At 72.7% G+C, this 54,531-nt stretch carries 53 protein-coding genes and 2 pseudogenes (1 of these 55 cut by a window edge); 25 read left to right on the top strand and 30 right to left on the bottom strand.

The genetic code is table 11. From position 1 onward, the window contains the following. Positions 1-562 (top strand): annotated as a pseudogene (locus HNR57_RS37205) (molecular chaperone HtpG); the annotation flags it as partial. A gap of 12 nt (positions 563-574) precedes the next feature. Here the strand turns inward: HNR57_RS37205 and HNR57_RS37200 are convergent. The 3 genes from HNR57_RS37200 to HNR57_RS37190 form a co-directional block, all read right to left on the bottom strand. Further along, entirely contained in the window at positions 575-826 is a 252-nt protein-coding gene (locus HNR57_RS37200; RefSeq protein WP_184567502.1) for a twin-arginine translocase TatA/TatE family subunit, read from the bottom strand. After that, entirely contained in the window at positions 814-1,479 is a 666-nt protein-coding gene (locus tag HNR57_RS37195; RefSeq protein ID WP_184567500.1) for a hypothetical protein, read from the bottom strand. The genes HNR57_RS37200 and HNR57_RS37195 overlap by 13 nt, the downstream gene beginning before the upstream one ends. Before the next feature lie 79 nt (positions 1,480-1,558). Then, entirely contained in the window at positions 1,559-2,134 is a 576-nt protein-coding gene (locus tag HNR57_RS37190) for a TerD family protein (RefSeq protein ID WP_107457539.1), read from the bottom strand. 145 nt (positions 2,135-2,279) lie between these two features. On the opposite strand from HNR57_RS37190, the gene HNR57_RS37185 reads away from it, so the two are divergent. Together HNR57_RS37185 and HNR57_RS37180 are read left to right on the top strand one after the other, a co-directional pair. Further along, positions 2,280-2,666 carry a BlaI/MecI/CopY family transcriptional regulator gene (locus HNR57_RS37185; RefSeq protein ID WP_184567498.1) on the top strand — a complete coding sequence of 129 codons (387 nt, stop codon included), beginning with the start codon at positions 2,280-2,282 and terminating at the stop codon, positions 2,664-2,666. Positions 2,667-2,672: 6 nt separating this feature from the next. Beyond that, positions 2,673-3,641 carry a M56 family metallopeptidase gene (locus HNR57_RS37180; protein WP_184567496.1) on the top strand — a complete coding sequence of 323 codons (969 nt, stop codon included), beginning with the start codon at positions 2,673-2,675 and terminating at the stop codon, positions 3,639-3,641. On the opposite strand, the gene HNR57_RS41025 is transcribed toward HNR57_RS37180, so the two are convergent. From HNR57_RS41025 to HNR57_RS37150, 6 genes are all read right to left on the bottom strand, one after another. After that, positions 3,613-4,038, bottom strand: coding sequence for a hypothetical protein (locus HNR57_RS41025; protein WP_376772333.1), 426 nt, complete (start codon positions 4,036-4,038; stop codon positions 3,613-3,615). The two genes, HNR57_RS37180 and HNR57_RS41025, sit on opposite strands and share 29 nt — an antisense overlap. Positions 4,039-4,185: 147 nt before the next feature. Continuing rightward, positions 4,186-6,651, bottom strand: a complete 2,466-nt coding sequence (locus HNR57_RS37170) for a carbohydrate-binding protein (RefSeq protein WP_184567494.1) — start codon at positions 6,649-6,651, stop codon at positions 4,186-4,188. A gap of 88 nt (positions 6,652-6,739) precedes the next feature. Then, positions 6,740-7,564: a carbohydrate ABC transporter permease gene (locus tag HNR57_RS37165; RefSeq protein WP_184567492.1), complete on the bottom strand. Its 825-nt coding sequence runs from the start codon at positions 7,562-7,564 to the stop codon at positions 6,740-6,742. Then, the gene (locus HNR57_RS37160; protein WP_184567490.1) at positions 7,561-8,484 is read right to left on the bottom strand and encodes a carbohydrate ABC transporter permease; all 924 of its coding nucleotides are present in this window, start codon (positions 8,482-8,484) and stop codon (positions 7,561-7,563) included. Before HNR57_RS37160 ends, HNR57_RS37165 begins: the two co-directional genes overlap by 4 nt. Positions 8,485-8,486: 2 nt before the next feature. After that, on the bottom strand, positions 8,487-9,812 hold the full coding sequence (locus HNR57_RS37155; protein ID WP_184567488.1) for an ABC transporter substrate-binding protein: 1,326 nt from the start codon (positions 9,810-9,812) through the stop codon (positions 8,487-8,489). Positions 9,813-9,887: 75 nt separating this feature from the next. Next, positions 9,888-10,925: a LacI family DNA-binding transcriptional regulator gene (locus HNR57_RS37150; protein WP_184567486.1), complete on the bottom strand. Its 1,038-nt coding sequence runs from the start codon at positions 10,923-10,925 to the stop codon at positions 9,888-9,890. Positions 10,926-11,058: 133 nt separating this feature from the next. On the opposite strand from HNR57_RS37150, the gene HNR57_RS37145 reads away from it, so the two are divergent. Continuing rightward, positions 11,059-13,164 (top strand): alpha-galactosidase, encoded by a 2,106-nt coding sequence (locus HNR57_RS37145; protein ID WP_184567517.1) that lies wholly within the window; start codon positions 11,059-11,061, stop codon positions 13,162-13,164. Positions 13,165-13,174: 10 nt separating this feature from the next. Here the strand turns inward: HNR57_RS37145 and HNR57_RS37140 are convergent, their stop codons facing one another. The 4 genes from HNR57_RS37140 to HNR57_RS37125 all read right to left on the bottom strand — a co-directional run bounded on the left by HNR57_RS37140 (position 13,175) and on the right by HNR57_RS37125 (position 18,242). After that, positions 13,175-14,272, bottom strand: a complete 1,098-nt coding sequence (locus HNR57_RS37140; protein WP_246555354.1) for an acyltransferase family protein — start codon at positions 14,270-14,272, stop codon at positions 13,175-13,177. Between the two features lie 226 nt (positions 14,273-14,498). Next, positions 14,499-16,136: a cellulase family glycosylhydrolase gene (locus HNR57_RS37135; protein WP_184567482.1), complete on the bottom strand. Its 1,638-nt coding sequence runs from the start codon at positions 16,134-16,136 to the stop codon at positions 14,499-14,501. A 125-nt stretch (positions 16,137-16,261) separates the two neighbouring features. Continuing rightward, complete coding sequence (locus HNR57_RS37130) at positions 16,262-17,371, bottom strand: GDSL-type esterase/lipase family protein (protein WP_184567479.1); 1,110 nt, start codon at positions 17,369-17,371, stop codon at positions 16,262-16,264. A 157-nt stretch (positions 17,372-17,528) separates the two neighbouring features. Then, positions 17,529-18,242, bottom strand: a complete 714-nt coding sequence (locus HNR57_RS37125) for a VOC family protein (RefSeq protein ID WP_184567477.1) — start codon at positions 18,240-18,242, stop codon at positions 17,529-17,531. A gap of 256 nt (positions 18,243-18,498) precedes the next feature. Here HNR57_RS37125 and efeU point away from each other — a divergent pair, with 256 nt between their 5' ends. The 3 genes from efeU (at position 18,499) to HNR57_RS40730 (ending at position 22,583) form a co-directional block, all read left to right on the top strand. Then, entirely contained in the window at positions 18,499-20,559 is a 2,061-nt protein-coding gene (gene efeU / locus HNR57_RS37120; RefSeq protein ID WP_184567475.1) for an iron uptake transporter permease EfeU, read from the top strand. Positions 20,560-20,609: 50 nt separating this feature from the next. Then, positions 20,610-21,884 (top strand): iron uptake transporter deferrochelatase/peroxidase subunit, encoded by a 1,275-nt coding sequence (gene efeB / locus HNR57_RS37115; protein WP_184567473.1) that lies wholly within the window; start codon positions 20,610-20,612, stop codon positions 21,882-21,884. Between the two features lie 324 nt (positions 21,885-22,208). Then, positions 22,209-22,583: a T-complex 10 C-terminal domain-containing protein gene (locus HNR57_RS40730; protein ID WP_313675801.1), complete on the top strand. Its 375-nt coding sequence runs from the start codon at positions 22,209-22,211 to the stop codon at positions 22,581-22,583. A gap of 5 nt (positions 22,584-22,588) precedes the next feature. Here the strand turns inward: HNR57_RS40730 and HNR57_RS37105 are convergent, their stop codons facing one another. From HNR57_RS37105 to HNR57_RS37095, 3 genes are read right to left on the bottom strand one after another with little or no spacing between them, the layout of a single operon-like run. Beyond that, positions 22,589-24,085, bottom strand: coding sequence for a tripartite tricarboxylate transporter permease (locus HNR57_RS37105; protein ID WP_184567471.1), 1,497 nt, complete (start codon positions 24,083-24,085; stop codon positions 22,589-22,591). Between the two features lies 1 nt (position 24,086). Continuing rightward, on the bottom strand, positions 24,087-24,626 hold the full coding sequence (locus HNR57_RS37100; protein ID WP_184567469.1) for a tripartite tricarboxylate transporter TctB family protein: 540 nt from the start codon (positions 24,624-24,626) through the stop codon (positions 24,087-24,089). Then, on the bottom strand, positions 24,623-25,606 hold the full coding sequence (locus HNR57_RS37095; protein ID WP_184567515.1) for a Bug family tripartite tricarboxylate transporter substrate binding protein: 984 nt from the start codon (positions 25,604-25,606) through the stop codon (positions 24,623-24,625). The genes HNR57_RS37100 and HNR57_RS37095 overlap by 4 nt, the downstream gene beginning before the upstream one ends. Positions 25,607-25,880: 274 nt before the next feature. Between HNR57_RS37095 and HNR57_RS37090 the strand changes: the two genes are divergently transcribed. Together HNR57_RS37090 and HNR57_RS37085 are read left to right on the top strand one after the other, a co-directional pair. Further along, positions 25,881-26,051 (top strand): DUF5670 family protein, encoded by a 171-nt coding sequence (locus HNR57_RS37090; protein ID WP_184567467.1) that lies wholly within the window; start codon positions 25,881-25,883, stop codon positions 26,049-26,051. Between the two features lie 92 nt (positions 26,052-26,143). Further along, a complete protein-coding gene (locus HNR57_RS37085; protein ID WP_184567465.1) occupies positions 26,144-26,635 on the top strand; it encodes a hemerythrin domain-containing protein in 492 nt (163 codons plus the stop codon). A 92-nt stretch (positions 26,636-26,727) separates the two neighbouring features. On the opposite strand, the gene HNR57_RS37080 is transcribed toward HNR57_RS37085, so the two are convergent. After that, positions 26,728-28,269 (bottom strand): alpha/beta hydrolase, encoded by a 1,542-nt coding sequence (locus tag HNR57_RS37080; protein WP_184567463.1) that lies wholly within the window; start codon positions 28,267-28,269, stop codon positions 26,728-26,730. Positions 28,270-28,610: 341 nt separating this feature from the next. Here HNR57_RS37080 and HNR57_RS37075 point away from each other — a divergent pair, with 341 nt between their 5' ends. The 6 genes and pseudogenes from HNR57_RS37075 to HNR57_RS37050 all read left to right on the top strand — a co-directional run bounded on the left by HNR57_RS37075 (position 28,611) and on the right by HNR57_RS37050 (position 33,399). After that, positions 28,611-29,726, top strand: coding sequence for a Gfo/Idh/MocA family protein (locus HNR57_RS37075; RefSeq protein WP_184567461.1), 1,116 nt, complete (start codon positions 28,611-28,613; stop codon positions 29,724-29,726). Continuing rightward, on the top strand, positions 29,723-30,646 hold the full coding sequence (locus HNR57_RS37070) for a DUF6807 domain-containing protein (RefSeq protein WP_184567459.1): 924 nt from the start codon (positions 29,723-29,725) through the stop codon (positions 30,644-30,646). The genes HNR57_RS37075 and HNR57_RS37070 overlap by 4 nt, the downstream gene beginning before the upstream one ends. Beyond that, on the top strand, positions 30,640-31,404 hold the full coding sequence (locus HNR57_RS37065) for a cupin domain-containing protein (RefSeq protein WP_184567456.1): 765 nt from the start codon (positions 30,640-30,642) through the stop codon (positions 31,402-31,404). The genes HNR57_RS37070 and HNR57_RS37065 overlap by 7 nt, the downstream gene beginning before the upstream one ends. Positions 31,405-31,481: 77 nt before the next feature. Then, positions 31,482-32,424, top strand: a pseudogene (locus tag HNR57_RS37060) (ABC transporter substrate-binding protein); the annotation flags it as partial. A gap of 37 nt (positions 32,425-32,461) precedes the next feature. Then, entirely contained in the window at positions 32,462-32,830 is a 369-nt protein-coding gene (locus HNR57_RS37055; RefSeq protein WP_246555355.1) for a hypothetical protein, read from the top strand. Between the two features lie 116 nt (positions 32,831-32,946). Then, entirely contained in the window at positions 32,947-33,399 is a 453-nt protein-coding gene (locus HNR57_RS37050; RefSeq protein WP_184567455.1) for a phospholipase, read from the top strand. 63 nt (positions 33,400-33,462) lie between these two features. Here HNR57_RS37050 and HNR57_RS37045 read toward each other — a convergent pair whose 3' ends face one another. Next, entirely contained in the window at positions 33,463-34,164 is a 702-nt protein-coding gene (locus tag HNR57_RS37045) for a phosphatase PAP2 family protein (protein ID WP_184567453.1), read from the bottom strand. 134 nt (positions 34,165-34,298) lie between these two features. Here HNR57_RS37045 and HNR57_RS37040 point away from each other — a divergent pair, with 134 nt between their 5' ends. Then, the gene (locus HNR57_RS37040; protein WP_184567450.1) at positions 34,299-34,955 is read left to right on the top strand and encodes a class I SAM-dependent methyltransferase; all 657 of its coding nucleotides are present in this window, start codon (positions 34,299-34,301) and stop codon (positions 34,953-34,955) included. A 12-nt stretch (positions 34,956-34,967) separates the two neighbouring features. Here the strand turns inward: HNR57_RS37040 and HNR57_RS37035 are convergent, their stop codons facing one another. Both HNR57_RS37035 and HNR57_RS37030 read right to left on the bottom strand, forming a co-directional pair. Further along, positions 34,968-37,217, bottom strand: a complete 2,250-nt coding sequence (locus tag HNR57_RS37035; protein WP_184567448.1) for a heavy metal translocating P-type ATPase — start codon at positions 37,215-37,217, stop codon at positions 34,968-34,970. 3 nt (positions 37,218-37,220) lie between these two features. Further along, complete coding sequence (locus HNR57_RS37030; RefSeq protein ID WP_184567446.1) at positions 37,221-37,433, bottom strand: heavy-metal-associated domain-containing protein; 213 nt, start codon at positions 37,431-37,433, stop codon at positions 37,221-37,223. Between the two features lie 201 nt (positions 37,434-37,634). On the opposite strand from HNR57_RS37030, the gene HNR57_RS37025 reads away from it, so the two are divergent. Then, entirely contained in the window at positions 37,635-38,594 is a 960-nt protein-coding gene (locus HNR57_RS37025) for a DUF8832 domain-containing protein (protein WP_184567444.1), read from the top strand. 3 nt (positions 38,595-38,597) lie between these two features. Here the strand turns inward: HNR57_RS37025 and HNR57_RS37020 are convergent, their stop codons facing one another. Beyond that, entirely contained in the window at positions 38,598-40,424 is a 1,827-nt protein-coding gene (locus HNR57_RS37020) for a glycoside hydrolase family 15 protein (protein ID WP_184567442.1), read from the bottom strand. A 66-nt stretch (positions 40,425-40,490) separates the two neighbouring features. Further along, positions 40,491-41,270 (bottom strand): DeoR/GlpR family DNA-binding transcription regulator, encoded by a 780-nt coding sequence (locus HNR57_RS37015; protein WP_184567440.1) that lies wholly within the window; start codon positions 41,268-41,270, stop codon positions 40,491-40,493. Between the two features lie 117 nt (positions 41,271-41,387). Between HNR57_RS37015 and HNR57_RS37010 the strand changes: the two genes are divergently transcribed. Next, the gene (locus HNR57_RS37010) at positions 41,388-42,269 is read left to right on the top strand and encodes an SIS domain-containing protein (protein ID WP_184567438.1); all 882 of its coding nucleotides are present in this window, start codon (positions 41,388-41,390) and stop codon (positions 42,267-42,269) included. A 226-nt stretch (positions 42,270-42,495) separates the two neighbouring features. Next, positions 42,496-43,356: a class II fructose-bisphosphate aldolase gene (locus HNR57_RS37005; protein WP_184567436.1), complete on the top strand. Its 861-nt coding sequence runs from the start codon at positions 42,496-42,498 to the stop codon at positions 43,354-43,356. On the opposite strand, the gene HNR57_RS37000 is transcribed toward HNR57_RS37005, so the two are convergent. Then, positions 43,346-44,476 (bottom strand): methyltransferase, encoded by a 1,131-nt coding sequence (locus tag HNR57_RS37000; protein ID WP_184567513.1) that lies wholly within the window; start codon positions 44,474-44,476, stop codon positions 43,346-43,348. The genes HNR57_RS37005 and HNR57_RS37000 overlap by 11 nt on opposite strands. A gap of 68 nt (positions 44,477-44,544) precedes the next feature. On the opposite strand from HNR57_RS37000, the gene HNR57_RS36995 reads away from it, so the two are divergent. The 4 genes from HNR57_RS36995 (at position 44,545) to HNR57_RS36980 (ending at position 47,941) form a co-directional block, all read left to right on the top strand. Next, entirely contained in the window at positions 44,545-45,186 is a 642-nt protein-coding gene (locus HNR57_RS36995) for an alpha-ketoglutarate-dependent dioxygenase AlkB (protein WP_184567434.1), read from the top strand. A 37-nt stretch (positions 45,187-45,223) separates the two neighbouring features. Continuing rightward, positions 45,224-46,471, top strand: coding sequence for an ROK family protein (locus tag HNR57_RS36990; RefSeq protein WP_184567433.1), 1,248 nt, complete (start codon positions 45,224-45,226; stop codon positions 46,469-46,471). Positions 46,472-46,614: 143 nt separating this feature from the next. After that, positions 46,615-47,505 (top strand): NAD(P)-dependent oxidoreductase, encoded by an 891-nt coding sequence (locus HNR57_RS36985; RefSeq protein ID WP_184567431.1) that lies wholly within the window; start codon positions 46,615-46,617, stop codon positions 47,503-47,505. Between the two features lie 13 nt (positions 47,506-47,518). Then, positions 47,519-47,941: a PPOX class F420-dependent oxidoreductase gene (locus tag HNR57_RS36980; protein WP_184567428.1), complete on the top strand. Its 423-nt coding sequence runs from the start codon at positions 47,519-47,521 to the stop codon at positions 47,939-47,941. 18 nt (positions 47,942-47,959) lie between these two features. Here the strand turns inward: HNR57_RS36980 and HNR57_RS36975 are convergent, their stop codons facing one another. Genes HNR57_RS36975 through HNR57_RS36965 form a run of 3 tightly spaced genes read right to left on the bottom strand, consistent with a single transcriptional unit; the run spans position 47,960 to position 50,017 of the window. Then, the gene (locus tag HNR57_RS36975) at positions 47,960-48,868 is read right to left on the bottom strand and encodes a phosphotriesterase family protein (protein WP_184567426.1); all 909 of its coding nucleotides are present in this window, start codon (positions 48,866-48,868) and stop codon (positions 47,960-47,962) included. Then, positions 48,865-49,443 carry a DUF4865 family protein gene (locus HNR57_RS36970; RefSeq protein ID WP_184567424.1) on the bottom strand — a complete coding sequence of 193 codons (579 nt, stop codon included), beginning with the start codon at positions 49,441-49,443 and terminating at the stop codon, positions 48,865-48,867. The genes HNR57_RS36975 and HNR57_RS36970 overlap by 4 nt, the downstream gene beginning before the upstream one ends. 10 nt (positions 49,444-49,453) lie before the next feature. Continuing rightward, entirely contained in the window at positions 49,454-50,017 is a 564-nt protein-coding gene (locus tag HNR57_RS36965; RefSeq protein WP_184567422.1) for a TetR/AcrR family transcriptional regulator, read from the bottom strand. Positions 50,018-50,195: 178 nt separating this feature from the next. Between HNR57_RS36965 and HNR57_RS36960 the strand changes: the two genes are divergently transcribed. After that, a complete protein-coding gene (locus HNR57_RS36960; protein ID WP_184567420.1) occupies positions 50,196-50,480 on the top strand; it encodes an SHOCT domain-containing protein in 285 nt (94 codons plus the stop codon). Positions 50,481-50,683: 203 nt separating this feature from the next. On the opposite strand, the gene HNR57_RS36955 is transcribed toward HNR57_RS36960, so the two are convergent. Both HNR57_RS36955 and HNR57_RS36950 read right to left on the bottom strand, forming a co-directional pair. Next, positions 50,684-51,217, bottom strand: a complete 534-nt coding sequence (locus tag HNR57_RS36955) for an ATP-binding protein (protein ID WP_184567418.1) — start codon at positions 51,215-51,217, stop codon at positions 50,684-50,686. A gap of 183 nt (positions 51,218-51,400) precedes the next feature. Then, on the bottom strand, positions 51,401-51,724 hold the full coding sequence (locus tag HNR57_RS36950; protein ID WP_184567416.1) for a hypothetical protein: 324 nt from the start codon (positions 51,722-51,724) through the stop codon (positions 51,401-51,403). Between the two features lie 502 nt (positions 51,725-52,226). On the opposite strand from HNR57_RS36950, the gene cds1 reads away from it, so the two are divergent. After that, a complete protein-coding gene (gene cds1, locus HNR57_RS36945) occupies positions 52,227-53,351 on the top strand; it encodes an L-cysteine desulfhydrase Cds1 (RefSeq protein ID WP_184567414.1) in 1,125 nt (374 codons plus the stop codon). Between the two features lie 10 nt (positions 53,352-53,361). On the opposite strand, the gene HNR57_RS36940 is transcribed toward cds1, so the two are convergent. After that, positions 53,362-53,829 (bottom strand): SRPBCC family protein, encoded by a 468-nt coding sequence (locus tag HNR57_RS36940; RefSeq protein WP_184567412.1) that lies wholly within the window; start codon positions 53,827-53,829, stop codon positions 53,362-53,364. Positions 53,830-53,892: 63 nt separating this feature from the next. Then, a protein-coding gene (locus tag HNR57_RS36935; RefSeq protein WP_184567410.1) for a DeoR/GlpR family DNA-binding transcription regulator crosses the window boundary here: on the bottom strand, positions 53,893-54,531 show its 3' portion. 192 nt of this gene lie beyond the right edge of the window; the window shows 639 of its 831 coding nt (coding positions 193-831); its start codon lies beyond the right edge, outside the window; the stop codon is at positions 53,893-53,895.

Raw genomic sequence — 54,531 nt, 5'->3', positions numbered from 1 at the left:
GCACATGGAGGCGTTCCGGGACAAGGGCATCGAGGTCCTGCTGCTCACCGACGCCGTCGACGAGGTCTGGGTCGACGCCGTCGGCGAGTACGAGGGCAAGAAGCTGCGGTCCGTCACCAAGGGCGAGATCGACCTCGACGGCGAGGGCGGGGAGAAGGCCGGCGAGGAGCGCGAGAAGCAGGCCGAGGAGTACGCCGGGCTGCTCGGCTGGATACGCGAGCAGCTCGACGAGGACATCAAGGAGGTCCGCCTCTCCACGCGGCTCACGGTGTCCCCGGCCTGCGTCGTCTCGGACGCGCACGACCTGACCCCGGCCCTGGAGCAGATGTACCGGGCGATGGGCCAGGAGGTGCCGCGCACCAAGCGGATCCTGGAGCTCAACCCCGGCCACCCGCTGGTGAAGGGCCTGCACGAGGCGTACGGGGCGAGCGAGGACCGCACGGAGCTCGCCGAGTCCGCCGAGCTGCTCCACACCCTGGCGGTGCTCGCGGAGGGCGGCCAGCCCAAGGACCCGGCGCGCTTCGTCAGGCTCGTGGCCGACCGCCTGGAGCGCACGCTGTAGGCGCTGGGCGGATCAGGGGTGGTCCGGGGCGCCCGCCGCCCGGGCGCCGGGCGGGGTCGTGCCGGTGCCCGGCGGGACGATCTCGCCCTGGACCACCCGCGGCGCGGGGGCCGTCCCGGCCTCCTCGTCCTTCGCCGCGCGGGCCTCGGCCTTGAGGATGCGGGCCGCCTTGCCGGCCGAGCGGGTCAGCTCGGGGAGCTTCTTCATCCCGATGACGGCTATGACGACGATGAGAATGATCGCGAACTCGCTCAGTCCGAACATGGTGTCCTGTCCTCTCTCGCCCGGGCCGGGCACGGCGTGAGCGTATCGGGCGGGGAGCACGGCGTGATCGCCGTACCGGAATGCGGCAGCAGGTGCCGGAGCAGGTGCGGCAGCAGCCCGCGGTCGAGCAGCTCCTGCCGCCAGACCAGCCGGGCGTGCTCCACCTGGTCGGCGGCCGGGGGCACACCGCTGCGGCGCAGGGCCGTGTGCAGCAGGGCGGCCAGGGCGACGAGGCCGGTCACGGCCGCCACGAGCGCCAGGGTCCAGCCGGCCGCGACGAGTGAGCCGGGCAGGGGGCCGAGGGCGTCGGCGAGGTGCAGCAGGCCGCCGGTCAGGAGCAGCGCCGCGGCGGACGTGCCCGCCACGAGCGGTGTGAGCACCGCGAGGGCCGGCAGCAGGTCGCCCGTGCCGAGCAGGCGCCGCTGTTCCCGCCGGGCCGCCCTGCGCACGGCGAGGTAGGAGCGGTACGGCCCCTCGGCCGCAGCCGCGATGTGGTCGGCGTGGGCGAGCGCGTGGGCGCGCAGGTGCGCTGCCCCCCGGCCGGCCGGGTCGGCGCCCAGGGCGTCACGGATGTCCGCGGTGCCCAGCGCGTGGTGCAGTACGGCTTCGAAGTCCGCGCGGTCCTCCGGGCGGAGGCGGGACGGGTCGGCCACGTGGTCTCCCGGTCGGTTGCTGATGCGGGCGCAGGACCCGGCCGCACGCGGTCGGGCCCGGCGGCGCGGTCGGTCCGTGTCAGACGTTGACGCCGAAGTCGGCGGCGATACCGGCGAGCCCCGAGGCGTAGCCCTGGCCGACCGCGCGGAACTTCCACTCGGCGCCGTGCCGGTAGAGCTCGCCGAAGACCATCGCGGTCTCGGTCGAGGCGTCCTCCGACAGGTCGTAGCGGGCGATCTCCTGGCCGCCCGCCTGGTTCACGACCCGGATGAAGGCGTTGCGGACCTGCCCGAAGCTCTGGCCGCGGTTCTCGGCGTCGTGGATGGACACCGGGAAGACGATCTTGTCGATCTCGGCCGGCACGGCGGCGAGGTTCACCTTGACGGACTCGTCGTCGCCCTCGCCCTCACCGGTGAGGTTGTCGCCGGTGTGCTCGACCGAACCGTCCGGGCTCTTGAGGTTGTTGTAGAAGACGAAGTGCTGGTCCGAGGGGACCTTGCCGGAGGCGTCCAGGAGCAGGGCGGAGGCGTCGAGGTCGTAGTCGGTGCCGGTGGTCGTGCGTACGTCCCAGCCCAGGCCGACCAGGACGGCGGTCAGACCGGGCGCCTCCTTGCTGAGCGAGACGTTGCCGCCCTTGGACAGGGAAACTCCCACGGGGTACTCCTTCTTGAGCGCTTGACGTGTGCGATGCGGATGCCACTCTGAAATCTACAGCAATGTAGAAGCAGGCGGGATCGGTCCGGCGGATCTATACGATGTCCGCAAGGGCAGCGCAGGGCGGCGAAAGCGAGGCAGGGCGGTGACGGGTCCCGGGCAGCGTCCCCGGCGGGGACAGGGTGAGCTGGAGGCGCTGGTGCTGTCGGTGCTGCGGGAGGCGGACGGCCCGGCGACGGCCGGCTGGGTGCAGGAACGCCTCGGCGGCGACCTGGCGTACACGACGGTGATCACGATCCTGACCCGGCTGCTGGGCAAGGGCGCGGTCACCCGGGAGCGGGTCGGCCGGTCCTTCGCCTGGACACCGGCCTCGGACCAGGCGGGCCTGGCCGCCCGCAAGATGCGCAAGGTGCTGGACGCCGAGAGCGACCGCGGGGCCGTGCTGGCCAGCTTCGTCACCGGCCTCGGCCCGGACGAGGAGCGGCTGCTGCGGGACCTGCTGGATCAGGCCCAGAGCGAAGGGGAAGACTGAAGCCTCATGGGGGTCTTCGTCTTTCTGCCACTGATCCTGCCGCTCACCGCCTGGCCGGTCGCCCGCCTCGCCGAACAGCATCTGCATCCGCGCACCGCGACCCGGCTGCTGACGGCGCTGGCCGTGGTGCTGGCCCTGTGCAGCACGGTGTGCCTGGCCCTGGTGATGGTCGTCGGCACCGCGCAACTGCCCGGCAACCCGCTGCCGGACGGCTGGTCCGACCCCGAGGTGCGGGCGGCGGTGCCGTACGACGAGGTCGTGGGCAAGGCCGCGATTCCCGCGCTGTGCGCGGTCGTTGTGGCGTGTGTCCGGACGGCGCGGCGGCACGGGCGGGTTCGCCGCCAGGCGCATCGCGCTCTGGCCGGGCTGCGGGAGACGGAGGTGGCGGTGCTGCCCGACGCCGTGCCCTACGCGTACGCGCTGCCGCCCGGGGGACGCCGGGGCGGTGGGGTGCCGCGCGCCGGCGCCGGGCGTGGCCGTGTCGTGGTGACCACGGCCCTGCTGGACCGGCTCCGGCCGGCCGAGCGGCGGGCCCTGTTCGCCCATGAGCGGGCGCACCTCGCCGCACGTCACGACCGATTCCTGCTCGCCGTGCAACTGGCGGCCCGCGCCAACCCGTTCCTGCGGCCGCTGCGTACCGCCGTGGCGTACACGGCGGAGCGGTGGGCGGACGAGGATGCGGCCCGGGTGATCGGCAGCCGCCGTACGGTGGCGCGGGCGATCGGCACGGCCGCGCTCGTCTCACGGGGCACCCCGCTGCCCACCCTCGCGGGACTCGCGGCTCCCGGACCGGTGCCGCGCCGGGTGGCGGCGCTGCTCGGCCCGGCCCCCGCCGTGCGCCACTGGCCGCCTGCGTTCACCGCGGTCGGAGCGGCGGCGTGGGGCGCGGCCGCCGGGACGGCCGTCTCGGCGATGTCGTCCGCGAACTCGGCGGTCACGATGGTCCTCATCCTGCACGCGGCAACGCCCCTCTGACGAGCCGGAGGCCCGTCCCCGGCGCGCACGGAGCTGCCGGGGCGGGCGCGAAGCGCAGAGGGTTCTCGCGTCTGACGCGTGAGCTCAGCGCTGTCCGTCGGGGCGGGGTAGGTGCTCTGGGCCGGATCCCGACCGAGCCGGACGACCCCAGCCTTCGCCCCGTCTGCCGCAAGCGCGGAGGGGGCTCGCGTTCGACGTGTGCGCTCAGCGCGGTCCGCTGTGGCGGGACAGGGCCGGGCGCGAAGGGCAGAGGGTGAGCCCTGCCTGTCGCGCCCGTCGCCCTTGTCCTTCGGCCCGCCACCGACAGCTCGGTGCGCACCCCGAGGACCACGCCCAGGCTCTGCCCGTGCAGCCCGGTGACCGGTGTCTCCCAGGGCACGATCACGCTGAACGGCACGCTGCGCCGTGGGTGCCGCACCGCGCGTCCCTGCGCGGCGGGATTGGCCGAAAGGGGGACCACCCTCGACGCGACGGTGCCGCAGCCCGCCTTCACGGCGGACTGCGGCACGAGGACCCGCTGACCCGACGTCAGCAGTCGCGTCGCTCAGCCCACGACCCGGCCCAGCTCGATCCGGTCGATGTTCGGCGCCCAGGCGGTGGCGTTGCCGAACGTCACCTTGTTCGCACCCTTCGCCAGATCGACCGGGACGCCGACCGTCCAGTAGTCGTCCCAGCTCCAGGTGTTCTTGAAGGTGACCTTCTGCGGTGCGGCGCCCCCGACCCGGATGTCCGCCGTACGGGACATGATGTCCGTGTTGTAGGCGTGGCCGTTGTCCCGGCGGTCGTTGTGGGCGTAGTGGACGACCAGCATGTAGCGGCCGGACCTCGGCGCGGTCACCGTGAACTCGGCAGTGCTGGAGGGGCTGTTGCCCAGCCAGCCGATGTAGGAGCCGGCGGACGCGTGCGGGCTGTCGACGAGCTTCGCGCCGCCCGCGAGCGTGGCCGAGGCTCCCTCGTAGGAGAGGGTGCCGGAGGCCGAGCCGTCGCCGGAGACGTCGAGGGAGCGGACGGCGGCGTGGCCCGACGTCATAGCGACCCGGTTGTTGCCCGCGACGAGGTACAGCCGCAGCGGGCGGCCGGGCGCCGCCGTGACCTTCTCGCCGTGCACAGAGAGCCGCACGGCCGCGGAGGTCCGCGGGGTCACCGTGTAGTAGCCGTCGCGCGGGGCGTAGACGTCGAAGACGGCCTTGTCGCCCGAGCGCAGCACCAGGGCACCCGTGCCCACACCGGCCGAGGACGAGTAGTCGTACGACGGCCTGCCGCTGATGTCCGCCAGGGTGGCCTCGTACGACGCGGAGGCCGCGCCGGTGTCACTCGTCAGGTCGATCCGGTCGAGCGTGACCTCGGCGTCGCCCTTGGCCAGCACCAACTGGTGCGTCCCCGCCTTCAGTTGGACGCGAACGTCCTTCTTGGCGCGGTAGGTCCAGTTCTCGGTGGAGGGGTAGGTGACCGTCACCGGCTCGGCGCCGTCGACGCTCAGCTTCTGCGTGGCGGGGCCGCCGGACTGGTTGCCGTACAGGATCGCGAGGTGGTACGCGCCGTCCTTCGGCACGTCCACGGTGAACGCGACCTTGCTGCCCGGCTGGTTGAGGGAGCCGACGTCCTTGGTGCCGGAGGCCGCGTAGCCGTTGGCGTTGCTCACCGTGCCCTGGGTGTAGACCTTGCCGTCGGTGACGGCGGCGTCCTCGGCCTCGTACGACGCCGACCACGGCACGGAGGCCGCGGACGGGGTGCCCGAGCCGCCGGGGGTGAGGACGATGCGGTACGCCGACATCTTGTGCAGGCCGCGCAGCGGGACCGTCGCCGAGCCGTCGTCCGCGACCTTCACCTTGGTGCGGGCCAGGACCCGCGGGGCCGCGTGCTGGCCCTCGTATCCGGACCAGGCGGCCTCGGCGACCGTCGCGGTGACCGTACGGCCGAACACCGAGCGGGGGACGTTCTTCACGACCACGTCCGCGTCGCCGTCCGCCCCTCCGAGCAGTACCTGGGCCTGGCGGCGGGAGGTGTCCAGGGAGGCGAGCCCCTGGAGGGTGTCGACCGTGTTCGGCTGCGGTGGCGTCACCTTCACGGTGTTCCCGGACAGGCCCGCGTACCAGCGGAACAGCCACCAGCCGCCGTTGGGGATGTTGGAGCGCACCACATGGCCGCTGAGATTGCCCGCGGCGTCCCAGTACGCCATGTTGGCGAACACCTTGTTGCGCTCGAACATCGACACCCACTGCACGAGCTGTCCGGGCACGGACAGGTCGCGGCGGTTGGCGTACTCGTCGATGTTGATCTTCAGGGGTGCGATGCCCGCCTCACTCTCCAGCGTGCGGTAGTCGTCGTAGTGCGCCTGGAAGTCGCGCAGGGAGCCGGAGCCGAGCTCGTGCCAGGTCATCACCTGCGGCACGACGGTCTCCCGCTTGGTGAAGGCGAGGAAGTCCTTCAACAGGCGCGTGTGATAGGCGGCTTCGTTGGGGCCGGCGATGCGCGCGTCCGGGTCGATCGCGCGGATCCGCTGGTACACCGTCTTCCAGTCCTTGAAGAACCGGTCGCGGTTCTTCTCGTACTGGGCCTGGTCCTTCACGTCGAGCTTGTACCAGATCTGGTCGGGTTCGTTGAAGGGGATGTAGACGAAGCGGTCGCTGTTCGGGTCGGCCGATATCTCCTTGACGATCTTGTCGACCTTGGGCAGGTAGTCGTCGATGCCGAGGTCCTCGTAGGGCCACTTGGCGTAGGTGTCCTGCATCATCACGTTGATCTCGCCGCCGCCGGTGCGGAAGAACGACTTCGAGACCGTGAGCGCGTCGCCGTTGGGGTGCTGGGCGCCGCCCTCCGGCTTCTGCGAGATGCTGGTGATCTTCAGGGGCTCCATCACGGCGTCGCTGGGCACTCCGTCGTCGCTGAGCCCGTAGAGGGAGCCGTTGGCGCCGAGCATCACCGGGCCCTCGGAGGCGTCGAGGTCGACGGTGAGGCGCTGCGGGTCGGCTGCGGCCGCGGGGCCGGCCGCGGGGAGGGTGGCTGCCATGGCGGCTGCTCCAAGTAGTGCTGTGATCAGGGCGGTTCTGGTACGGGATCTCGTGCGGGTGGGGGCGATCACGCTGCTGGACCTCCGGTCATTTGACGGCTCCACTGGTGATTCCGGACACGATCTTTCGCTGGCCGACGAGGAACACGGCGACCATGGGCAGGCTCATCACCACGACGTACGCGAAGACGAGGTGCCAGTTGTTGAGGTAGAGCTGGGCGCTGGCGACCTGGTAGAGGTTGAGCGGCAGGGTCGCCCGGTCTCCGCCGCCGAGGACGAAGAACGCGTAGAAGACGTCGCTCCAGGCGTAGAGCATCACCATGATCGTCGCCGTGGCGATGACCGGCCGGAGCAGGGGCAGGACGATCCGCCAGAAGATCCGCGACGGCGTAGCCCCGTCCATCCGGGCCGCCTCCTCCAGTTCCGTGGGGATGGCGCGGATGAAGCCCGTCATGAAGAAGATCGACGTCGACAGGTACATGCCGGTGTAGACGGCGATCATGCCGGGCCGGGTGCCGGCCAGGCCCAGCTGGCGCAGCTCCATCACGATGGTGATGACGGCGGGCGGCAGCAGCAGCCCGCTGATGCACAGCGCGTACGCCGCCGACACCAGCTTCGACTTCCGGCGCGCGAACACCCAGGCGGCGCCCGCGCCCAGGAGCAGCACCAGGATCACGGAAGGCACCACGACCAGCAGGGAGTTGAGGAAGCCGCGCAGCATCGCGCCCTCGGCGAGGGCGTCCGCGTAGTTGGCGGCGGGCTGCCAGTGCCGGGGCAGGTCCAGGTTCGGGTCGATCGCCTCCGCCTGCGGCTTGGCCGAGGTGACGGCGACCAGCCACAGCGGCACGCCCACGGCCAGCGCCGCCAGCAGCAGGACCAGGGCGGGACGGCCGTAGCGCCACACCGGCGTCATAGCATCTGCTCCCTTCGCCGGAGCCCCACGACCAGCGGGATCGCCACGGCCACCACGACCAGGAAGAGCACGAGACTCATCGCGGAGGCCTGCGCGTACAGGCCCTGCCCGAAGATCCGGAACATGTAGATGTTGAAGACCTCGGTGGAGGCCGCGGGCCCGCCGCCGGTCGTGGCCTGCACGATGTCGAAGGTGTTCATCGAACCGATCAGCGCCGTGGTGACGTTGAAGGTGACGGCCGGCGCGAGCATCGGCCAGCGCACCGACCAGAACGTCCGCCACGGGCCGGCACCGTCGATCCGGGCGGCTTCGAGCATGTTGCCCGGAATGCCCTTCAGCCCCGCCAGATAGATCAGCATGGCCAGGCCCATCCACTTCCAGCCGTGGATCAGGGTGACGATCACCAGCGTCCAGGTCGTCGAACCCAGCCACGGGATGTCCGTGCCCAGCACGGAGTTGACGGCACCGTCCTGGTCGAGGAGCGCCTGGAAGACGTACCCGGTCGCGAGGGCCGAGATCAGCACCGGCAGGAAGAAGACGGCCCGGAAGAACCGGTTGAAGCGGCTGTCGTCCTCCAGCAGCAGCGCCAGCACCAGCCCGAAACCGTTCTGGAACACCGCCGCCAGCAACGCGTACACCAGCGTCGTACGGATCGCGCGCAGCAGCGAACCGTCCTCGGCGATGGTCCTGAAGTTGTCCAGGCCCGTGAAGGCGATGTCCGCGTGGTACGACGACCAGTCGGTGAACGGGTAGTAGAAGTTGAGCAGGTTGGGCACCAGGAAGAACCCCGCGAAGACGGCGATCGCGGGGAGCGCGAACCACCAGGGGTGGTGCACGGCGGCGCGCGGAAGCCGTCCCACGCGCTGGGGCGTGCCGGCTGCCGATGGCTGCTTGCGTGTCCGTACGACCGTGTCCGCCATCGTCAGAACCCGGGTGCGCCCTGCGCCTTGGCCACCTGCGCGAACTGGTCCTGGATGGCCTGCGCGACCTGCTGCGGGCTCTTCTTGCCGAAGATCATGTCGGCCAGGTACAGGTGGGTGTCGGGCGCGACGATGGCCTTGGCCTGGAACACGCCGATGGCCTTCGGCAGGGCCGCGACCTGGGCCTTGGACGTCTCGGGCAGCCCGCCGGGGGTGGGCACGGACGGCCGCACGGAGGGGATCTTCATCGTCTTGATGTAGTCCGGGTAGTCCGGGCCGAGCCAGAAGGCGAGGAACTGCCGGGCCGCGTTCTGCCGCTTCTCGTCACCCGTCTTGAAGGCGACGACCCCGTTGGTCTGGTCGGGGGAGTACAGCCCGGTCGCCGAGGAGTTGGCGACGGGGAACCAGCCGATCCTCTGGTCGATCTCGGCGGTGGAGTACTTGGCCTGCAACTGGCTCTGGAACGAGGTGACGTTGAGGACCATGCCGGCCTCGCCCTTCCACAGGGCGTCGGCCTGCCCGGTGAACGTGCCCGTGCGGTAGTTCTTCTGGGCGAGCCCGGCGTCGAGCAGCTTGTCCTTGTACTTCTTGATCGCGCCGACCACGACCGGGTCGGTCCACTTCTTCTTGCCGGCGTTCAGGTCCGCCCACCACTGCCGGTCCAGGTCGGTGAGCTGGATCTGCATCTGCCACTGGAGCGGCCACTTGTCGCCGCCGGCCTCGTAGAAGGCGGCCGCTTCGGTCTTGCCGGCGACCTTGTGGCCGAGGGCGAGCAGCTCGTCGTAGGACTTGGGGAAGTCCTTCTCGGCGATGCCCGCCTGCCTGAAGACGTCCTTGTTGTAGTAGACGCCGAGCATGGCCGGGCTGGTGACGATCGCCGCGTAGCGCTTGCCGTCGATGACGCCGAGGGACTTCTCGGTGTCGCCGAGCTCGGAGACCCAGGGCTCGCCGTCGAGCGTGAGCAGGTTCTGCCGTGGCTGGACGAACGGCAGCGTGGAGATGGACGGCTGCCAGAACATCAGGTCGGGGCGGTCGCCGGAGGCCAGTTTCGTCGGCACGTTCTGCTCGTAGAGGTCCGGGATCGCCTGGGTGTCGACCTCGGCTCCGGTGGCCTTCTCGAAGGCGTCGATGACCTGCTCGGGCGCGTTGACCGTGTTCTGCGCGGTCCACATGGTCAGCTTCACGCCGTCCAGCCGTGCGGTCGGGTTCACCGCCGTCCGCTCGGCGTCGTCGGCACCGGCGTCCCCGGTGGTGGGATCACTGCACGCGGTGGCGGCCAGTCCCGCGGCACATATCAGCGCCAGGGCGGGGCGAACTCTTCTGTTCATCTCGTGCCTTTCCGGGCGGGCGGGCGGTTCGGTTCAGGGAGCGGGACTCACAACTGCGGTGCTCACAGGGGACGTTCAGGGACCGGAGGGCGGAGGGCCCGAGCTCTCCCGCACCACCAGTTCCGGTACGGACACGGGATGCGGGGCGACCGGCGCGGACTCCTCCAGGGCCCCGTGCAGCAGGGCGAACGCGGCCCGGCCGAGGCCGGTGAAGTCCAGGCGCACGGTCGTCAGGGACGGGGTGAGGAAGGCGGAGTGCGGGGCGTCGTCGAATCCGGCCACGCTGACCTCGCCCGGCACGGCGCGGCCCGTCTCGTGCAGGGCGCGGAGCACGCCGAGCGCGAGGTCGTCGTTGCCGCACAGGATCGCGGTGACGGACGGGTCCCTCGTCAGCTCCAGCGCCGCCGCGTGACCGCCCGCGGGTCCCCAACTGCTCTGCACCGGGCGGGGTTCCGGGGCGCCCGCCTCCTTCAGTGCCTGCCGCCAGCCGCTGGTGCGGGCGCTGGTGCGGCGGGTGCTGGAGGGGATGGCGACGTAGTGCACGGTCTCGTGGCCGAGGGAGAGCAGATGCCGGGTCGCCTGGTAGGCGGCCTCGCGGTCGTCGGTCCACACCCACGGGCTCTCGCCGCCGGGCGGGCTCGCCGGGGTCTCGACCACGCCCACGACCGGCAGCCCGGCGGGCACGGCATCCAGCGCCCGCACACCGGCCGGATCGTAGGCGATCACGACGATCCCGCCGCCCGCGTCCGCCGCCCGCTGCACCTCGGCGGCGACGGCCGCGTCCTCGGCGGATTCCAGCACGCCGATGCCCACCGCGTAGGACGCGGCCCGTGCGGACTCCTCGATGCCTTGCAGGATCGAGGCGTAGCCGTAGTGGGTGGTGTTCGCGGTGAGCACGGTCACGGTGCGGGTGCGCCCGCTGGCCAGAGCCAGGGCGGTGGCGTTGCGCCGGAAGCCCAGCTCCTCGATGGCGGCCAGCACCCGCTCCCGGGTGGCCGGCCGGACGCTGGGATGGCCGTTGATCACCCGCGAGACCGTTTGGTACGAGACCCCGGCGGCCGTGGCGACGTCCCTGATGCTCGCCGGGCGCCTTGTGTGACCGGTCACATTCATGCGAGGATTGTGACCGGTCACACTTGGGTCGTCAAGAGACCGTAACGAGGGATTCACGCGGACCTCCGCTTCCCGGCAACGGGGCGGGGCCAGGAGGGGGAGCACCTTGACCGGCACGGCGGATGCGGCGCACATGGCCTCCAACCAGCGGCGTGGCGAGTTCACTTGGGGGCACGAGACGCTCGACGCCCGGTTCGCCGTCGCCGCCGACGGGACCTTGCGGCTGGTCCGGCTGGCACACCCCGGCGACGATCGCCGCGCCGACCCGCAATCCTCGCTCCCGCTGGTGGAGCTCACCGCCCTCGGCCACGGCAGCGGCTGGTCCGGCCCCCGCTTCACCGGCACGGCCTTCGGCGCGCGGCTCTCCTACCGGGACCACCTGACCGGCAGCCGCGACGGCTGGGAGTGGCTGACGGTCGAACTCCACGACCCGGCAACCGGGTTGACGGCCTTCGCCGAACTCACCTCACCCACCGGCCTGCCCGTCCTGCGCTCCCGCGTCCGGCTCCGCAACGACGGCCGCGCACCCCTGGTCGTCCAGTCCGTCAGCAGCCTGCTGCTCGGCGCACTGCCCTCCCCGGACGCCCTCGACGTCCACCGGGCCCGCAACGACTGGCTCGCCGAGTGCCGCTGGTACGCCGAGCCGCTGCGCGCGTCCGTCGCCGACATCAACACGGCCGTCCACGAGCACGACAGCCGGGCCGCCCTCACCCTCACCGGGCGCGGCAGCTGGCCCACCGACGGCCATCTGGCCATGGGCGCGCTGACCGAGCGGGACGGCGGCCGGGCCTGGGCGTGGCAGGTCGAGTCCCCGGCCGGCTGGCGCTGGGACCTCGGCGAACGCGCACACGGCACCTACCTGGCGCTGAACGGGCCCACGGACGCGGAGCACCAGTGGCGGATCCGTCTCGAACCGGGAGAGGAGTTCACCACCGTCACCGGTGCCCTGGCCCTCGGCCCGGACCTCGACTCCGCGCTGGGCGCCCTCACCTCCTACCGCCGGGCGATCCGCCGCCCGCACCCGGACCACACCGCCCTCCCCGTCGTCTTCAACGACTACATGAACACCCTCATGGGCGACCCGACCACCGCCAAGCTGCTGCCGCTGATCGACGCCGCCGCCGACGCGGGCGCCGATTACTTCTGCATCGACTCCGGCTGGTACGACGACGACACCCGGGGCTGGTGGGACAGCGTCGGCGCGTGGCAGCCCTCGCCGCGGCGCTTCCCCGACGGCGGCATCCGGTCCGTCCTGGACCGGATCCGGGAGCGCGGCATGGTGCCCGGCCTGTGGCTGGAGCCGGAGGTCGTCGGGGTGCGCAGCCCCGTCGCGGCCGAGCTGCCGCCCGAGGCGTTCTTCCAGCGCGACGGCGTACGCCTCACCGAGCAGGGACGCCACCAGCTCGACCTGCGGCACCCGGCCGCCCGGGCCCACCTCGACAAGACCGTCGACCGGATCGCCGGCGACTGGGGCGTGGGCTACCTCAAGCTGGACTACAACATCGTCGTCGACCCGGGCACCCAGGCCCCCGGCGACCTCGCACCGGGAGCGGGCCTGCTCGGCCACGCCCAGGCCTACCTGGACTGGCTCTCCGGAGTCCTGGACCGCCACCCGGGCCTCGTCGTCGAGAACTGCGCCTCCGGCGGCATGCGCATGGACGGCGCCACCCTCGCCGTCGCCCAGCTCCAGTCCACCAGCGACCAGCAGGACCCGCTGAGCTACCCGCCCATCGCCGCCGCCGCGCCCACGGTGGTCCCGCCCGAGCAGGGCGCCGTCTGGGCCTACCCGCAGCCCGGGTACGACGACGACCTGATCGCCTGGACCCTCGGCGGGGCGCTCCTCGGCCGCATCCACCTCTCCGGTCACCTGAACCGCATGTCGGACCGCCAGCGGGCCCTCGTCCGGGACGCCGTGAACGTCTACAAGTCGATCCGCGGCGACCTCGCCCGGGCCCTGCCGTTCTGGCCGCTCGGCCTGCCCGGCTGGACGGATGAGTGGCTGGCCCTGGGGCTGCGGGTCCCCGGCGACGGCACGGCGTACCTCTCGGTCTGGCGGCGCGGCGGGCAGGGCGAGGTCCGCCTCCCCGTCCGGCATCTGGCGGGCCGGGCCGCCCGGGCGGAGATCCTGCACCCGTCGTCACCGGACGCGGGCTGGGCCGTGTGGGACGGGGAGGGGCTGACGGTGTCCGTGCCGCGCACGCCCGGGGTGCTGCTGATCCGGCTCGTCCCCCCGTCGTGAGAGGGGGCACTCACGCCCGTACGGCGTTCCGCTCCCGTGCCTGATCACTCGCGTTCCGGCGGAACGCCCACGCCATGTCGGGCTCCACCACCCAGCGGAACAACCGCCGCACCGGCGGGGTGCACAGTGCGGTCACCAGCACCGCGGCGGCGACTGTCACGAGGATCTCGCCCAGGGGCCGGTGCACCCACGCGGGCTCGTACCAGCCCCAGAACTTGGACCCCTGCGCGACGAAGCCGTGCAGCAGGTAGCCGTAGAGCGTGCCCGCGCCCAGCGCGGTGAACCAGGTGCGGCGGCCGGGCACCCAGGCGAGGAAGCAGGCGACCAGCACCAGCGAGCAGCCGAACGTCGCCAGTGTCATGACGGGCCCGTACCAGGAGGGCGCGGCCAGCTCCTCGGCGCTGTCGCGGTGGTAGAACCAGGCGCCGCTCATCCGCGGCACCGCCCAGTAGGCCACGGCGAGCGCGCCGGCGAAGACCGGAACGGCGAGGATCCGGGCCGAGCGGCGCCGCACCAGGTGGAAGTGCTCGGGCCGCAGCAGCAGACCGAGGACGAAGTACGGCAGGAACTGCAGCGTGCGCTGCAGATCGAGGTCGTTGCCGATGGACGGCGAGAGCGTCGCCAGCATCGCGATGACGAGGGCGATCGGCAGCGGCCACCGCACGCGCTGCCAGACCGGCGTGGTCAGCCGCCAGATGAACAGGGCCGCCAGGAACCAGGTCAGGTAGAGGGGGTCCAGCAGGCTGACCGGCCGGTCCGGCTCCTGGTCGGTCCACCGGGTGAACAGGGTGTAGGCCGTCTCGAAGACGACGTACGGCACCGCGAGCCCGGTGATCAGGCGCCTGACCCGCCCCGGGCTCGCGTCGAAGGAGCGCGAGAAATAGCCGGAGATGACGATGAACGCCGGCATGTGGAAGGCGTACACGACCATGTAGAGCGCGCCGGCCGCCCGGCTGCCGTCCCGCAGCGGCTCCCAGGCGTGCCCGATCGCCACCAGCACGATCGCCAGGTACTTGGCGTTGTCGAAGAACGCGTCCCGCCGGCCGGCCGGATCCGGCGCGGGCTGCGCCGTTCTCCGTTCCGTCCCACCGGCCGTGACCGCGCGCATGCGCAGGGTGTCCTCGCTCATCACGCCTCCCGCACGGCGTTCGGGGAACCCGGGCGGGTGCCTGTGCGTCTTACCAGGGATGCGGCGGTGGGGTGCCGGTGCGACATCCCCGCCGCCTGACCACTGCGGAACGACGTAAACCGCTTCTTCGTGTGGTGTAGCGCGGATCACAGCAGCGCGGCGCCGCCGGGCCGGAGCGCGGCGGCACCGTCGCAGGAGGGCGCGGTCAGCTCACGGAGCAGTCGGAGCCGTTGAGAGTGAAGGCCGTCGGGCTGGGGTTCGCGGCCGGCCGGGTGGCCGTGAAGCCTAGGGTGACCGAGCCCGAGGCGGGGATCGTCGCGGTGTACGAGGCGGCCGCGACGCTCACCTCGGAACCGCTCTGGGTCGCCGTGCCGCCCCACAGGTTGCTGATGCGCTGGCTGTCCGGGAAGGTCCAGCGCAGCGTCCAGCCGTTGATCGCCGACGTGCCGGTGTTGCGGAGCACGATCTCGCCCTGGAAGCCGCCGGGCCAGCTGCCCGTCACCCGGTAGCCCACACCGCAGGCCGACGGCGAGCCGCCGGGAGAGGTCGTGACCGTCACGGTGCCCGAGCGGGGCGAGCGGTTGCCGGCGGCGTCGCGGGCGTAGACGGCGAAGGTGTGGGAGGTGGCGGGGGACAGGCCGGTGAGGGTGGCGGTGGTCCGGGTGCTGCTGGTGACGGCCGTCTCGGTTGCGCCGCTGATCCGCACGACGTCGTAGCCGGTGACGCCGGTCGCGTCGGAGGCCGCGGCCCAGGTCAGGGTGGCCGACGAGGACGTCACCCCGGAGGCGGTCGGGGTGCCGGGCGCGGTCGGGGGAGTGGTGTCGCCACCGCTGCCGGAGTAGATCGCGGCCTCCTTGGCGGTGGCGGCGATGCCGTTCGCCCCGTCGAAGAGGCGCCGGCCCCAGCTCGTCAGCTGGTTCGGGTCGAAGTTCGTGACCATGTCCAGGTACTCGACCCCGCCGCCGTTGCCGCTCCACGACCAGCCGAGGTAGCCGAGGCGGAGCTGCTGGGTGACGGCCAGGATGGTGTCCTCGTCGGGGTTGCCGTCCGAGTGGTCGTGGCCGAACTCGCCGACGACGACGGGCAGTTTCGCCGTGACGAAGCGGTTCAGGTAGTCGGTGATCTCGGCGGCCGTGTCGAAGACCCCGTACATGTGGATCGAGAAGACCGTGTTGGCGTCGGGGTCGGCGGCGAAGACCGACGCGGCGTTGTCGCGCATCGTGAACGCCCAGTCCTGGCCCCAGTTGGGCGCGTCGACCATGATCGTGTGGTCGAACCCCGCGTCGCGGAGCTTCTGGATCGCGGCCTTGGTGTCCGCCGTCCACGCCGTGTAGTTGGTGTTGCCGTACGGCTCGTTGCCGATGTTGACGATGACGTAGTCCTCCTGGCCGGCCAGGGCGCTCCGCACGCTGATCCAGTAGTCGGCCGCGCGGGCGAGGGTGGTCGCCCCGCTCTGCTCGCCGTACCCCGTGGTGTCGTGCACCTCCAGGACGCAGATCAGCCGGTTCTGCTTGCACTGGGAGACCACGTTCGTCACGTCGGCGGCGTCGTTGCGGGTCCAGCGGTCACCGCTGGAGAGGACCACGCGAACGGTGTTGGCGCCCTTGGCCTTGATGTGGGCGAGGGAACTGATCCGGTCCGTGTACCAGGTGTGGGCGTGGTTGACGCCCCGCATCACGAAGTCGTTCCCGTTCGCCTCCAGGAGCCGGCCGTTCTGCACCCGGAAGCCGGTGGGCGCGGCCTGGGCCGGAGGCGCGAGGACGAGGAAGGACAGCAGGAGGGCGAGCAGGGTGGCGGCCACGGTGGCCGGGCGTGGAGGGGTGGGGGTGGGGCGGAGTCTCATGACGGCTCCATCAGTGGGGGTCGGTTGAGGCACGTTGCCGGTCGCGCTGCCGTGCTGAACGGGTCGTGCCGCCGGGCTCGGTGCGCAAGGGCCTGGCGCAGGGGGCGCCCGGCCCGGCAGGGCTGTCATGCGGCCGGTGCCGTGCCCGTGCAGGTGACGGTCGCCGCCGGGGTGCCGGCCGTTGCCGGGGTGGTGGCGACGAAGCCGAAGGTGGCGCTCGCGCCGGGGGCGAGGGTGCCGTTCCATGCCGCGTTCCGGACGGTGGCCGTGCCGTCGGCGGCCGTGGTGAGGCTGCCGTTCCAGAGCTGGGTGAGACGTGCTCCGTCCGCAGGTGCGACGGTCGCGGTCCAGCCGGGGACGGCGGCGGCCGACGTGTTCGTCACCGTCACCTCGCCCTGGTAACCGCCCTGCCAGGAGGAGACGGCCCGGAAACGCGCGGTGCAGGCGGTGGGATCCCCGCCCGGGTCACCCGGATCCCCCGGGTCCTGCGGAACGCCCGCGTCGAGCACCGCCGACAGGGCCGGGAACCAGCGGTCGGCGATCTTGTCGTCACCGGAGGCGTTGGGGTGCACGCCGTCGTAGGTGTCGGCGGCGGTGCTGAAGCCGGTCCACTGGTCGACCACGGTGACGGGGGAGCGGTCGGTGCCGGTCGCCCGGGCCCAGCCGGGAATCCGGGCGTTGAAGTCGACGACCCGCTGCGCACAGCCCGGGCAACTGCTCGGGTTCATGGGGATGAGCTGCGCGACGAGGATCCGCATGTCCGGATTCGAGGCCCTCATCTGCGCCACGAGCTTGGTGTAGGCGGCGAGGATGCGGTCGGGGGCGATGCTGCTCCACACGTCGTTCGTGCCGAAGTGCATGACAACGATGTCCGGACGGGTGGAGGCCAGCCTGCCGGGCAGCAGGTTCTGGTCCGCCACGTTGGTGACCAGTTCGCCGCCGTGCCCCTCGTTGTCCCCGTCGTGTGCCTGTCCGCAGCCCTGCGGGGGGAGGGTGCCGACGAAGTCGATGTCCTTGTACCCGCCGGCGACCAGCCGGTTCCACAGTACGGCGCGCCAGCAGCCCGGCGAGCCGGTGATGGAATCGCCGAGCGGCATGACACGCACGGGGTCCGCCGCGGGCGCGGCCGCCGCGCCCGGGGTGAACGTCATGCCCAGCGGGAGGAGCAGGGCGGCCAGGAGACCGAGAACGGACATGACGCGTAAGTGCGGGGACGAGTGGGGGGTTCTGGGCATGGTGGTCCCTTCCCATGGATGAGGTGGGAGCGCTCCCACCTCATCAAGCCACCGTTGTCATTGACGCGTCAAGAGGTGTGGCGTTCGCGGAGCCGCCCCGGGGGATCGGAAGGGGCTGCCGAAAGCGGACTCCTCGCCGGTGCGGTCGGTGGTCGCGTCACTGCTCCTTGCGGCGCACCAGGAACGACAGTCCCTCCGGGCTGCTCCACCGCGCCACGCGGCCGCCGGTCTCCTCGGGCCAGGTCGCCGAGGCCTGGCCGTCATCGTGTGCGCGGACGACGCTGTCCAGATCGTCGACGGCCACCACGAGTTCCCACCGCGGGGCGGATGCGCCGGGCCCCACTGTGGCGATGAAGTCGGCGCAGAGCAGAGGGGATCCGGTGGTCCCCTCGTAGAAGTGCCGGGCTTCGTCGGGCTGATCGCAGGCCAGGACCATGCCGTGCGGAGAACCCGCCAGGTTGGGCGGGAACCTCCAGCCGGGGAAGTGGTGCCGCTGCCAGAGGGAGAAGGCGGCGCCCACGGGGTCGATCAGTGTCGCGATGCGGCCCTGGTCGCCCGCGTCGAAGGGAGGAACGACAAGGCGAGCACCATGGGCCGTCGCCGCTTCGACACGGCGATCGATGTCGTCGACCGCCAGGTAGAAGGCGATGTGGGCGGGCGTTCCCGGCGGGTAGACCGGGTTCGCCAAGTCGCTGACACCACCGATCGGATGGCCGTCGACGGAAATCCTGGTGGCCTTGCGCCAGTCCTTCTCGTCCACGGCGAAGCGCCAGCCCAGCGTCTTGGACAGGAGGGCGGCGGTGCCGCCCGGGTCGCGGGTCTTGAGGTCCATCCAGCAGAACTCGTTCTCTGAACCCAGACGCGTCGTCATCCTGTGCTCCTTGTCGTCCCGATGCTGGGTACCGGGCGCCCGGGCTGCTCCGCAAGGGAGTTTCGGCCGCCGCGCCGACGGGCCTCGGAGAACGCCCAGCCCGTCGACCGGAAACCGTCATGACTTTTGCCGGGCCATGAGGCATTCATGACCGGATGCCCACGGAGCCCGGTCCATGATGGTCGGCGTCGGTAAGGCATGCCTTGGCTAACCTGCTTGCGCGGGCCGGGGCGTTGGGCCGGGAGGGCCGCGGTACATGTGGGACGACGCGTTTCCGAGCTTTCTGATCGGGCTCAGGGAAGGACTGGAAGCCGGGCTCGTCGTCTCCGTGCTGGTCGCCACCCTCGTGCGAGCAGGGGCCGGATCGCGGCTGCCGCAGGTGTGGACCGGCGTGCTGGCGGCGATCGCGCTGTCGATGAGCTTCGGTGCGGTTCTGACCTTCACCGCGGCCTCCCTGTCCACCACCGCGCAGGAGGCCTTCGGGGGAGCCTTGAGCATCGTCGCCGTCGCCTTCGTCACCGCGATGGTGTTCTGGATGCGGCGGTCCGCCCGCGATCTCGCGGGCGAGATCAAGGAGAAGGTCACCGAGGCCTTGGCCATGGGTGCCGGTGTCCTGGTCCTCACCTCCTTCCTCGCGGTGGGGCGCGAGGGCCTGGAGACCGCCCTGTTCCTGTGGACCGCGGCACGGGCGGCGAACGAGTCGGCCGGACCCATGACAGGCGCGGGTGCCGGGCTCGTCCTGGCGGCCCTCCTGTGCTGGGGGCTCTACCGCCGGGTGCTGCGCATCAACCTCACCCGCTTCTTCACCGTCACCGGCGCCGTCCTCGTCGTCATCGCTGCGGGCGTACTCGGCTACGGGCTGCGTGACCTCCAGGAAGGCGGGGTCCTGCCCGGCGGGACGGCGTACGCCTTCGACCTGAGCGGCAGCGTCGACGCCGGCTCCTGGTACAGCGCGCTGCTGCAGGGCGTTCTGAATCTGACTCCGGCGATGACCTGGCTCCAGGTGGCCGGGTACGCCGGGTATCTCGCCGTGGTGATGACCCTGTTCGTGGGTGGAGTGCGCGCAGTGCGCGTCGTGCCGGGGGTGCGGAGGCGTGTGCGTACCACGCCGTCCAGGCCCGGGAGCGGCTCGCCCGACCGGCCCGCCGGCCCCGCACCGGTCCGCCCCCGCTGGCTCCTCCCCGTCGCCGTCGTCGCCGTCCCCGGCCTCCTGGCCGGGCTCGTCGTGGCCCTGACACACCCCAAGCCCGCCGCCGGACAGACCGTCGCCGTCTCCGGGACGGACTGCGGGCGGGGCTTCACCGCACCCGAGCCCGGGCGGCAGGACTTCCTGATGCACAACACAGGGAATCAGACCTCCGAGGTGTACCTGATCGACCCGTCCTCGAACGCGGTCTACGGGGAGATCGAGGGGCTGGCCCCCGGAACCACCCGGGACCTGGTCGCGACGGTGGCGGGCGGAACGTACGCCTGGCGCTGTGTGCCGGCCGGCGGCAAGGCCGTCACCTCGAAGGCGGTCCGGGTCGGCGGCGCCCCCGGCGCGCACGCCGTCGCCCCCGTCTCCGAGCGGGATCTCGCCGCGCCGCTCAAGGCGTACCGGGCGTACGTGGACCGGGGTCTGGCGACCCTCGTCACCCGGACCCGGAAGCTCAGTGCCGACATCCGCGCCGGGCACCTGGACACCGCCCGCACCGACTGGCTGACGGCCCACCGCACCTACGCCTCCCTCGGCGCCGCCTACGGCACCTTCGAGGACTTCGACCAGAAGATCGACGGGCGTCCCGACGGCCTGCCGGGCGGCGTGCACGACAAGGACTTCACCGGCTTCCTCCGCATCGAGTACGGGCTGTGGCACGGTGAACCGGCGGCCGGACTGAGGGGCGCGGCACAGCAGTTGGCCGAGGACAGTGCCGGACTGCGCAAGGCCTTCCCGCACCAGGACTTCGACCCCTCCGACCTGCCCCTGCGCGCCCACGAGATCCTGGAGAACACCCTCCAGTTCGAACTGACCGGCGACACCGACCAGGGCAGCGGCACCGGACTGGCCACTGCCGACGCCAACCTCGCCGGCACCCGCGAACTGCTGGCCGTACTCAAGCCGTTGCTCACCCCGCGCGCCACCCGCCTTCTGCCCACCGTCGACGCGGACATCGCACGCCTGCAGAAGCTGCTCGACTCCGCACACCACGGGACCGGCTGGACTCCCGTCGGCCGGCTGGACCGCGTAGCGAAGGCCCGGCTCGACGGGGCCACGGGGCAACTCCTCGAAGACCTCTCGCCGGTGCCGGACCTGCTCGAAGTCAGGAGGTCGGCATGAGCACCCGGCGACGGAACCACCCGACAGAGAACTCCGAAGGGAACCCCCTCATGCCGTCCGCCGACACGCCGCCGCCGGGCTGCCCCGCCCACGCCGGCCGCCGCTCCTTCGTGAAGACGGCCCTGGGCGCCGGAGCGGCCGGAGCCGTCCTTGCCGGGGGCGCAATCGCACTCGCCGAGAGCGGCGGCGCGCAAGCCCGGGCGGGCGAGCCGCGGAGCGCCGCCCCGGTGGCCTTTCACGGAACACACCAGGCCGGGATACTCACCCCCGCTCAAACGGCCGCCGCCTTCGTCTCCTTCGACGTCATCGCCGAGGGCCGTGCCGAACTGGCCGATCTGATGAGGACCCTCACCGGGCGGGCCCGCTTCCTCACCTCCGGCGGCACACCCGAGGACCTCGGCGTCGGTGCCCCGCCCTCGGACAACGGCATCCTGGGCCCGGTCGTCCCGGCCGACGCGCTCACCGTCACCGTGGGGGTCGGCGCCTCCCTGTTCGACGACCGGTTCGGACTCGCGCGGGCCAAGCCGCGCCGGCTCACGCCCATGCGGACCTTCCCCAACGACGACCTGAACCCCGCCGAGTGCCACGGCGACCTGTCCCTGCAGATCTGCGCGGCCCGCCAGGACACCGTGCTGCACGCGCTGCGCGACATCGCCAAGCACACCCGGGGCGCGCTGCAGATCCGGTGGCGCGTCGACGGGTTCCAGAACGTGCCCCGGCCCAGCGGCACCCAGCGCAACCTGCTGGGCTTCAAGGACGGCATCGTCAACCCGGACGTCGCGTCGGCCCGCGAGATGGACCACCTGGTGTGGGTCGGCGAGGGACAGGGCGAGCCCTCCTGGGCGGCCGGCGGCAGCTACCAGGTCGTCCGGATCATCCGGATGCTCGTGGAGTTCTGGGACCGGGTCTCGCTGTCCGAGCAGGAGCTGATGTTCGGCCGGCGCAAGGACACCGGCGCCCCGCTGGACGGCGCCCGGGAGACCGACAGTCCCGACTACGCCAAGGACCCGCACGGCACGGCGATCCCGCTCGACGCACACATCCGGCTCGCCAACCCGCGCACCGCGAAGACCGGCAACTCCCGGATCCTGCGCCGGGGATACAACTACGACCGAGGCGTCGACGACGTCGGCAACCTCGACATGGGGCTGGTCTTCTGCTGCTACCAGCAGGACGTGCGCCGCCAGTTCGAGGCCACGCAGACCCGGCTGATCGACGAGCCCCTCGTCGACTACATCTCCCCGACCGGCGGCGGCTACTTCTTCGCTCTGCCCGGCGTGCGGGACTCCGCCGACTGGCTGGGCAGAGGGCTGCTCTCGGCCTGACGCGCGAGGCCCCGGCTCAAGTTCCGTCCGTGTCAGGAGTGTTGACCGCGCATTAAGCACCACGGCACCCGGGACACCACCGGCCCCGCGCACCGGCACCGACAACCAGATCGCCCTGCTGGCCCCCGACGGCACACCCACCCGGCGCGGCCGCATCCACCCCCTCACCGTCGAGGGCGCCCGTGCCGCCTCCTGGCACCGGGCCGTGCTCCCCGGCAGCGGCGAAGGGCATCGCATCGAGACGGTCAGTGTGGTGCACGGTCCGTGGGAAGTACGCGTGCACCGCGTCGACGCGCCACCCGGCATGCCCGTACGCGAAGGCGGATGGGCCGTCGCCGACGACTCCGGACCCCCCTCGGCCCGGGCCGGGCGCTGGCCCGGCGCACCGACGGGCTGACCAGCACGATCGTGGGACTGTACGGGTGGCAGGACGCCCGGGCGGCGGTGGCCCACGCGGCCGGCGCCAACGATTGCGGCCACCACTCGGCGACCCCGTACCTCACCCTGCCCGCCCACCCGGGCGGCACCCACCTCCTGGTCACCCTCGTCGTGCTGAGCGCCGACCCGGAGGTGAACGGCGACCTGAAGGGGAACGGCGACCCGCACGCGCGAGGTTCAGGTACGCGCGTACGGGTCGCCGTGTCCGGTGAGGTGGAGATCCGCTTCCCGGACGGCACCCGGGAGCGGGTGCCGCGCTGACCGGGTCAGGCCGCCCCGGCGCGGCCCCGCGTCACCGCCTTCCTCAGCAGCGGCCACACCAGCAGCAGCACGATCACCGCGTACACGGTCACCGCGAACGGCGTGTTGACCAGCCCCGTCACGCTGCCGTCGCTGATCTGCAGGGCGCGCCGCAACTGCTGCTCGGCGTTCGGCCCGAGGATCACGCCGATCACGGCGGGCAGCACGGGCAGCCCGTAGCGGCGCATACCGAAGCCGATCAGGCCGATGATCAGCAGGATCACCAGGTCGATCACCTCGCCGCCGACCGCGTAAGCGCCGACCGCCGCGAAGAACATGATCCCGGCGTACAGGTAGGGCCGGGGGATGCGCAGCAGCTTCGCCCATACCGGCGCCAGCGGCAGGTTCAGCGCGAGCAGCAGCACCATGCCGACGAAGAGCGAGGCGATCAGACCCCACACCAGGTCGGGTTCGCGCTCGAAGAGGAGCGGGCCGGGCTGGATGCCGTACTGCTGGAACGCGGCCAGCATCACGGCCGCGACCGCCGTGGTCGGCAGGCCCAGGGTCAGCATGGACACCAGCGTGCCCGCCGCCGAGGCCGACGCCGCCGACTCCGGGCCCGCGACGCCCTCGATGGCACCCTTGCCCCACTCGTCCTTGTGCTTCGACAGGCGCTTCTCCGTCACGTACGACAGGAAGGTGGGGATCTCCGCGCCGCCCGCCGGGATGGCGCCGAACGGGAAACCGATGAACGGGCCGCGCAGCCATGACTTCCAGGTCCGGTTCACGTCGTCACGCCCGAGCCAGGGACGCCCCACCGGGATCGGCTCCGGCGGTCTGCGCCGCAGGTGCGCCGCCACCCACAGGGCCTCGCCGATCGCGAAGAGCCCGACCGCGACGATCACCACGTCGATGCCGTCGGCCAGTTGGAGCGAGCCGAACGTCAGGCGCTGCTGGCCGGTCATCTGGTCCAGGCCCACCAGCCCCAGGGTGAGGCCGATCAGCAGGGAGGCGAGGCCCCGGATGCGGGACGAGCCCAGCACCGAGGTCACCGCGATGAACGCCAGCACCATGATGGCGAAGTAGTCCGGCGCGCCGATGTCCACGGCCAGTTTCGCGACCGTCGGCGCGAGCGCCACCAGCAGCAGCGTGCCGATCAGGCCGCCCGCGAAGTGCCCGACGGCGGCCGCCGCCAGGGCCTGGGCGCCGCGTCCGGACTTGGCCATGGGGTTGCCCTCCATGGCCGCCACCACCGCCGCGCTCTCACCGGGCGTGTTGAGCAGGATGGAGGTGGTCGAGCCGCCGAACATCGCGCCGTAGTAGATGCCGGCGAACATGATGAACGCGCCGATCGGGTCGAGCCCGTACGTCACCGGCAGCAGCAGGGCGACCGCCATGGCGGGGCCGATGCCGGGCAGTACGCCGATCGCCGTGCCGAGCAGCACACCGATGACGGCCCACAGGAGGTTGACCGGTGTGAGGGCCGTACCGAACCCGTCCAGAAGGGAGTTGAAGGCATCCATGTCACAGCACTCCCATCAGCGGACCGCCGGGCAGGGGCACTCCGAGCAGGTTGTTGAAGACGGTGTAGGTGACGAGGGAGAGCCCGGCCGCGATGAGCGGATCACGGTCGATCCGGCGGCTGCCGAGCGCGTAGGCCGCGCCCCAGAACAACAGCGCGCCCGCGATGGGGAAGCCGAGCGGTTCGATCAGCACGGCAGCGCCGAGGAACACCCCGGCGAGCAGCAGCACGGTGCGCCAGTCGGCGGGCTCGGACAGGTCGATGTCCTCACCGCCCTCGGCCTGGCCCCGGCCGCCCCGCAGCACGTCCAGGGCGAGCAGGGCGGCGATGAGCAGCAGGCCGGCGCCGACCACGATCGGCACGGTCTTCGGGCCGACCGGGCCGCGCTGGGCGATGTCGACGTCCATGGTGAGCGCGTCGGTCAGGACGAGGACGCCCAGCGCCAGCAGCAGTGCGCACACGCCGAGTTCGGAGTGCTCCCGCAGCCACGAGCGCCGTGCGCCGCCGGTCTCGGCGGGGGTTATGTCGGTCTGCGTCGTCACAGTCCCAGCTCCTTCAGCACCGAAACCACGCGCTTGTCCTCGGCGTCGAGGAACGCGCCGAACTTCTCGCCGGTGAGGAAGGCGTCGTCCCAGCCGTTCTGCTTCAGGGACCCCCGCCACTCGGCCGAGTCGTGGAGCTCCTCGACGAGCTTCACGAGCTTGTCGCGCTCCCCGTCGTTCAGGCCGGGCGGGGCGACGATGCCGCGCCAGTTGGTGAAGTTCACGTCGTAGCCCGCCTCCTTCAGCGTGGGCGCGTCGAGCCCGCCGACGCGCTTCGGGCCGGTGACCGCGAGGAGGCGCAGCTCGCCCGCCTTGATCTGGTCCAGGTACTCGCCGACCCCGGAGACACCGAAGGCGACCTTGTTGCCCAGGATCGAGGCGAGCAGTTCGCCGCCGCCGTCGAAGGGGATGTAGTTGACCTGCTTCGGGGGGATCCCGGCGGCCCGGGCCATCAGCATCGGCGCGAGGTGGTCGGGCCCGCCGGGCGAGGAGCCCCCGCCCACCGGGAGCTTGCCGGGGTTCTCCTTCCAGGCGCCGATCAGGTCGTCGATCGTCTTGTACGGCGAGTCCTTCGCCACGACGACCACGTCCTGCTCCTCGGTGAGCCGGGCGATCGGCGTGGTGTCCCCGAGCGTCTTCGGGGCGTCGTTGGAACGGACGGCGCCCACGACTCCGAGGCCCATGGACATGGCGAGCTTGCCGTTGCCGTGCTCGCTCACCAGCCGGCTCAGGCCCACGGTGCCGCCGGCACCGGGCAGGTTGAACACCTCGATGTTGTGGGTGAGTCCGGCGTCCTCGGCGTTCTTCGCGGCCGTCCGGGCCGTGATGTCGTAGCCGCCGCCGGGCGTGTTGGGGACCATGAAACGCAGGCCAGGGATCTGTGTGCCGGTCTCGGAGCCGCTGCCGGTGGTCAGCAGCGGCGGTCCGACGAGCACGAGCACGGCGGCCCCGAGCAGGGCGAGGGGGGTGCGCAGGCGCACGAGTGCCACCACCTGTCGGTACGTCGATGCGGGTAGGGATACGCCCTGTGGGGGAGGGTGACGTGGGCCACATGGTGCCCGGGCCCCGGCGAGCTGTCTCCCTTGCGGAACCAACGGAGGTTTTGGTCTTTGCGGTCAGCGGGGTGACCGGGCTTCGGCGGCGCCGCCCGGCCAAAAGCAGTTCATGTGCCCTTGATTCATGTGAAGAAACGTTGAAATTCGCCTGTGTGTTCGCTTGCTGGCAGGGCAATCGGAGGAGCGGAGGTTGATAACTATGGTTCCCCTGCTTCTCGTCCTGCTGCTGGCCCTGGTCCTTTTCGGTGCGGGTTTCGCGCTGAAGGCACTGTGGTGGATCGCGGTGATCGTGCTGGTCCTGTGGCTGCTCGGCTTCGTGCTGCGCACCGCGGACAGTGGTGGCCGTAAGGGCCGCTGGTATCGCTGGTAGACGGGCGCACCGCCGCATGTGGCGAGCGAAACGTCAGGAATGGGGTAAACGAAAGTGGCCCGATTCTCTCCGAGGAAAGGCGTTCCTTTTCCATGGCCGATACACAAGACGTAGTAGAACTCATTCTTCAGGACCACCGGCGCATGGAAGACCTCTTCCGGCGAATGCGCAGCGTGGAGGACGACCGGGCGGGTGCCCTGCGGGAGTTCGCGGACCTGCTGATCGCGCACGCGCAGGCCGAGGAGGCCGAGGTCTACCCGGCGCTGAAGCGGTACAAGAACATCGATGACGAAGAGGTCGAGCACGGCGAGCACGAGCACGACGAGGGCAACGAGGCCCTCCTGGAGCTCCTCCAGGTCGAGGAGGTCGGCTCCGAGGAGTGGGACTCCAAGCTCGAAGAGCTGGTGGAGGCCGTCAACCACCACGCCGACGAGGAGGAGCGCACCATCCTCAACGGCGCGCGGGAGAACGTGGCGATGGCGCGCCGGGAGGAGCTGGGCCGGGCGTTCGTGCAGGAGCGCGAGCGTCAGCTGAAGGCCGGCTGCGGCTCCATGGAGAACGTGCGCAAGATCGTCGAGTCCTGACCCGGCATGCCGGCCCTGGTGGTCACCGCCCGCGGGCGGTGACCACCAGGGCCGGTTGCTGTCGCGGACAGAAGCCCCTCGGACAGAAGCCCCTAGGGGGTGGTGCGCGCCGCGCAGTCGATGTCCCGCGCCGGCAGCCGACCCGTCGCGAGGTAGGCGTTGACCGCGCCGTCGGCACAAGCCGACCCGTAGACGCCGTACACCGCGTGCTGGTCGGCCCCCTTCAGGGTGACCAGACGCGAGGAGGACCACCTCTCGCGGACGGCCTCGGCGCCGTCGTAGTAGGTCCGCGGGTCCCCGGTGGCGTTCACCAGCAGGGCCGGCAGGTCGTCGCGGATCCGCGACGGACGCTCGCGCGGCCGGTCCCAGAACGCGCACGGGTTGATGTTGTCGGTGACGGGCGCGAAGAGCGGGTCCCCGGCGCGGCCGCGCCGGACGTCGCGCCAGTACACCTCGGGATCACGCGGCGCGGCGTTGTCGCCGCAGATGATCGCCGTCTGCGCGCTGCCGTAGGGGGAGTCGGTGCCCGTGAGCACGAACTCCAGCACCCCGGCGAGCCAAGGCGACGGCGTCACCCGCTCCCTCCGCGAGGCCCGCAGCATGTCCCGCACACCCTGCGCGAAGTCCCCGTAGGCGGCGTCGTTGTGCTGCGAGAGGCCGTTGAGGACGACGAGGGGCATGACGTGCTCGTCCAGCCGGTGCCCGCCGAGCCGCAGCGGGGTGCGGGCCACCGCGGCCCGGATCCGCTCCACCGTCGCCAGCACCTCGCCGCGCGTACGGCCCAGCCCGTAGGCCGTGTCGCGGGCGGCGGCCCAGGAGGCCCAGCCCCTCAGGGCGTGGCGGTTGGCGGGCTCGGTGCCCCGCCAGAGCCGGGCGCTGTAGCGGTCGGGGTCGATCACACCGTCCAGGACGACCCGGTCCGTGCGGCCCGGGAACATCGAGGCGTACACCTCGCCGAGGTAACTGCCGTACGAGTAGCCCAGGTAGGAGATCCGGCGCTCGCCGAGCGCGGCCCGGACGACGTCCATGTCGCGGGCGGTGTTGCGGGTGGTGGCATGGGGGAGCGCGTCGCCCGCGTGGGCGCGGCAGCGGTCGGCGAGGCCCTTCGAGAAGGCCGCCGTGCGGTCGAAGCCGGCCCGGTCCTCACCCGCTCCGCGCCAGGCCGAGCCGGTCGGCCAGCGGCAGTCCAGCGGGGTGCTGCGGCCGATGAAGCGGGGGTCGACACCCACGACGTCGTACCGCGCGGCGACGTCCTTCATCGCGTCGCGCACCCAGGGCGGATCGCCGAGCGAGGACCCGCCGGGACCACCGCCGTTGAGGAGCAGGGGGCCGACGCGGCGGCCGGTGTCGGTGGCGCGGATCCGGGAGATCGCGATGGTGATCGTCCGCCCGCGGGGGTCGGAGTAGTCCAGCGGTACGGTCACGTCGGCGCAGCGGGCGCCGGCCTGCGCCAGTTCCTTGCCGGTGGTGTCGTCCGGCCCGAGCGCGCAGCTCTTCCAGGTGAGGTGCTGCTGGTGGTAGCGGGCGAGGGGCTCCGGGGCCGCCCGGGCCGTGGCGGGCAGGGCCGTGAAGACGAGGGCGGCGGCCGTCAGGGTGAGGGCGGCTCGCGTGGTTCCCGGGGAACGGGATAACACGTGGGGAAGTCCTTTCTGTCGCCGATCGTCCCCTCGCGGGCCGGCGGGAACATGCCGAAGAGGGGCGCTGTGCGACAGAACGGTAGGGACGGACCGCCGTCCGATCACTCCGGCTGGCAGCCGGTTCGAGGTGGGGTCAGCCCCAGCGGCGAGGTGGTGGAATGCCGTTTCCACGACGGGGGCGGCAGCCCGAATCTCCGTCCCAAGCTGGGACGATGCTCGGGCAGACCTTGTGCAGGTCGCCGTAGGGGGGTTGTCCAGACATTCTCTCGCGCCTAGGGTCCCTTCCGAGTGCAAGCGCTTTCCAAGCGTGTGTCCGCCGGCCGTCCGAGGAGCGCCGCATGTCCCTGTCCCCCACCCGCCGCCGCGTGGCCGTCGTCGGCACCGGAGCCATCGTCGGCGGCAGCCATCTGCCCGCGCTGCGGGCCCACTCCGACCGGGTGGAACTGGTGGCCGCCGTCGACGTGGACCAGGAGCGCCTCGACGCCTTCCGTGAGCTGGCCGGTGAGCAGGTCGCCGGGTACACCTCGATGGACGCGATGCTGGACGCCGTACGCCCCGACCTGGTCCTGATCGGGACGCCGCCCTCCCTGCACCGCGACCAGACGGTGGCCGCGCTGAAGGCGGGCGCCTGGGTGCTGTGCGAGAAGCCGCTGACCCTGTCGCTCGCCGAGTACGACGAGATCGCCGCGGCCGAGGAGGCCTCCGGCGCCTACGCGGCGGTCGTCTTCCAGCACCGCTACGGCTCCGGCGCCGTGCACGCCCGGGAGCTGATCACCAGCGGTGAGCTGGGCGCCCCGCTGGTCGCGCACTGCCAGACGACCTGGCACCGGGACGCCGCGTACTACGCGGTGCCGTGGCGCGGGAAGTGGGCCAGCGAGGGCGGCGGCCCGACCATGGGCCACGGCATCCACCAGTACGACCTCCTCCTGCACCTGCTCGGCGAGTGGGAGGAGATCCGGGCCATGGCCGCACGCCTGGTCCACGACACCGAGAGCGAGGACGTCTCCACCGCCCTGGTGCGGTTCCGCAGCGGCGCCCTCGCGACCGTCGTCAACAGCGTGCTCTCCCCGGACGAGGTGAGCCGCATCCGCATCGACTGCGCCGACGCCACGGTCGAGCTCACCCACCTGTACGGCCACAGCAACGACAGCTGGGCCTACACCCCGGCCCCGCACGTGGCCTCCGAGCGCGCCACGGCCTGGCGCACCCCCGCGGCCGACGTGCCCAGCTCCCACACCGCCCAGCTGGGCACACTCCTCGACGCCTACGACAACGGCACCCGGCCCCCGGGCAGCGGCCGCGACGCCCGCGCCACCCTGGAGTTCGCCGCCGCCCTGTACAAGGCGGCGTTCACCGGCCGCTCGGTGCACGCGGGGGAGATCGGCCCCGGTGACCCCTTCTACGAGGCCATGCACGGCGAGTACCCCGACTGGGCCCCCAAGGAGCGCGCATGACCATCCGCGTCACCCACACGCACGGCGAGGACATCGCCGTCACCGCAGGCGGCACGGAAATCCTCCGCTACGTCTACCGCCCCGACCCGGACCCCTTCGAGTCCCGCAAGCCCTATGCCCACCCGGTGCGCACCCTCGCGGGCCGCACGGTCACCGGCTACCGCCCGAACGACCACCGCTGGCACAAGGGCCTGCAGATGACCGCGAGCCATCTGTCCGGCCAGAACTTCTGGGGCGGCAACTGCTACGTCCACGGCCAGGGTTACCTCCCCCTGCCCGAGCGCGTCGGCTCGATGCGGCACGACGGTTTCGGTGACTTCACCGTCGAGGACGACCGTCTCGCCTTCACCGAGAACCTCACCTGGATCGAGAACGGCGGCGAGGAGTGGGCGCGCGAGGTGCGCGGCCTGACCGTGCACTCGGTGGACGAGGAGGCCGGTTCGTGGGCCCTGGACTGGTCGATCCGCCTCACCAACACCCGTTCCGCACCGCTGGTCTTCGGCTCCCCGACCACCGCGGGCCGCGAGATGGCCGGCTACACCGGACTCCAGTGGCGCGGCCCGCGCGACTTCACCGGCGGCACGGTCTTCGCCCCGGACACCGACGCCGACGCGGGCAAGCTGATGGGCACCCAGGGCCCCTGGCTCGCCTTCACCACCGAGCACGACGACGTCGACGGCCACTCCACCCTGGTCTTCGCGCACGCGCCCGAGAACCTCGACGCGGCCTCCCCGGTCCACGAGTCGCACTGGTTCGTCCGCTCCGAGCCCTTCCCGACGGTCGCCTTCTCCTGGGCGTTCTTCGAGGAGTTCGAGCTGCCGCCGGGCGAGTCCTTCGCCTACCGCTACCGGCTGGTGGTGGCCGACGGCGCCTGGGACCGCGACCGGGTCGGCGCACACCTGGAGGGCCTGGCGTGGTGAGCGAACCCGAGCAGGCCGGACTCCCGCACCCGCTGCCCGGTGCGATCGGCCTGTCGCACCTCAGCGCCTACGACTGGGAGGCCGCCGACGGCGTCTGCGGCGGCAGCCCGCACCTGCACCTGGTGTGCACGGAGGCGTACGTCGTCACCGGCGGCCGGGGCGCGGTCCAGACGCTGAGCCCCGACGGTTACCGGGACATCCCCCTCGAAGCCGGCTCGATCGCCTGGTTCACGCCGGGCACCGTGCACCGCATGGTGCAGGGCGGCGATCTGCGCATCACTGTGCTGATGCAGAACAGCGGCCTGCCCGAGGCCGGGGACGCCGTTTTCACCTTCCCGCCCGAGGTGCTCGCCGACCCCGGCCGGTACGCCGCGGCGGCGGCCCTGCCGCCCGGCACCGGGCCGGAGACGGCGGCGGCGGCCCGGCGCCGCAGGGACCTGGCCGTCGAGGGCTACCTCGGGCTGCGCGAGGCCCTCGTGGCCGGCGACAACGGCCCGTACCTGGAGTTCCAGCGGGCCGCCGCCCGGCTCGTGCGCGACAAGGTGGCCACCTGGCGCGCCCTGTGGCGGTCGGGCGCCCTGGCCACCGCCGAGCGGACCGGCGCCCAGCTCGACGCCCTCGCCGACGGCGAACCTGCCTATCTGGGCGAGGCCACCGCCCACGAGACCGCGCCCACCCGGCTCGGCGGCTTCGGCATGTGCGGCCGGCGTGACGAGTACGCGCTGCCGGGCACCACGCTGCCGTACCAGGGGGAGTAGCAGCAGGGGCCTGAAGGAGTCTGAGGGGGATCTGAGGGGGGCTCAACCGAAACTCCGTCGAGAGGAGTGACTTCGGCATGCCCGGAAACAGGACAATGGGGTTCTGCGCGTCGGCCGTCGCACTGACTGTGTGCCGTGCTGGCGGGCTGCGGAGGATCCGGGGAGTCCGCAGGCGGCGGCAAGGTCGTGCTGCGCTACACGTGGTGGGGCAACCCCGACCGCGCGGAACGCACCGAGCGGGCCGTCGCACTGTTCGAGAAGCAGCACCCGGACGTCGACGTGACGACATCGTTCTCCGGCTACGACGCCTACGAGCAGAAGCTCGCCACCCAGGCGGCCGGCGGTGACGCCCCGGACGTGATGCAGCTGGACTACCGCCAGATCGACCAGTACGCCTCCGGCGGCGTCCTGCTCGACCTGGCGCGGCGGAAGTCCGTCCTGCGCACCTCCGAGATCGACCCGGGCCTGCTGGCCACCGGCCGCGTCGACGACGTCCAGTACGCGATCCCGCAGGGCCGCGGCACCGAGACCGTCGCCTACGACGTCCGGACCTGGAAGCAGTCGGGCGTCCCCCTGCCCGGAGACGGCTGGACCTGGAGCCAGTGGGCGGACACGATGCGCGCCCTCGCGAAGAAGACCGGCAAGCCGGGGGCGACCGACCCCGGCCAGAGCGAGGACGCCTTCGAGGTCTGGCTGCGCGGCCGGGGCAAGGCCCTCTACACCGAGGGCGGGCAACTGGGCTTCACCGCCGGCGACCTCACCCGCTGGTGGACCTTCACCGACCGGCTGCGCCGCCAGGGCGCCGTCTCGCCCGCCGAGCAGACCACCCAGCTCGACGGCTCCGTCGAGAACACCCCGCTGGGACGCTGAAAGGCCGTCACCGACGCCAACTGGGACGCCCCGGCCAGCGGCTTCGCCGCCCTCGTCAAGGGCGGCGTCGCCCTCGCCCCGATGCCGTCCGGCGAGGACGGCACACCCGGCCAGCACTTCAAGCCGTCCATGTTCGTGGGCGTGTCGGCCAGCCCTGCTGCGGCGGCGCTCGCGCCTCGGCGACCTGGTGGCGGGAGCCGTGGCCCTGGCGGGGCTGCTGCTCCTGGCCGCCGACCTGGCGCTGGCCGGGGCCGGTCTGCAGGGGGCGCCACTGTTCGCGGTGGCGGCCGCGGTGATCGGCGCGTGCGCGGCGGTGGTCGGCCTGCGCGCCTGCGGACGCCCCGAGTCGCTCACCGACTGGCGTGCGGCGGTGCGCGGGGCAGGCCGGGACGCGGTGGCGGACGTGGGCGGCAGCGGCCTGGTCCTGCTCGCCCTGGCCACGGCCGCACTGTGCGCCTGGATGCTGCTGCCGCTGGCCTTCCTCGCCCCCGGGCCGCTGGCCCTGGCGCTCACGGCCGTCGACGTACGCCGGTCCGCCGCCGTTCTCCTACACTAGCCGGAAATTCAGGGGCTGTTGGTGCGCATCAGGTGTGAGCCCCGGCGGGAGGCGGTCATTCTCTTGTCATGAACCTGCGGCTCGATGGGCGGGTCGCAGCCTCATGGAGGTGTGGGATGCACCGCAGACTCGCAACCGGTCTTGCCGCCTCGACCCTGGCCCTCGTCACCGTCGTCGGCACCGCCGCGACCGCGAGTGCCGCTCCCGCCGACAAGCCCCAGGTACTCGCCGGCTGGACGCAGACCAGCGCGTCGAGCCACAGCACCTGGGCCGCCGCCCGGGCGAACCAGGCCGCCTGGGCCGCGTACGCCTTCGACTGGTCGACCGACTACTGCTCGTCCTCGCCGGACAACCCGTTCGGCTTCCCCTTCTCGATGTCCTGCGCCCGCCATGACTTCGGCTACCGCAACTACAAGGCCGCTGGCACGTTCAGCGCCAACAAGTCCCGCCTCGACAGCGCCTTCTACGAGGACCTCAAGAGGGTCTGCGCGGCCTACAGCGGCGGCACGAAGACCTCCTGCACCAGCACGGCCTGGACGTATTACCAGGCCGTGCGGGCCTTCGGCTGACGGTTCGTCACCGCGAGGGCGCCGGGCGGCGGGGCGTGCCCCCGCGCCCGGCCGACCCGCGGCTCACCGGCGCAGGGCGCCGATGACGCCGATCCGCGGCCACGATCGGGCAGCCGTGAGCAGAGCCTGCGTCCGCGCCGAGGGTGTGGCCGCCGCTGCCGCCAGGGCCGCCGCCGCGCTCGCGATGCCGAGGACCGCACCCGCCGCCACGTCGCCCGGGTAGTGCACGCCCGTGTGGACGCGTGAGTAGCCCACGGCACCCGCCAGCGCCCCGAGCGGAACCGCCGCGGGCGGCATGACCACGCCGACGGCGGTGGCGAACGCGACCGCCGACGCCGTGTGGCCCGACGGGAACGAGGCCGAGGTCGGCATCTTGACGTGCCGGTCCACCGTCACCCGTGCCGCTTCCCGGTCGGGCCGCGCCCGGCGCACCAGACGCTTGCCGAGCAGGTTGGCGGAGGCCGATGCCACGGCGATCGCGCCGACGCCGACCAGGGCGGCCTTGCGCGGCCGCTTCCCGCCCAGGGCCAGGGCGGCGGCGATGCCGAACGAGATCTTGGAGTGATCGGCCGCGTGGGACAGGTGGCGCAGCGTCCGGTCCAGGGTCGGCGTGGGAGTGGCGGCCACCGCCGCGTACAGGGCGCCGTCCACGGCCCTCAGGTCGCCGAACACGGCGCTCAGGAGCCGGCGGGCCGCGCCCGCGGAGTCCCGGGCGTCTCGGAGCGGACGGGGGGCGTCCGCGTCTGTGGTCGTCGGATCGGTCATGTGCTTCTCCCCGCAGTGGCCTTCCCCAGCAAGGTACCGGCTCACGCCCGGCGCACGCTCGGCGCCCCTGCGACCCGGTACCTCCCGAGTGCCCGGACGGCCGACGGTCACCCGTGAGCCGCGACACTGAGCACATGTCACCTCTGCCCCGCCGGGTCCTGCGCGCGCTGGAGCGATTCCACGCCGCCCGCCCCTGGGACCACAACGCGCACTTCCACCGCTGGACCCTGCGGCAGCTCCCCGGGCGGGTGGGCAGCGCCCTGGACGTGGGATGCGGCACGGGCGACCTGGCCCGGCTGCTGGCCCTGCGGGCGCAGCGCGTGCACGGCATCGACGCCGACCCGGGGATCACGGCCCGGGCGCGGGAGCTGACCCCGGCGGCGGCCCCGGTGACGTACACGGCGGCCGACGCGCCGGCCGGTCTCGGTGAGCGGTCGTACGACGTCATCACCTGCGTCGCCGCCGTCCACCATCTGCCGTTCACCGAGGCGCTCTCGGCCTTCCGTGAGCATCTCGCCCCCGGCGGCACCCTGGTGATCGTCGGCCTGGCCCGGGCGCGGACGCCCGTCGACCATCTGCTCGGCATCGTGTCGATCCCGCTCAACGTCGTCCTGGCGCTGCTGAAGAGCCGGGGCCGCCCGGTGCCCCGCCCGGTCTCGATGACCGCCCCCACCCGTCCGGCGGACCTGTCCTTCACCGAGATCGCGCGCGAGGCCCGGGCCGTCCTCCCCGGCGTCCGCCTGCGCCGCCGTCTGCTCTGGCGCTACACGCTGGTGTGGCGCCGTCCCTGATCCGCCGGTATCTCAGCCGGCGGCCCGGAAGGTGCGCAGCCGCAGTGAGTTGCCGACCACGAAGACCGAGGAGAAGGCCATCGCCGCCCCGGCGATCATCGGGGTGAGCAGGCCGGCCGCGGCCAGCGGCAGGGCCGCCACGTTGTAGGCGAAGGCCCAGAACAGGTTCGAGCGGATGGTGCCGAGCGTGCGGCGGGCCAGCCGGATGGCGTCCGCCGCGGCCCGCAGGTCGCCGCGGACGAGGGTCAGGTCACCGGCCTCGATCGCGGCGTCCGTGCCGGTGCCCATGGCGAGGCCCAGATCGGCCTGGGCGAGGGCCGCCGCGTCATTGACGCCGTCGCCGACCATCGCCACCGACCGGCCCTCGGCCTGCAGCCGCTTCACGACGTCGACCTTGTCCTGCGGCAGCACCTCGGCGATGACCTCCTCGATGCCCACCTCCCGGGCGACCGACCGGGCCACCGCCTCGTTGTCCCCGGTCAGCAGGATCGGCGTGAGCCCGAGCGCCCGCAGCCGGCCGACCGCCTCCGCGCTCGTGTCCTTCACCGCGTCGGCCACCTCCAGCACCGCACGGGCCTCACCGTCCCAGGCGACCGCGATGGCCGTGCGCCCGGCCTCCTCGGCCGCCGCCCGGGCCCGGGTCAGCCCTGCGGGAAGCTCCATGGCCCACTCGGCCAGCAGCCGCTCCCTGCCGACGAGCACCGCGTGGCCCTCGACGACGCCCTGCACGCCGAGCCCGGGCACGTTGGCGAAGTCCTCCGGCGTGGGCAGCGCGCCCAGCTTCTCCAGCGCCCCGTCGGCGACGGCCCGGGCGATCGGGTGCTCGGAGGAGTGCTCCAGCGCCCCGGCCAGCCGCAGCACTTCGGCCTCGTCCGTGCCCTCGGCGGTGTGCACGGCCAGCAGGGTCATACGGCCGGTGGTGACCGTGCCGGTCTTGTCGAGGACGACGGTGTCGACCCGGCGCGTGGACTCCAGGACCTCCGGGCCCTTGATGAGGATGCCGAGCTGGGCGCCCCGTCCGGTGCCCACCATCAGCGCGGTCGGCGTGGCCAGCCCCAGGGCGCAGGGGCAGGCGATGACGAGGACGGCGACCGCCGCGGTGAAGGCGGCCGTCAGCCCGGCGCCGTTGCCCAGCCAGAAGCCCAGCGTGCCGAGAGCGAGGGCGATCACCACGGGCACGAACACGGCGGAGATCCGGTCCGCGAGCCGCTGCGCGGCGGCCTTGCCGTTCTGCGCGTCCTCCACGAGCCGGGCCATCCGGGCCAGCTGCGTGTCGGCGCCCACCCGCGTGGCCCGCACGACGAGCCGTCCTCCGACGTTGATCGTGGCACCGGTGACCGGATCGCCCGAGCCCACCTCCGCAGGCACGGACTCGCCGGTGAGCATCGAGGCGTCCACGGCGGAGGAACCCTCGACGACCGTCCCGTCCGTGGCGATCTTCTCGCCGGGCCGGACCAGGAAGCGGTCGCCGGCCTTCAAGTCCGGGACGGGAACGGTCTCTTCACGGCCGCCGTCCCGCAGCACCGTGACGTGCTTCGCGCCCAGCTCCAGCAGCGCCCGCAGCGCGGCGCCCGCCTTGCGCTTGGCGCGGGCCTCGAAGTACCGCCCGGCCAGGATGAAGGCGGTCACGCCGGCGGCGGCTTCCAGGTAGATGTTCCCGGCGCCGTCCGTGCGCTGGATGGTCAGCTCGAAGGGGTGCGTCATGCCCGGCGTGCCGGCGGTGCCGAGGAACAGCGCCCACAGCGACCACAGGAACGCGGCCGAGGTGCCCACCGAGATCAGGGTGTCCATGGTGGCCGCGCCGTGCCGCGCGTTGGTGAGCGCCGCCTTGTGGAAGGGCCACGCCGCGTACGTCACGACGGGCGCGGCCAGCGTGAGCGACAGCCACTGCCAGTACTCGAACTGCAACGCCGGGATCATCGCCATGGCCACCACGGGAACCGACAGCACGACGGCCGTGACCAGCCGCTCGCGCAGCGGCCGCAGCCCGTCGGTCCCGGGCGCCTCGTCGGTCTGCTCCGCGGGAGGCACGGGCTCCTGCGCGGTGTACCCGGTCGCCTCGACGGTGGCGATGAGGTCGCCGACGGAGACGCCGCCGGAGTAGCTGACCTTCGCCTTCTCGGTCGCGTAGTTGACGGTGGCGGTGACCCCGTCCATGCGGTTGAGCTTCTTCTGGATGCGCGCGGCGCAGGAGGCGCAGGTCATGCCGCCGATGGCGAGCTCCACCTCGGCGTTCGTGCCGGTCGTCGTACCGGTGCTCATGGCTCAGACCCTCCCGGTCAGCTCGTAGCCGGCCTCGTCGACAACCTCCGCGATGGCGGCGTCGTCGGGCTCGGCGGAACCGGTGACGGTGACATGGCCGCTGCCGAGGTCGACCTCGACACCGCTGACCCCGTCCAGCTCGCCGATGACCTTGGTCAGCGTGGCCTTGCAGTGGCCGCAGGACATTCCGGAGACGGCGTAGGTGGTGGCGGGCATCGGGTGCCTCCTCTGGGCGAATCCAACAGATGCGGAGATACGGGGCGGGGGTATTCCCCCGCCGAGTTCCTGTATACCCCCATGGGGTATACGATGCAAGCGCGGGCATCACTTGACTTGGTACCCCCCGGGGGTATGGTGAGCTGCATGGAGGCCCCGCATCGGAGCGGGAGGCCCGGATACCTGAAGGAGCCGACGGCCATGAACAACGGACTGAGGATCACCACCTTCGCCGCCGCGCTGGCAGCGACCTTCGGCGCGGCCTACGGCGTCGGGCAGGGCGTCGGCCCCGTCGTCGCCGACAGCCCCCCGAAGCACGAGGACGAACACACCCGGCCCGGCCCGGAGCCGGAGCAGGGCGCCGGCCACGCCGGCCACGACACGCCCCCGGCCGGCGGCCTGCAGATCTCCGAGGGCGGCTACACCCTCGACCTCGAAACCCCGCGCGTCACCGCGGGCAAGCGGGCCGGCCTGCGCTTCACCGTCCGGGACGCCGACGGCCGCGCGGTCACCGCCTACCAGCGCGAGCACGACAAGGAACTGCACCTCATCGTGGCCTCACGTGACCTGGTCACCTACCGCCATCTGCACCCCACCCGCGCCGCCGACGGCACCTGGAGCACCCCCGTGGACCTGCCCCGTGCGGGCGGCTACCGCGTCTTCGCCGACTTCACCCCGGACAAGAAGGCCGCCGAGAACCTCACCCTCGGCGCGGACCTCGCAGCCTCCGGTCCGTACCAGGCCCGGCAGCTGCCGAAGGAGAGCGCCACGGCCCGGGCCGACGGCTACGAGGTGCGGCTGACCGGCGCCCTGCGCCCGGGCAAGGCGAGCGAACTGAAGCTGAAGGTCGCCCGCGACGGCAAGCCCGTCACCGACCTCCAGCCCTACCTCGGCGCGTACGGCCACCTGGTCGCCCTGCGCTCCGGCGACCTCGCCTACCTGCACGTCCACCCGAACGGCGAACCCGGCGACGGCACGACCAGGCCCGGCCCGGACATCTCGTTCACGGCCACGGCACCCAGCTCAGGCTCCTACCGCCTGTTCCTCGACTTCAAGCACGAGGGCACGGTCCACACGGCCGCGTTCACGGTTCGCGCCGGGGGAGCGGCGCCCGGGTCCGGTACCCCCGAGGGGCATGCGGACGACAGTCACGGGCACTGAGCGTCAGCCGAGCGCCCGGTCCAGATTGAAGGCCGCGCTGATCAGCGCGAGGTGCGTGAACGCCTGCGGGAAGTTGCCCTGCTGCTCCCCGGTGTGGCTGATCTCCTCTGCGTACAGCCCGAGATGGTTGGCGTAGGTCAGCATCTTCTCGAAGGCCAGGCGCGCCTCGTCGATCCGGCCGGCGTGCACCATCGCCTCGACGTACCAGAAGGAGCAGATGGAGAACGTGCCCTCGTCGCCGCGCAGTCCGTCGGGGCTGGAGCGGGGGTCGTAGCGGTAGACCAGCGAGTCGGACACCAGCTCCTCGGTGAGCACGTCCAGCGTCGACAGCCACTTCGGATCGGTGGGAGCGATGAACTTCGTCAGCGGCATCATCAGCACGGCCGCGTCCAGCACGTCACCGTCCTCGTGCTGGACGAACGCCCCGCGCTCCTCGCACCAGCCCCGGCTCATGATCCGCCGGTAGATCCTGTCGCGGCACTCCCGCCAGCGCGGCAGGTCGGCCGGCAGGCCGCGCCGGTTGGCCATCCGGATGGCCCGCTCGATCGCCACCCAGCACATCAGCCGCGAGTACAGGAAGTTCCTGCGCCCGCCCCGTGTCTCCCAGATCCCCTCGTCGGGCTGGTCCCAGTGCGCGCACACCCAGTCCACCAGCGCGCACACGTTGTCCCAGTGGCCGCTGGAGATGGGCTTGGCCCACTTGTCGTAGAGGTAGATGGAGTCGATCAGCGCGCCGTAGATGTCCAGCTGGAGCTGGTCGGCCGCCGCGTTGCCGACCCGTACCGGCGCGGAGCCGTGGTGGCCCTCCAGGTGATCCAGGGTGCGCTCGGGCAGCTCGGTGCGCCCGTCGATGCCGTACATGATCTGCAACGGTCCGGAGGTCTTGCCGTCACCCGGGCTGATGTGCCGGGTCACGAACTCCATGAACGCCTCGGCCTCCCCGGTGAAGCCCAGCCGCAGCAGCGCGTACACACAGAAGGCCGCGTCACGCACCCACACGTACCGGTAGTCCCAGTTGCGCTCCCCGCCCAGTTCCTCGGGCAGGCTCGTCGTCGGCGCGGCCACGATCGCCCCGGTCGGCGCGTACGTGAGCAGCTTCAGCGTCAGGGCCGAGCGGTGCACCATCTCCCGCCAGCGGCCCTTGTACCGGGACGCCGACAGCCAGCGCCGCCAGTACGCCACCGTCGCCGCGAACTGCTCCTCCGCCTCCGTGCGGGCGCAGCGCCGGGGCGTCACATCGCCGCCGACCTTGTCCAGCGCGAAGACGGCCGAGTCGCCCTCGGAGAGCTTGAAGTCGCCGCACACGTCCGGCCCGTCCACCTCCAGAGGCACGGTCGCCGTCAGCGCGAGCGTCAGGCTCTCGGTCTCGAACTTGGCGGTGTCACCGGTCAGCCGGACGGTGTGCGGCAGGGAGCCGTAGTCGAACCGGGGCGCCACCCGCGTTCGGAACGGGATCGAGCCGCGCACGCACACCACCCGCCGGATCAGCCGGTGCCGCTCCGCCTCGGCCGGCCCGCCGCCGACCGGCATGAAGTCCTGCACCTCGCCCACCCCGTCCTCGGTGAAGAACCGGGTGATCAGGACGTTGGTGTCGGGGAAGTAGAACTGCTTGGTCCGGGCCGGCACGGTCGCCGCCAGTTCGAAGCAGCCACCGCGCTCCGCGTCCAGGATCGAGGCGAACACGCTCGGCGCGTCGAAGGCCGGGCAGCAGTACCAGTCGATCGTGCCGTCGGTCCCCACCAGCGCCACGCTGCGCAGATCGCCGATCAGCCCGTGCTCGGCGATCGGAACGTACCGCCGCCCGCCCTGGTTTCGTGCCGCTCCGCCCATGACAGCCTCCCTGCCCGGTAGGCGCCTCAGCCCAAGCCTAGAGCCGCCGCCGGCGGACCGCCGCCATCAGACCGTGACGACCCGCAGCCCGGCCTCCTCGAAGCGCCGCACCGCCTCCGCGTCGGCCGCCGTGTCCGTGACCAGCGTGTCCACCGCCTCGGCCGCACAGATCCGGGCGAACGCCCGCTGCCCCAGCTTGCTGGAGTCGGCGGCGACCACCACCCGCTCCGCCCGCTCGCACAGCAGCCGGTTGACCGCCGCCTCCGCCTCGTCGTGCGCCGCGGCGCCGTGCGTCACGTCGAAGGCGACGACACCGAGCACCGCCACGTCGACGGTGATCTGCCCCAGCACCCCGTCCGCGAGCGGCCCGACCAGCTCGTACGACTGGGCCCGCGCGACCCCTCCGGTCAGCACGATCTTGAACTGGGGCCGCACCGCCAGCTCGTTCGCGATGTTCAGCGCGTTCGTCACCACGGTCAGCGCGGGCGCCCCCGACACCAGGTCCCCGCGCACGGCCAGCGCCCGCGCCACCTCGGTCGTGGTGGTCCCCCCGGTCAGGCCGACCGCCTCGCCCGGCGCCACCAGGTCCGCCACCGCCTTGGCGATGCGCTGCTTCTCGGAGGCGTGGCGGGCCGTCTTGTAGCGCAGCGGCAACTCGTAGGACACGCCGTGCACGACCGCACCGCCCCGGGTGCGCACCAGCATCTGCTGCTCGGCGAGCCCGTCGAAGTCACGGCGGATCGTCGCCGCCGACACCCCGAGCTCGGCCGCCGCGTCCTCGACGTCCAGCCGGCCGCGCTCCACGAGCAGTTCCAGCAGCGCCTTCCAGCGGGCGTCGCGCGACATCCGCACCTCCACGTCTCGATCTCCGGGCGACCCTAGCGCACCCGAAGCGGCCGAATGCTTGATGATGCTCGAAAACTGGCGCTATCTTGCAGGAACAATCAGAGCGGAGGGTGCGGGATGACGCATGTCGAGGACGAGCTGACCAGCCAGCCCGAGTGCTGGGCACGCGCCGCGTCGCAGGCGGCCCACCACGCGAAGGCGCTGCCCGCCCCGGGAGAGCGGGTCGCGATCGTCGGCTGCGGCACCTCGTACTTCATGGCGCGGGCCGCCGCGGCCCTGCGCGAAGGCGCGGGCCAGGGCGAGACCGACGCCTTCGCCGCCTCGGAGTTCCCCCACGGCCGCCGCTACGACCGGGTCGTCGCCCTCACCCGCTCCGGCACCACGACCGAAGTCCTGGACCTGCTGGGCCGGTTGAAGGGCACCACCCGCACCACCGCGATCACCGCCGACCCCGACACGCCCGTGCGCACGGCCGCCGGGGAACTCGCCGTCCTGGACTTCGCGGACGAACGCTCCGTCGTCCAGACCCGGTTCGCGACCACGGCCCTCACCCTGCTCCGCGCCCACCTCGGCCTCCACCCCGAAGCGGCCGTCGCCGACGCGCGCACCGCCCTGACGGAGCCGCTGCCCGAAGGTCTGGTGGAGTGCGGGCAGTTCACCTTCCTCGGGCGCGGCTGGACGGTCGGCCTGGCCGACGAGGCCGGACTGAAGATGCGCGAGGCCGCGCTGGCCTGGGCGGAGGCCTACCCGGCGATGGAGTACCGGCACGGCCCCATCAGCGTCAGCACCCGGGGCACGGCGACCTGGATGCTGGGCGACGCACCGGACGGACTCGCCGAACAGGTGCGTGACACAGGCGCGTTGTGGATCGCCGGGCGCCTCGACCCGCTCGCCGAACTCGTCCGCGTCCAGCGGCTCGCGGTCGCCGTCGCCGCGTCCCGCGGGCTGGACCCCGACAGCCCACGCCACCTCACACGCTCGGTGATCCTCGCGCCCTGACCCAGGGGCTCGTCCCGATTCCCCTCGCCGTCGCGGGGCGTGGCACGCACACCGGCCGCGTCGTCGTCCGTCGCCGGCTCCGGCAGCGCTCGCACGGGAGGGGCCCCATCGCGTCGACTCCTCCTCCGCCCGGCAACCGCACGCACCCCGCCCCGCCCGGGCCGGCCGAGAGGCGCAGTCCCTCTCCCAGCCGGCCTGATCCGAACGACAGGCCCCAGGAGACCCCGTGCCCCTGACCACCACCGGCGACCTCGTCACCGGCGCCGCCACGGCCGGCTCGGCCGTCGCCTCCTTCAACGTCATCACCCTGGAGCACGTCGAGGCCGTCGTCGCGGGCGCCGAGTCCGTGCGCGCCCCCGTCGTCCTCCAGGTCAGCGAGAACGCGGTGAAGTTCCGCGGCGGACAGCTGCTCCCGCTCGCCCGCGCGGCCGTCACCGTGGCCGAACGTGCCGCCGTACCGGTCGCGTTGCACCTCGACCACGTGCAGAGCGACGCCCTGCTGCACCAGGCCGCGGACGCCGGCTTCAGCTCCGTGATGTACGACGCGGCCCGCCTGCCCTACGCCGAGAACCTCACCGCGACCCGGGCGGCGGTCGACTGGGCGCATGCAAGAGGGCTGTGGATCGAGGCCGAACTGGGCCAGATCGGCGGCAAGAACGGCAGGCCCCCGCTGGACGCGCACGCCCCCGGCGCCCGAACCGACCCCGACGAGGCGCGGGCCTTCGTCGCCGACTCGGGCGTGGACGCCCTGGCCGTCGCCATCGGCACCTCGCACGCCATGACCACCCGCACGGCGGCCCTCGACCACGCCCTGCTCAAACGCCTGTCGGCCGCACTGGACGTCCCGCTCGTCCTGCACGGCTCCTCCGGAGTCCCGGACGACGAACTCAGGGCGGCCGTCGCCGGGGGCATCACCAAGGTCAACATCGGCACGGCCCTGAACATCGCGCTGACCGGAGCCATCCGGGACTTCCTCACCGACCGCCCCGAGGCGGTCGACCCGCGCAGCTACCTGACCCTCGCCCGGGAGGCGATGACACGGACGGTCGCCAGGACCCTCCAGACCCTGGGCTCCGCTACCGCTTGACGGCCCTCAGCACCACGAACTTCGGATCGCTCGCGACGAGCCGGCTGTTGCCGAACAGCTTCCGCAGCTTGACGTGGTAGCCCAGGTGCCGGTTGCCGACCACCCACAGCTCCCCGCCCGGCCGCAGCGTACGCCGCGCCCCGGTGAACATCCGCCAGGCCGTGGCGTCCGTCGTCGCCTGGTGGGAGTGGAACGGCGGGTTGCTGAGGACCAGATCGACACTGCCGGACGGCACGCCCGCCAGTCCGTCCCCGACCCGGAACTCGGCGTGCCCGGGCGCGCCGTTGGCCTTGTGCGTCGCCTCCGCCGAGGCCACGGCCTGGAAGGACTCGTCCACGAACAGCACCTCGGCGTCCGGGTCGGCCAGTGCCACCGACGTCCCCACCACACCGTTGCCGCACCCCAGGTCCACCACCCGGCCGCCCCCTGCCGGCGGCAGATGCCCGAGGAAGAACCGCGTCCCGATGTCGAGCCGGTCGGCGCAGAAGACCCCCGCGTGGTTGACGACGGTGCCTCCCGCGGCGGGGCCGATGCCGTCCGGCAGCGTGTAGACGTACGGCCACGGGTTGGCGGGCCGCTCCAGCGCCGGATCCGGCGTGCAGAAGATCAGCCGGGCCTTCTTCTCGGCGAGCGAGGTGCGGGTCGGGCCGAGGATCCGCTCGAACAACCCCAGTGTCGAGGTGTGGATCTCCTTCACCATGCCCGCCCCCACGACGACCGTCCCCGCGTGCACGGCCGGCGCCAGCCGCAGCAACTGGTCCTCCAGCAGCGCCAGGCTCTTCGGCACCCGCACCAGCAGCACGTCGACCCGCTCCGGCGGCGGATCCTGCGTGGTCAGCAGCCGCACCGCATCCGGGTCGGCACCGGCCCGCGCGAGGTTGGCGCGGGTCGCCTCCCGCGCGAGGAAGGAGTCGGTGATCTGCACCGGCCGGTGCGCCGCGAGCGCCGTGACCAGCGCGCCCCAGCGGTCCCCGACGACCACGACCGTGCCGTCCAGCGGCACCCGTTCCGCGGCCAGATGCCTCAGCAGGTACTCGTCCGAGGCGTCCCAGGCGCGCAGCCGGTCGCGCGGGTCCTCGGGGAAACGGGTCAGCGCCGGTTCGCCCCACGGCGTCGTCATACGGTCGTTCATGGTGCGACCAGGCTAGCCGAGCCGCAGCTCAGGACAGGTCGGGCACCATGGAGGGCATGGACGCCGAGCTGTTTGCCAGAGACCGTACGGAGGTGGCACCCGGCGCCGTGCACCTGCCGGACTGGCTGGACGCGGAGCGGCAGCGCGCACTGCTCGACGCCTGCCGCGACTGGGCCCGGCCACCCGCCGGGCTGCGCACCGTCCGCACCCCCGGCGGCGGCACCATGACCGCCCGGCAGGTGTGCCTGGGCCGGCACTGGTACCCGTACGGCTACGCCCGCACGGTCGTCGACGGGGACGGCTCCCCGGTGAAGCCGTTCCCGCACTGGCTGGGGGAGCTGGGCCGTCGGGCGGTCCGGGACACCCTCGGGGGACCGGCACCGGCCTACGACATCGCTCTGATCAACTTCTACAGCGCCGACGCCCGCATGGGCATGCACCGCGACAGCGACGAGAAATCGGACGCGCCGGTGGTTTCGCTGAGCCTCGGCGACACCTGCGTCTTCCGTTTCGGCAACTCCGAGACCCGCGCCCGTCCCTACACCGACGTCGAGCTGCGCAGCGGCGACCTCTTCGTCTTCGGCGGCCCGTCCCGCCTCGCCTACCACGGGGTCCCCCGGGTCCACCCGGGCACGGCACCGCCCGGCCTGGGGCTGACGGGCCGCCTCAACATCACGCTGCGGGTCAGCGGCCTGTAGGCCGGACACTCCGGCGGATCATGGGAGACTCGCCCTCATGAGCGGGAAGGCGGACCCCCGGCAGGCGGGGGACGGGAGCACCTCGAGGACGCGGCTGGACCGGGGGCGCGCGGCGCTCGGACCGGCCCTGGAGCTCGTCCACACCGGTCGCGCGCCGACCCGGGCCGTGCTCACCGCCGAGCTCGGGGTGACGCGGGCGACGGCCGGCGCGGTCGCCGCCGAGCTGGAGGCACTCGGGCTGATCCGGGTCGACGCCCGGCCCGGCGCTGCGGCCGGATCGCAGGGCAGGCCCTCCCACAGGCTGGCCGTCGCCGACGACGGGCCCGTCGCGCTCGCCGCGCAGGTGCACGCCGACGGCTTCCGGGCGGCGCTGGTCGGGCTGGGCGGCCGGATCGTCGCCACCGCGCCCGGCTGCGAGGTCGTCGACGCCGACCCGGCCAAGGTGCTCGCCTCCGTCGTCACGGCCGGCGCCGAGCTGTTGCGCGAGACCGGGCTCCGGTGCGTGGGCGCGGGTCTCGCCGTACCCTCCGCCGTCGCCGAACCCGAGGGTCTGGCACTGAACCCGCTCCACCTGGCCTGGCCCGCGGGCGCGCCCGTGCGGGACATCTTCGCCGAGCAGGTGCGCGCGGCCGGTATCGACGGGCCCGCCTTCGCCGCGAACGACGTCAACCTCGCCGCGCTCGCCGAGCACCGGCACGGCGCCGGCCGCGGCGCCCGCGACCTGCTGTGCGTGGCCACCGGCCACCGCGGTGTCGGCGGCGCGCTCGTCCTCGACGGCCGCCTCCACCGGGGCAGTTCGGGCCTCGCGCTGGAGGTCGGGCACCTCACCGTGCACCCCGAGGGCCGCCCCTGCCACTGCGGCAGCCGCGGCTGCCTCGACGTGGAGACCGACCCGCTGGCCTTCCTCACCGAGGCCGGACGCGAACCGGGCCCCGAGGTGTCCCTGCTCCAGCAGTCCATCGACCTGGTCCGCCACCACTACGACGACCCGGGCGTCCGAGCCGCCGCCGAGGTCCTCATCGACCGCCTCGGCCTCGGCCTCGCCGGCCTGGTCAACATCCTCAACCCGGACCGCATCATCCTCGGCGGCCTGCACCGCACCCTCCTCGACGCCGATCCCGGCCGCCTGCGCGCGGTCGTGGCCGACCGCAGTCTGTGGGGCCAGAGCGGCGGCGTCCCCATCCTGCCCTGCACCCTCGACCACAACAGCCTGGTCGGTGCGGCGGAACTGGCCTGGCAGCCGGTCCTGGACGACCCGCTGGGAGCACTGTCCCCGCGCGGGTGACCGGGCCTCGGACGTGCTCCCGCGGGAGTGCCCTCACCGGTATCAGGCTTGAGCGCGCCGCTTCCGGGCAGGCGCGCCGCTGAGCGGGCAGGCTGGGGCGCGGGCAGTCCGCCCGCGACCGCACCACCGAGGAAGTTGACGCAATGACCCACCAGCTCACCGTGAGCGTCCTGGGCACCGGCATCATGGGTGCCGCGATGGCCCGCAACCTCGCCCGGGCCGGTCACACGGTCCACGCCTGGAACCGCACCCGGGCCAAGGCCGAGCCGCTGGCCGCCGAGGGCGTGCGGATCGCCGACAGCCCCGCGCAGGCGGTGCGGGACGCCGACGTCGTCCTGACCATGCTCTACGACGGCCCCGCCGCCCTGGACACGATGCGCCAGGCCGCCCCCGCGCTGCGCCCCGACACCGCCTGGGTGCAGTCCACCACCGCGGGCCTCGACGGCGTCGCCGAGCTGGCCGCCTTCGCCCGCGAGCACGGCCTCCTCTTCTACGACGCCCCCGTCCTGGGCACCCGCCAGCCCGCCGAGGCCGGGAAACTGACCGTGCTCGCGGCCGGCCCCACCGAGGGGCGCGAGAAGGTGACGCCGGTCTTCGAGGCGGTCGGCGCCCGTACGGTCTGGTCCGGCGCGGACGGAGCGGAGGGCGGGGCCACCCGCCTCAAGCTCGTCGCCAACAGCTGGGTCCTCGCCGTCACGGCCGCCGCCGGCGAGGCCCTCGCCCTGTCCAAGGCCCTCGGCGTCGACCCGCACGGCTTCTTCGACCTCGTCGCCGGCGGCCCGCTCGACATGGGCTATCTGCGCGCCAAGTCGGATCTCGTTCTCGAAGGCAGGCTCACACCGCCCCAGTTCGCGGTGAGCACCGCCGCCAAGGACGCCCGGCTGATCGTCCAGGCCGGCGCGGGCCACGGCGTCCGGCTGGATGTCGCCGAAGCGGCCGCCGCCCGCATGGAGCGTGCCGCCGCGCAGGGCCACGCCGACGAGGACATGGCCGCCGCCTACTTCGCCAGCTTCGACGAGAAGACCCGGTCCTAGGAGGTTCCCCCTCATGTCCAAGCCGCCGCTGCCGCCCGAGGCCGATGCCCTGCTGAGCCGGCCCAACCCGTGCGTCATGGCCACGCTGCGCTCCGACGGCACACCGGTGTCCACCGCGACCTGGTACGCCTGGAAGGACGGCCGGGTGCTGATCAACCTCGACGAGGGCCGGGTACGTCTGAAGCACCTGCGCCGCGACCCCCGGGTCACGCTCACCGTCCTCGCCGGCGACGACTGGTACACCCACGTCACCCTCATCGGCCGCGTCACCGAGATGTACGCCGACGAGGACCTCGCCGACATCGACCTCCTCGCCCGGCACTACACCGGCAAGCCGTACCCCGACCGCGTCCGCCCCCGGGTGAGCGCCTGGATCGAGGTCGACCGCTGGCACGGCTGGGGCTCGATGAAGGACAGCGACCAGGCCGGCGGCTGAGGGCGGCGACCGGGCGGGTCAGGGCCACTCGGCCCCGAAGGCCCGGCCCGGATTCTCCGTGAGGACGCGCCGCACCAACTCCTCGCCCACGGCGTGCACGAGCCGGGACCGTACCCGGCGCAGCAGGTACGGCATCCCGGGGCCGCCGCTGACGGAGCGGGCCGCGGCCGTCGTGGTGTCCGCGCCCAGCAGCACCCGGTCGCCGAACCCGGCGTCGGCGAGGGCCCGTACGGCGTCCGGCATCCGCCAGTCCGTGGCGTGGTGGGCGAGTGACGGCCCGTCGAAGGCCAGGTAGCAGCCGGACCGCGCCGCCTGCCGGTGCACCACGAGGTCGGGGGAGCGGTTGAGGTGCCCGAGCACCACGCGGTGCGGCGGCACCCCCAACTCCCCGCACAGCAGGTCCACTACGTCCAGCGCCCCGGTTCCCATCTCCAGGTGCACGGCGATCGCCGCGCCGGTGGCGTGCTGCGCCTCGGCCGCCGCCGCCATGGTCCAGCGGGCGTGCGCGTCCAGGGCGTGGAAGCCGCCCGCGACCTTGACGAGCCCCGCCCGCACCCCCGACGTCCCGATGCCCTCGGTGAGTTCGGAGACGAAGACCTCGGCGAGCCGGCTCCGCAGCCCGGCGAGCGTGTCCTCGTCGTAGTGCACGGCCTGGTGCAGGCCGGTCGCGGCCACCACGTGCACACCCGTCTCCCGGGACAGCGGCGGCAGATCGGCGGCCCGCCGCCCGAGCCCGTACGGCGTCCACTGCACGACGGCCCCACCGCCCTGCTCCCGGAACGCGACCAGCTCCGCGCGCGCCGCCGCCACGCTGCGCAGCTCCTGCCCGGGCAGCCGGGGACTGCCGAAGAACAGATGGTCGTGGGCGTCGCACACTCCCAGGTCCCCGGGGGCCACGTCCCCCAGCACCGTGCGGACCGCGCTCACCACCGGCGTTCCCGGGACAGCCGGTCCCGGCCCGGCGCGGACAGGTGCAGCACCTCGAACACCTCGCCGTCGGCCTTGGGCGTGTCGTGCTCCCAGAGGGAGAAACGCACCAGCTCCCAGCGGCTGGTGTCGACGGCCGCGGCGGCGAGCAGGGCCCCGTCCTGTGCGGCCAGCCGCCGGGTCCCGTCCACCACGTCCGCCACGGCATCGGCCAACGTCCCGCCGTCCGGCACCGGTTGGCGGCGGCGCACCGCGAACCGCGCATGAGAGGCGCCCCCTTCCTCGTACGCGAGCCCCGTCCACTGCCGCACCGACGGCCGCCCGAAGTCGTCACAGACCCCCTGGAACCCGCCGCCCCACAGGAAGGCGTTCATGCCGTCCACGGTGTTCCAGAGGTAGAAGGGCGCGTACTGGCTGACCGGCGAGCCGCGCAGGCCGCGCTCGCGTATCAGGTAGGCCTTGAGGCCGAGCCCGTCCCAGTCGTCGAGCAGGTGCCCCCGGCGGGCGACACGGTCGCGGATGACGCCCATGTCGTAGCCGGCCGGCAGGGTGAGCTCGTACTGCATGGCGTACAAGGAAGTCTCCTCAGGAAGTCCGGGGCGCCAGCAGGGAGAGCAGTCCCCGGACGCCCGCGTCGAACGCGGCGGGGGAGCCGGAGGCGCGGGCGAGGACGTAACCGCCCTGGACGGTCGCGACGACCGCCGCCGCGATCTCGCCGCCGTCGAGTCCGGGCGCGAACTGGCCCTGCGCCTTGCCTTCCTCGACGATCCCGGCGATCCGGCCGCGCAGCCAGTCGAGCGTCTCCTCGACCGGCGCGCGCAGTTCGGCGCTCGCGATCACGTCCGGATCCATCGTCAGCCGGCCGACCGGGCAGCCCCGCAGCACGTCCCGCTCGCGCCGCAGATAGGCCTCGATGCGCTCGTACGGCGTGCCCGGGCCGTCGAGTACTCCCGCCGCGACGGCGCGCATCTCCTCGGCGGTCCGCCGGATCGCGGCCAGCGCGAGATCGGGCTTGCCCCTGAAATGGTGGTACATGCTGCCCTGCCCGGCGTCCGCGCGTTCCAGGATGGCCTTCGGGCTGGTGCCCACGTAGCCACGCTCCCACAGCAGTTCGCGGGTGGACTCGATCAGCCGTTCCGGGGTGCTCATGCCCGCACTGTACATACCAGTAGTTACAGAAGTCGAGACGGCGCGGAGCGATGGAGGCCCGCCCGCCTGCTCCCTACGGGGTACCGGCGGTGCCGCCGGCCGTACGACGACCCGGGGCCCCTGCCGGAGGACTCTCGAAGGCGACACGAACCATCGAGCGATCGAGGAGCAGGACGACATGCAGACCCTGGCGAACTTCGGCGACGGCGGCGGGCCCGGCCCGTGGATCCTGCTCTTCCCGGTGATCTGGGCGCTGGTGATCGGCGCAGGCGTCGTGCTGCTGCGCCGCACCGTGTGGCGTGGCCGCCGCGGCGGTCCCTGGCGGCAGTCCGCCGTCAGGGACGACTCGCCCATCGCCGTACTCGGCCACCGCTTCGCTTCCGGCGAGATCGACGAGGACGAGTACTGGCGCCGACTGTCCGTACTGAACGAGGAGTTCGGCCGCAAGGGAGGTGTGGCGTGAGGACGACCGCCGCGACTCACGACCCTGGCCGTCGTGGCCCTCGGGTGAGTCGCGGCCGGCGCCCTCGCGGTGCCGTCTCCGGCCCGGCGCGCGCCGCGCCCGAGCGTGCCGCGGGCGAGCGCCAGGGGGTGACGTGCGCCCCCGGAGCACAGCCGGCGGCGTACACCCCCGAGGCCTCCGAGGGGACGGTGGTCACCGCCCGGTCAACCGGCAACGGCGGACCGGGCGGGAGCATGGCCGGGCCGGAGCCCTTCGGTGGAGACCCCGACCTCGGCGAACCGGCGCGCGGGCTTCTCCAGGACCGTGCGCCGCGCGTGGATCGACGGCGCCGTCACCGCGGGGGTGGACGTCGGCAGGGTGAACCACACGACCTTGCCGGACTCGCCGTCCGGCCGGACGCCCCAGCTCTCGCTCATGGCGGCCACCATCGCGAGCCCGCGCCCGCAGGTCGCCAGCGGTTCGGCGTCGTCGACCACGGGCATCCGCGGGTCGCCGTCGCGCACCGAGACCGTGAGGCGGTCGAGCAGCAGCTCTATCTCCACGGTGCACGTCTTGTCGGGCTGGGCGTGCCGGTGGACGTTGGACAACAGCTCCGTCACGCCGAGCGAGGCCCGGTCGATCAGGGGATCCAGATGCCAGTAGCGCAATTGCGCAGATACGATTCTGCGGACCTGGCCGATCCGCGACGGCAGGGCTTGGAGCTCCACCGTGCAGTGCCTGCTTGGGTAGCTGATCACGGCTGCGACTCCCCGACGTGAGGTCCGGAAGAACACGGAGTTCGGATCCAGCAGGGCGCCTGCGTGACACTGCCGCCTGCTGTCGTGGCCGGCGGGCTGGTTCGCAGCGTTATCGCCGGTAAACCCAGAGTGACGTGAGACAAGAGTGGCGCAGGGGTTGAAGTACCGCAACTCGCGGACATCTCAGTCGCCACGCCCCGCTGCCCTGCGCACGGCTTCGATGAAGCGCCGCGCTGCCGGCGGGCCCGGCTCTCCCGGTGCGGGGTCGTGGTCGCCCAGGGTGAGCAGGTACCGCTGGCCGTTGAGGTCCGCCGTGGCCCGGTCATCGGGGCCGAACCAGGGCTTGGAAGCGCGCACGGCCTGCACCGGCGCACTGTCGATCTCACTGCCGTAGCTGGTCAGCAGTTCGAGCCGGCCGTCGCTGATCCGGACCTGCCCGGCCCGGGTGAGGGAACGCAGCCGCTTTCCGATCCGCACGCCCGTGGCCCTGAACTCCGGCTCTCCCATGCCACCCGCCCCCTAGTGCGCTCGGTGTACCGGCCCGTTCCGGGCGATGCCCGGTACGGGCTCGTGTCGTGCTCCAGTGTGCCCCGTACGGACGAAAGGTCCCCTCCGGGGAGGTGCCCGCCCGGTCCGGGCCCCGGCCCGGCCGTGCGGTGTGGCCCGCCGGCCGTCGCCCCGAGGGGGGTGGCGCCCGTGCCCGAAACCGGCTCCGGAATGCGTTCGAACCCTGCTCTCACCCCGTCCGGGGCCTTGGTCCCGCCGAGCAGTCTGCCCCCGCCCGGCGTCGAGCACCAGTGCCCGCGACACCCCTTCCGGGGGGCGCCCGCAGCACGCTCGCCCATGCGCCCCCTGGACCGCGCGCCCCCTTGCACCGGCCCCTGCCCCTGGGGGCGCTTTGGGGGGCTCAAAGATGCGTTTATGCAGGTGAGAAGCGTGCGCAAGGTGCTTATGATCGGAGTGCCGGCCGTGCGCCCCCCTTGCCGGCGCGCAGCGTTAGGAGCCCCCCGTGAGTACCCCCCAGCAGACCCGGACCGGCGTGACCCTCGATGTCGACCAGAGCGACGCCTCCTACCGGGCGTGGCTCAAAGAGGCCGTCCGCAGAGTCCAGGCGGACGCCAACCGATCGGCCGACACGCACCTGCTGCAGTTCCCCCTGCCGCAGCGGTGGGGCATCGACCTGTATCTGAAGGACGAGTCGACCCACCCGACCGGCAGCCTCAAGCACCGGCTCGCCCGCTCCCTCTTCCTGTACGGCCTGTGCAACGGCTGGATCCGGCCGGACCGACCCGTCATCGAGGCCTCCAGCGGCTCTACGGCCGTCTCCGAGGCGTACTTCGCGAAGCTGATCGGCGTGCCCTTCATCGCCGTCATGCCGCGCACGACGAGCGCCGAGAAGATCCGCCTCATCGAATTCCACTCCGGCCGATGTCACTTCGTGGACGACCCCCGCACGATGTACGAGGAGTCCGCCCGCCTCGCGGCCGAGACCGGCGGCCACTACATGGACCAGTTCACCTACGCCGAACGCGCCACGGACTGGCGCGGAAACAACAACATCGCCGAGTCCATCTTCCGCCAGCTGCGCCTGGAGCGGTTCCCCGAGCCGACGTGGATCGTCGCCACGGCGGGCACCGGCGGCACCTCCGCGACCCTCGCGCGCTACGTCCACTACATGCAGTACGACACCCGCGTCTGCGTGGCCGACCCCGAGAACTCGTGCTTCTTCGAGGGCTGGACCACCGGTGATCCGGACGTCACCTGCGACTGCGGCTCCCGTATCGAGGGCATCGGCCGGCCCCGTATGGAACCGAGCTTCGTGCCCGGCGCGATCGACCGGATGATGAAGGTGCCCGACGCGGCCAGTGTCGCCGCCGTACGCGCCCTGGAACGCGCCATCGGCCGCAAGGCCGGCGGCTCCACCGGCACGGGCCTGTGGAGCGCGCTGAAGATCGTCGCGGAGATGGTCTCCGAGGGCCGGCAGGGCAGCGTCGTGACCCTGCTGTGCGACCCGGGGGACCGGTATCTCGACAAGTACTACTCGGACGCCTGGCTGGCCGCCCAGGGGCTGGACATCCAGCCGTACACGGCCGCGATCGACTCGCTGCTGGAGACGGGCGTCTGGCCGGACTGATTGCGGGCCGTCAGGGGTTCAGCCGCCGGTCCAGCGCCCGCAAGGCGTCCCGGAAAGCGCGCGCCTGACCTCCGCGCGCCGCCTTCGCGGCCAGCCGGTACGCGGCCGTCCCGTCCGTGGCGAAGGTCCACCGCACGCGGGTGCCACCGCGGGCCGGCGTGAGCCGCCACTCCTCGGCTATCGCCCGCACGCCCGGCAGATTGGTGACGTCCACGCGGTAGGCGTACACCTCCGGTGCCTTCGCGGCGATGACCGTCTCGCGGAACCGGATGCCACCCGTGAGCGTGATGTCCCGCCCCGCGCCGGCGTCGACCGGGCGCGCGGCCGACACCTGCGCGAACCACTCGGCCCAGCCGGGCACGTCCTCCAGCGCGCGGTAGACCGCCTCCACCGGGGCGGCCATGTCCCGCTCGTGGACATGCCGGACGGGAGCCGTCGCGACGAAGTCGAGTTCCACCGGGCGCAGTCGACGAGGCATGGGCGGAGCCCTCCTGGACGGGAGCGGGCGATGACCGGATGCGCCACCCTAACTGAGCCACCGTCAGATGTCTTCGCCCTCCTCGGGCTCTCCGGCCACCACCAGCCGCCGCAGATGCTCCGCGACCACCCCGCGCGCGTCGTCCGGGAGGCCGGAGTCCGTCACGAGCGTGTCGATCCGCTCCAGCGAGGCGAACGAACTCAGCCCCACCTTGCCCCACTTGGTGTGGTCCGCGACCACGACCACGCGGCGGGCCGACTGCACGAGCCGCCGGTTCGTCTCGGCCTCCGCGAGGTTCGGCGTCGACAGACCGGCCTCGACCGATATGCCGTGCACCCCGAGGAACAGCAGGTCGAAGTGGAGCGCCGCGATCGCCTGGTCGGCCACCGGCCCCACCAGCGAGTCGGAGGGTGTGCGCACCCCGCCCGTCAGCACGACCGTGGCCGCGCCCTGCCGCGGGCCCGAGGTGCGCTGCGCCGCGTGGAACACATCGGCGACCCGCACCGAATTGGTGACCACCGTGAGGTCCGGGACGTCCAGCAGCTGGTGGGCCAGTGCGAAGGTCGTCGTACCGCCCGACAGGGCGATCGCCGCGCCCGGCGCGACCAGCTTGGCCGCGGCGCGCGCGATGTCCTCCTTGGCGGTCAGCTCCAGGCCCGACTTGGCCTCGAAGCCCGGTTCGTGCGTACTCGCCTCGACCAC

This window comes from Streptomyces paradoxus, from assembly GCF_014202475.1.
Taxonomy (GTDB): Bacteria; Actinomycetota; Actinomycetes; order Streptomycetales; family Streptomycetaceae; genus Streptomyces; species Streptomyces paradoxus.
The sequence above is the reverse complement of the archived record's forward strand: the minus strand, read 5'-3'. Positions and strand labels throughout refer to the sequence as shown.

What these genes read in the sequence shown, in the direction of transcription:
- HNR57_RS37105 (WP_184567471.1), bottom strand. Translation starts at nt 24,085, where the DNA reads ATGGATGCCTTCAACTCCCTTCTGGACGGGTTCGGTACGGCCCTCACA.
- HNR57_RS37160 (WP_184567490.1), bottom strand. Translation starts at nt 8,484, where the DNA reads ATGGCGGACACGGTCGTACGGACACGCAAGCAGCCATCGGCAGCCGGC.
- HNR57_RS37015 (WP_184567440.1), bottom strand. Translation starts at nt 41,270, where the DNA reads ATGTCGCGCGACGCCCGCTGGAAGGCGCTGCTGGAACTGCTCGTGGAG.
- HNR57_RS37000 (WP_184567513.1), bottom strand. Translation starts at nt 44,476, where the DNA reads ATGACGACGCCGTGGGGCGAACCGGCGCTGACCCGTTTCCCCGAGGAC.
- HNR57_RS37150 (WP_184567486.1), bottom strand. Translation starts at nt 10,925, where the DNA reads ATGAATGTGACCGGTCACACAAGGCGCCCGGCGAGCATCAGGGACGTC.
- HNR57_RS37035 (WP_184567448.1), bottom strand. Translation starts at nt 37,217, where the DNA reads ATGAGCACCGGTACGACGACCGGCACGAACGCCGAGGTGGAGCTCGCC.
- HNR57_RS37025 (WP_184567444.1), top strand. Translation starts at nt 37,635, where the DNA reads ATGAACAACGGACTGAGGATCACCACCTTCGCCGCCGCGCTGGCAGCG.
- efeU (WP_184567475.1), top strand. Translation starts at nt 18,499, where the DNA reads ATGTGGGACGACGCGTTTCCGAGCTTTCTGATCGGGCTCAGGGAAGGA.
- HNR57_RS37010 (WP_184567438.1), top strand. Translation starts at nt 41,388, where the DNA reads ATGACGCATGTCGAGGACGAGCTGACCAGCCAGCCCGAGTGCTGGGCA.
- HNR57_RS37170 (WP_184567494.1), bottom strand. Translation starts at nt 6,651, where the DNA reads ATGGCAGCCACCCTCCCCGCGGCCGGCCCCGCGGCCGCAGCCGACCCG.
- HNR57_RS37140 (WP_246555354.1), bottom strand. Translation starts at nt 14,272, where the DNA reads ATGCGCGCGGTCACGGCCGGTGGGACGGAACGGAGAACGGCGCAGCCC.
- HNR57_RS36985 (WP_184567431.1), top strand. Translation starts at nt 46,615, where the DNA reads ATGACCCACCAGCTCACCGTGAGCGTCCTGGGCACCGGCATCATGGGT.
- HNR57_RS36995 (WP_184567434.1), top strand. Translation starts at nt 44,545, where the DNA reads ATGGACGCCGAGCTGTTTGCCAGAGACCGTACGGAGGTGGCACCCGGC.
- HNR57_RS37165 (WP_184567492.1), bottom strand. Translation starts at nt 7,564, where the DNA reads ATGACGCCGGTGTGGCGCTACGGCCGTCCCGCCCTGGTCCTGCTGCTG.
- HNR57_RS37155 (WP_184567488.1), bottom strand. Translation starts at nt 9,812, where the DNA reads ATGAACAGAAGAGTTCGCCCCGCCCTGGCGCTGATATGTGCCGCGGGA.
- HNR57_RS36940 (WP_184567412.1), bottom strand. Translation starts at nt 53,829, where the DNA reads ATGCCTCGTCGACTGCGCCCGGTGGAACTCGACTTCGTCGCGACGGCT.
- HNR57_RS37145 (WP_184567517.1), top strand. Translation starts at nt 11,059, where the DNA reads ATGGCCTCCAACCAGCGGCGTGGCGAGTTCACTTGGGGGCACGAGACG.
- HNR57_RS37180 (WP_184567496.1), top strand. Translation starts at nt 2,673, where the DNA reads ATGGGGGTCTTCGTCTTTCTGCCACTGATCCTGCCGCTCACCGCCTGG.
- HNR57_RS36990 (WP_184567433.1), top strand. Translation starts at nt 45,224, where the DNA reads ATGAGCGGGAAGGCGGACCCCCGGCAGGCGGGGGACGGGAGCACCTCG.
- HNR57_RS37040 (WP_184567450.1), top strand. Translation starts at nt 34,299, where the DNA reads ATGTCACCTCTGCCCCGCCGGGTCCTGCGCGCGCTGGAGCGATTCCAC.
- HNR57_RS37050 (WP_184567455.1), top strand. Translation starts at nt 32,947, where the DNA reads ATGCACCGCAGACTCGCAACCGGTCTTGCCGCCTCGACCCTGGCCCTC.
- HNR57_RS36950 (WP_184567416.1), bottom strand. Translation starts at nt 51,724, where the DNA reads ATGGGAGAGCCGGAGTTCAGGGCCACGGGCGTGCGGATCGGAAAGCGG.
- HNR57_RS37070 (WP_184567459.1), top strand. Translation starts at nt 29,723, where the DNA reads ATGACCATCCGCGTCACCCACACGCACGGCGAGGACATCGCCGTCACC.
- HNR57_RS37130 (WP_184567479.1), bottom strand. Translation starts at nt 17,371, where the DNA reads ATGCCCAGAACCCCCCACTCGTCCCCGCACTTACGCGTCATGTCCGTT.
- efeB (WP_184567473.1), top strand. Translation starts at nt 20,610, where the DNA reads ATGCCGTCCGCCGACACGCCGCCGCCGGGCTGCCCCGCCCACGCCGGC.
- HNR57_RS37090 (WP_184567467.1), top strand. Translation starts at nt 25,881, where the DNA reads ATGGTTCCCCTGCTTCTCGTCCTGCTGCTGGCCCTGGTCCTTTTCGGT.
- HNR57_RS37125 (WP_184567477.1), bottom strand. Translation starts at nt 18,242, where the DNA reads ATGACGACGCGTCTGGGTTCAGAGAACGAGTTCTGCTGGATGGACCTC.
- HNR57_RS36980 (WP_184567428.1), top strand. Translation starts at nt 47,519, where the DNA reads ATGTCCAAGCCGCCGCTGCCGCCCGAGGCCGATGCCCTGCTGAGCCGG.
- HNR57_RS37200 (WP_184567502.1), bottom strand. Translation starts at nt 826, where the DNA reads ATGTTCGGACTGAGCGAGTTCGCGATCATTCTCATCGTCGTCATAGCC.
- HNR57_RS36965 (WP_184567422.1), bottom strand. Translation starts at nt 50,017, where the DNA reads ATGAGCACCCCGGAACGGCTGATCGAGTCCACCCGCGAACTGCTGTGG.
- HNR57_RS37030 (WP_184567446.1), bottom strand. Translation starts at nt 37,433, where the DNA reads ATGCCCGCCACCACCTACGCCGTCTCCGGAATGTCCTGCGGCCACTGC.
- HNR57_RS37020 (WP_184567442.1), bottom strand. Translation starts at nt 40,424, where the DNA reads ATGGGCGGAGCGGCACGAAACCAGGGCGGGCGGCGGTACGTTCCGATC.
- HNR57_RS37135 (WP_184567482.1), bottom strand. Translation starts at nt 16,136, where the DNA reads ATGAGACTCCGCCCCACCCCCACCCCTCCACGCCCGGCCACCGTGGCC.
- HNR57_RS40730 (WP_313675801.1), top strand. Translation starts at nt 22,209, where the DNA reads ATGGGCCGTCGCCGACGACTCCGGACCCCCCTCGGCCCGGGCCGGGCG.
- HNR57_RS37045 (WP_184567453.1), bottom strand. Translation starts at nt 34,164, where the DNA reads ATGACCGATCCGACGACCACAGACGCGGACGCCCCCCGTCCGCTCCGA.
- HNR57_RS37075 (WP_184567461.1), top strand. Translation starts at nt 28,611, where the DNA reads ATGTCCCTGTCCCCCACCCGCCGCCGCGTGGCCGTCGTCGGCACCGGA.
- HNR57_RS37085 (WP_184567465.1), top strand. Translation starts at nt 26,144, where the DNA reads ATGGCCGATACACAAGACGTAGTAGAACTCATTCTTCAGGACCACCGG.
- HNR57_RS36960 (WP_184567420.1), top strand. Translation starts at nt 50,196, where the DNA reads ATGCAGACCCTGGCGAACTTCGGCGACGGCGGCGGGCCCGGCCCGTGG.